The 55,662-nt window shown below is 62.7% G+C and carries 57 protein-coding genes, 1 tRNA gene and 1 pseudogene (1 of these 59 only partly in view); 36 read left to right on the top strand and 23 right to left on the bottom strand.

All coding sequences use genetic code 11. The features are described from left to right. The 3 genes from ACFVSJ_RS21055 to ACFVSJ_RS21045 all read right to left on the bottom strand — a co-directional run. Positions 1–751, bottom strand: partial view of a cytochrome P450 gene (locus ACFVSJ_RS21055; RefSeq protein ID WP_387439029.1) — the 5' portion only. Its footprint begins 542 nt before the window's first position; only the first 751 of its 1,293 coding nucleotides appear in the window; the start codon lies at positions 749–751; the stop codon falls past the left edge of the window. Positions 752–967: 216 nt separating this feature from the next. Then, positions 968–2,461, bottom strand: a complete 1,494-nt coding sequence (locus ACFVSJ_RS21050) for an aldehyde dehydrogenase (protein WP_387439028.1) — start codon at positions 2,459–2,461, stop codon at positions 968–970. A gap of 74 nt (positions 2,462–2,535) precedes the next feature. Further along, entirely contained in the window at positions 2,536–3,411 is an 876-nt protein-coding gene (locus ACFVSJ_RS21045) for an SDR family oxidoreductase (protein WP_387439027.1), read from the bottom strand. A 596-nt stretch (positions 3,412–4,007) separates the two neighbouring features. Between ACFVSJ_RS21045 and ACFVSJ_RS21040 the strand changes: the two genes are divergently transcribed. The 8 genes from ACFVSJ_RS21040 to pntB all read left to right on the top strand — a co-directional run bounded on the left by ACFVSJ_RS21040 (position 4,008) and on the right by pntB (position 13,944). After that, positions 4,008–5,018, top strand: a complete 1,011-nt coding sequence (locus tag ACFVSJ_RS21040; RefSeq protein ID WP_387439026.1) for an ABC transporter permease — start codon at positions 4,008–4,010, stop codon at positions 5,016–5,018. Continuing rightward, positions 5,015–5,917 carry an ABC transporter permease gene (locus ACFVSJ_RS21035; protein WP_387439025.1) on the top strand — a complete coding sequence of 301 codons (903 nt, stop codon included), beginning with the start codon at positions 5,015–5,017 and terminating at the stop codon, positions 5,915–5,917. Before ACFVSJ_RS21040 ends, ACFVSJ_RS21035 begins: the two co-directional genes overlap by 4 nt. Before the next feature lie 80 nt (positions 5,918–5,997). Further along, positions 5,998–7,554, top strand: coding sequence for an ABC transporter substrate-binding protein (locus ACFVSJ_RS21030; protein WP_387439024.1), 1,557 nt, complete (start codon positions 5,998–6,000; stop codon positions 7,552–7,554). 75 nt (positions 7,555–7,629) lie between these two features. Continuing rightward, entirely contained in the window at positions 7,630–8,628 is a 999-nt protein-coding gene (locus tag ACFVSJ_RS21025) for an ABC transporter ATP-binding protein (RefSeq protein WP_387439022.1), read from the top strand. Next, positions 8,618–9,598, top strand: coding sequence for an ABC transporter ATP-binding protein (locus ACFVSJ_RS21020; protein ID WP_387439021.1), 981 nt, complete (start codon positions 8,618–8,620; stop codon positions 9,596–9,598). The genes ACFVSJ_RS21025 and ACFVSJ_RS21020 overlap by 11 nt, the downstream gene beginning before the upstream one ends. Positions 9,599–9,943: 345 nt before the next feature. Continuing rightward, positions 9,944–10,930 (top strand): cyclase family protein, encoded by a 987-nt coding sequence (locus ACFVSJ_RS21015; RefSeq protein WP_387439020.1) that lies wholly within the window; start codon positions 9,944–9,946, stop codon positions 10,928–10,930. A gap of 52 nt (positions 10,931–10,982) precedes the next feature. Continuing rightward, the gene (locus tag ACFVSJ_RS21010) at positions 10,983–12,515 is read left to right on the top strand and encodes a Re/Si-specific NAD(P)(+) transhydrogenase subunit alpha (protein ID WP_387439019.1); all 1,533 of its coding nucleotides are present in this window, start codon (positions 10,983–10,985) and stop codon (positions 12,513–12,515) included. Positions 12,516–12,519: 4 nt separating this feature from the next. Then, positions 12,520–13,944, top strand: coding sequence for a Re/Si-specific NAD(P)(+) transhydrogenase subunit beta (gene pntB / locus ACFVSJ_RS21005; RefSeq protein WP_387439018.1), 1,425 nt, complete (start codon positions 12,520–12,522; stop codon positions 13,942–13,944). A gap of 329 nt (positions 13,945–14,273) precedes the next feature. Here the strand turns inward: pntB and fdxA are convergent, their stop codons facing one another. Next, positions 14,274–14,591, bottom strand: a complete 318-nt coding sequence (gene fdxA / locus ACFVSJ_RS21000; RefSeq protein ID WP_387439016.1) for a ferredoxin — start codon at positions 14,589–14,591, stop codon at positions 14,274–14,276. Positions 14,592–14,742: 151 nt separating this feature from the next. Between fdxA and ACFVSJ_RS20995 the strand changes: the two genes are divergently transcribed. The 3 genes from ACFVSJ_RS20995 to ACFVSJ_RS20985 all read left to right on the top strand — a co-directional run bounded on the left by ACFVSJ_RS20995 (position 14,743) and on the right by ACFVSJ_RS20985 (position 16,485). Further along, positions 14,743–15,912, top strand: coding sequence for a cytochrome P450 (locus ACFVSJ_RS20995; protein WP_387439015.1), 1,170 nt, complete (start codon positions 14,743–14,745; stop codon positions 15,910–15,912). Further along, positions 15,909–16,109, top strand: coding sequence for a ferredoxin (locus ACFVSJ_RS20990; protein WP_387439014.1), 201 nt, complete (start codon positions 15,909–15,911; stop codon positions 16,107–16,109). Before ACFVSJ_RS20995 ends, ACFVSJ_RS20990 begins: the two co-directional genes overlap by 4 nt. A 145-nt stretch (positions 16,110–16,254) precedes the next feature. Then, on the top strand, positions 16,255–16,485 hold the full coding sequence (locus ACFVSJ_RS20985) for a hypothetical protein (RefSeq protein WP_387439086.1): 231 nt from the start codon (positions 16,255–16,257) through the stop codon (positions 16,483–16,485). 36 nt (positions 16,486–16,521) lie between these two features. Here ACFVSJ_RS20985 and ACFVSJ_RS20980 read toward each other — a convergent pair whose 3' ends face one another. Beyond that, on the bottom strand, positions 16,522–17,334 hold the full coding sequence (locus tag ACFVSJ_RS20980; protein WP_387439013.1) for an IclR family transcriptional regulator: 813 nt from the start codon (positions 17,332–17,334) through the stop codon (positions 16,522–16,524). A 155-nt stretch (positions 17,335–17,489) separates the two neighbouring features. On the opposite strand from ACFVSJ_RS20980, the gene ACFVSJ_RS20975 reads away from it, so the two are divergent. Together ACFVSJ_RS20975 and ACFVSJ_RS20970 are read left to right on the top strand one after the other, a co-directional pair. Continuing rightward, positions 17,490–19,079: an MFS transporter gene (locus ACFVSJ_RS20975; RefSeq protein WP_387439012.1), complete on the top strand. Its 1,590-nt coding sequence runs from the start codon at positions 17,490–17,492 to the stop codon at positions 19,077–19,079. Positions 19,080–19,190: 111 nt separating this feature from the next. After that, complete coding sequence (locus ACFVSJ_RS20970) at positions 19,191–21,008, top strand: helix-turn-helix domain-containing protein (RefSeq protein ID WP_387439011.1); 1,818 nt, start codon at positions 19,191–19,193, stop codon at positions 21,006–21,008. Between the two features lie 133 nt (positions 21,009–21,141). On the opposite strand, the gene ACFVSJ_RS20965 is transcribed toward ACFVSJ_RS20970, so the two are convergent. Continuing rightward, positions 21,142–21,468 carry a hypothetical protein gene (locus tag ACFVSJ_RS20965; protein ID WP_387439010.1) on the bottom strand — a complete coding sequence of 109 codons (327 nt, stop codon included), beginning with the start codon at positions 21,466–21,468 and terminating at the stop codon, positions 21,142–21,144. 106 nt (positions 21,469–21,574) lie between these two features. After that, a complete protein-coding gene (locus ACFVSJ_RS20960; RefSeq protein ID WP_387439009.1) occupies positions 21,575–22,408 on the bottom strand; it encodes an oxidoreductase in 834 nt (277 codons plus the stop codon). Between the two features lie 94 nt (positions 22,409–22,502). Here ACFVSJ_RS20960 and ACFVSJ_RS20955 point away from each other — a divergent pair, with 94 nt between their 5' ends. From ACFVSJ_RS20955 to ACFVSJ_RS20905, 11 genes are all read left to right on the top strand, one after another. Continuing rightward, complete coding sequence (locus tag ACFVSJ_RS20955) at positions 22,503–23,090, top strand: TetR/AcrR family transcriptional regulator (protein WP_387439008.1); 588 nt, start codon at positions 22,503–22,505, stop codon at positions 23,088–23,090. Between the two features lie 83 nt (positions 23,091–23,173). Then, on the top strand, positions 23,174–24,346 hold the full coding sequence (locus ACFVSJ_RS20950; RefSeq protein WP_387439007.1) for an MFS transporter: 1,173 nt from the start codon (positions 23,174–23,176) through the stop codon (positions 24,344–24,346). A 9-nt stretch (positions 24,347–24,355) separates the two neighbouring features. Next, positions 24,356–24,865, top strand: coding sequence for an amino-acid N-acetyltransferase (locus tag ACFVSJ_RS20945; protein ID WP_387439006.1), 510 nt, complete (start codon positions 24,356–24,358; stop codon positions 24,863–24,865). Positions 24,866–24,991: 126 nt separating this feature from the next. Beyond that, positions 24,992–26,449, top strand: a complete 1,458-nt coding sequence (locus tag ACFVSJ_RS20940; protein WP_387439005.1) for an FAD-binding oxidoreductase — start codon at positions 24,992–24,994, stop codon at positions 26,447–26,449. Positions 26,450–26,458: 9 nt separating this feature from the next. Then, a complete protein-coding gene (locus tag ACFVSJ_RS20935; RefSeq protein WP_387439004.1) occupies positions 26,459–26,629 on the top strand; it encodes a hypothetical protein in 171 nt (56 codons plus the stop codon). Between the two features lie 97 nt (positions 26,630–26,726). Then, entirely contained in the window at positions 26,727–27,728 is a 1,002-nt protein-coding gene (gene dhaK, locus ACFVSJ_RS20930) for a dihydroxyacetone kinase subunit DhaK (protein ID WP_387439003.1), read from the top strand. Positions 27,729–27,730: 2 nt separating this feature from the next. Continuing rightward, entirely contained in the window at positions 27,731–28,375 is a 645-nt protein-coding gene (gene dhaL, locus ACFVSJ_RS20925; RefSeq protein WP_387439002.1) for a dihydroxyacetone kinase subunit DhaL, read from the top strand. Further along, positions 28,372–29,043, top strand: a complete 672-nt coding sequence (gene dhaM / locus ACFVSJ_RS20920; protein ID WP_387439001.1) for a dihydroxyacetone kinase phosphoryl donor subunit DhaM — start codon at positions 28,372–28,374, stop codon at positions 29,041–29,043. Before dhaL ends, dhaM begins: the two co-directional genes overlap by 4 nt. Positions 29,044–29,119: 76 nt before the next feature. Beyond that, a complete protein-coding gene (locus ACFVSJ_RS20915) occupies positions 29,120–29,296 on the top strand; it encodes a CsbD family protein (RefSeq protein WP_387439000.1) in 177 nt (58 codons plus the stop codon). Between the two features lie 82 nt (positions 29,297–29,378). Beyond that, entirely contained in the window at positions 29,379–29,639 is a 261-nt protein-coding gene (locus tag ACFVSJ_RS20910) for a DUF4235 domain-containing protein (protein WP_387438999.1), read from the top strand. A gap of 3 nt (positions 29,640–29,642) precedes the next feature. Continuing rightward, positions 29,643–30,005 (top strand): VOC family protein, encoded by a 363-nt coding sequence (locus ACFVSJ_RS20905; protein WP_387438998.1) that lies wholly within the window; start codon positions 29,643–29,645, stop codon positions 30,003–30,005. A gap of 56 nt (positions 30,006–30,061) precedes the next feature. Here the strand turns inward: ACFVSJ_RS20905 and ACFVSJ_RS20900 are convergent, their stop codons facing one another. After that, complete coding sequence (locus ACFVSJ_RS20900; protein WP_387438997.1) at positions 30,062–30,574, bottom strand: VOC family protein; 513 nt, start codon at positions 30,572–30,574, stop codon at positions 30,062–30,064. Between the two features lie 70 nt (positions 30,575–30,644). On the opposite strand from ACFVSJ_RS20900, the gene ACFVSJ_RS20895 reads away from it, so the two are divergent. Continuing rightward, positions 30,645–31,445 carry a helix-turn-helix domain-containing protein gene (locus ACFVSJ_RS20895; RefSeq protein ID WP_387438996.1) on the top strand — a complete coding sequence of 267 codons (801 nt, stop codon included), beginning with the start codon at positions 30,645–30,647 and terminating at the stop codon, positions 31,443–31,445. 3 nt (positions 31,446–31,448) lie between these two features. Here ACFVSJ_RS20895 and ACFVSJ_RS20890 read toward each other — a convergent pair whose 3' ends face one another. The 3 genes from ACFVSJ_RS20890 to ACFVSJ_RS20880 form a co-directional block, all read right to left on the bottom strand. Then, positions 31,449–31,964: a hypothetical protein gene (locus tag ACFVSJ_RS20890; protein ID WP_387438995.1), complete on the bottom strand. Its 516-nt coding sequence runs from the start codon at positions 31,962–31,964 to the stop codon at positions 31,449–31,451. An 85-nt stretch (positions 31,965–32,049) separates the two neighbouring features. Further along, positions 32,050–32,532 carry a hypothetical protein gene (locus ACFVSJ_RS20885; RefSeq protein WP_387438994.1) on the bottom strand — a complete coding sequence of 161 codons (483 nt, stop codon included), beginning with the start codon at positions 32,530–32,532 and terminating at the stop codon, positions 32,050–32,052. A 24-nt stretch (positions 32,533–32,556) separates the two neighbouring features. After that, positions 32,557–33,507, bottom strand: coding sequence for an A/G-specific adenine glycosylase (locus tag ACFVSJ_RS20880; RefSeq protein ID WP_387438993.1), 951 nt, complete (start codon positions 33,505–33,507; stop codon positions 32,557–32,559). 127 nt (positions 33,508–33,634) lie between these two features. Between ACFVSJ_RS20880 and ACFVSJ_RS20875 the strand changes: the two genes are divergently transcribed. Next, entirely contained in the window at positions 33,635–34,303 is a 669-nt protein-coding gene (locus tag ACFVSJ_RS20875; RefSeq protein ID WP_387438992.1) for a hypothetical protein, read from the top strand. 39 nt (positions 34,304–34,342) lie between these two features. Here the strand turns inward: ACFVSJ_RS20875 and disA are convergent, their stop codons facing one another. Beyond that, positions 34,343–35,419 (bottom strand): DNA integrity scanning diadenylate cyclase DisA, encoded by a 1,077-nt coding sequence (gene disA, locus ACFVSJ_RS20870; RefSeq protein WP_387438991.1) that lies wholly within the window; start codon positions 35,417–35,419, stop codon positions 34,343–34,345. 334 nt (positions 35,420–35,753) lie between these two features. Here disA and ACFVSJ_RS20865 point away from each other — a divergent pair, with 334 nt between their 5' ends. Then, entirely contained in the window at positions 35,754–36,377 is a 624-nt protein-coding gene (locus tag ACFVSJ_RS20865; RefSeq protein ID WP_387438990.1) for a hypothetical protein, read from the top strand. Between the two features lie 9 nt (positions 36,378–36,386). On the opposite strand, the gene ACFVSJ_RS20860 is transcribed toward ACFVSJ_RS20865, so the two are convergent. From ACFVSJ_RS20860 to ACFVSJ_RS20840, 5 genes are all read right to left on the bottom strand, one after another. Then, positions 36,387–37,010: a Pr6Pr family membrane protein gene (locus ACFVSJ_RS20860; RefSeq protein WP_387438989.1), complete on the bottom strand. Its 624-nt coding sequence runs from the start codon at positions 37,008–37,010 to the stop codon at positions 36,387–36,389. Between the two features lie 56 nt (positions 37,011–37,066). Further along, the gene (locus tag ACFVSJ_RS20855) at positions 37,067–38,314 is read right to left on the bottom strand and encodes a glycoside hydrolase family 26 protein (RefSeq protein ID WP_387439085.1); all 1,248 of its coding nucleotides are present in this window, start codon (positions 38,312–38,314) and stop codon (positions 37,067–37,069) included. 77 nt (positions 38,315–38,391) lie between these two features. Continuing rightward, positions 38,392–39,765 (bottom strand): DNA repair protein RadA, encoded by a 1,374-nt coding sequence (gene radA / locus ACFVSJ_RS20850; RefSeq protein ID WP_387438988.1) that lies wholly within the window; start codon positions 39,763–39,765, stop codon positions 38,392–38,394. 123 nt (positions 39,766–39,888) lie between these two features. Further along, positions 39,889–40,596 carry a phosphatase PAP2 family protein gene (locus tag ACFVSJ_RS20845; RefSeq protein WP_387438987.1) on the bottom strand — a complete coding sequence of 236 codons (708 nt, stop codon included), beginning with the start codon at positions 40,594–40,596 and terminating at the stop codon, positions 39,889–39,891. 150 nt (positions 40,597–40,746) lie between these two features. Beyond that, positions 40,747–41,874 carry an aromatic acid exporter family protein gene (locus ACFVSJ_RS20840; RefSeq protein WP_387438986.1) on the bottom strand — a complete coding sequence of 376 codons (1,128 nt, stop codon included), beginning with the start codon at positions 41,872–41,874 and terminating at the stop codon, positions 40,747–40,749. Positions 41,875–42,107: 233 nt separating this feature from the next. Here ACFVSJ_RS20840 and pstS point away from each other — a divergent pair, with 233 nt between their 5' ends. The 4 genes from pstS to pstB all read left to right on the top strand — a co-directional run bounded on the left by pstS (position 42,108) and on the right by pstB (position 46,231). Beyond that, entirely contained in the window at positions 42,108–43,229 is a 1,122-nt protein-coding gene (pstS, locus tag ACFVSJ_RS20835) for a phosphate ABC transporter substrate-binding protein PstS (protein ID WP_387438985.1), read from the top strand. Between the two features lie 131 nt (positions 43,230–43,360). Then, a complete protein-coding gene (gene pstC, locus ACFVSJ_RS20830) occupies positions 43,361–44,293 on the top strand; it encodes a phosphate ABC transporter permease subunit PstC (protein ID WP_387438984.1) in 933 nt (310 codons plus the stop codon). Then, a complete protein-coding gene (gene pstA, locus ACFVSJ_RS20825) occupies positions 44,294–45,397 on the top strand; it encodes a phosphate ABC transporter permease PstA (protein WP_387438983.1) in 1,104 nt (367 codons plus the stop codon). 54 nt (positions 45,398–45,451) lie between these two features. Next, the gene (gene pstB, locus ACFVSJ_RS20820) at positions 45,452–46,231 is read left to right on the top strand and encodes a phosphate ABC transporter ATP-binding protein PstB (protein ID WP_387438981.1); all 780 of its coding nucleotides are present in this window, start codon (positions 45,452–45,454) and stop codon (positions 46,229–46,231) included. Positions 46,232–46,414: 183 nt separating this feature from the next. Here pstB and ACFVSJ_RS20815 read toward each other — a convergent pair whose 3' ends face one another. From ACFVSJ_RS20815 to ACFVSJ_RS20805, 3 genes are all read right to left on the bottom strand, one after another. Then, on the bottom strand, positions 46,415–47,431 hold the full coding sequence (locus tag ACFVSJ_RS20815; RefSeq protein ID WP_387438980.1) for an anion permease: 1,017 nt from the start codon (positions 47,429–47,431) through the stop codon (positions 46,415–46,417). Position 47,432: 1 nt separating this feature from the next. Further along, positions 47,433–48,050 (bottom strand): DUF47 domain-containing protein, encoded by a 618-nt coding sequence (locus ACFVSJ_RS20810; RefSeq protein WP_387438979.1) that lies wholly within the window; start codon positions 48,048–48,050, stop codon positions 47,433–47,435. A gap of 339 nt (positions 48,051–48,389) precedes the next feature. After that, a complete protein-coding gene (locus tag ACFVSJ_RS20805) occupies positions 48,390–49,049 on the bottom strand; it encodes a hypothetical protein (RefSeq protein ID WP_387438978.1) in 660 nt (219 codons plus the stop codon). A gap of 237 nt (positions 49,050–49,286) precedes the next feature. Here ACFVSJ_RS20805 and ACFVSJ_RS20800 point away from each other — a divergent pair. Together ACFVSJ_RS20800 and ACFVSJ_RS20795 are read left to right on the top strand one after the other, a co-directional pair. Continuing rightward, positions 49,287–49,359, top strand: a tRNA-Lys gene (locus ACFVSJ_RS20800). 170 nt (positions 49,360–49,529) lie between these two features. After that, positions 49,530–51,053: an alpha-N-arabinofuranosidase gene (locus ACFVSJ_RS20795; protein ID WP_387438977.1), complete on the top strand. Its 1,524-nt coding sequence runs from the start codon at positions 49,530–49,532 to the stop codon at positions 51,051–51,053. 22 nt (positions 51,054–51,075) lie between these two features. Here the strand turns inward: ACFVSJ_RS20795 and ACFVSJ_RS20790 are convergent, their stop codons facing one another. Beyond that, positions 51,076–51,444 (bottom strand): hypothetical protein, encoded by a 369-nt coding sequence (locus ACFVSJ_RS20790; RefSeq protein WP_387438976.1) that lies wholly within the window; start codon positions 51,442–51,444, stop codon positions 51,076–51,078. 115 nt (positions 51,445–51,559) lie between these two features. Further along, on the bottom strand, positions 51,560–51,829 hold the full coding sequence (locus tag ACFVSJ_RS20785) for a hypothetical protein (protein WP_387438975.1): 270 nt from the start codon (positions 51,827–51,829) through the stop codon (positions 51,560–51,562). 158 nt (positions 51,830–51,987) lie between these two features. Between ACFVSJ_RS20785 and ACFVSJ_RS20780 the strand changes: the two genes are divergently transcribed. From ACFVSJ_RS20780 to ACFVSJ_RS20770, 3 genes are all read left to right on the top strand, one after another. Then, positions 51,988–52,992 (top strand): LacI family DNA-binding transcriptional regulator, encoded by a 1,005-nt coding sequence (locus ACFVSJ_RS20780; RefSeq protein WP_387438974.1) that lies wholly within the window; start codon positions 51,988–51,990, stop codon positions 52,990–52,992. Positions 52,993–53,008: 16 nt separating this feature from the next. Then, positions 53,009–54,112, top strand: coding sequence for a D-TA family PLP-dependent enzyme (locus ACFVSJ_RS20775; protein ID WP_387438973.1), 1,104 nt, complete (start codon positions 53,009–53,011; stop codon positions 54,110–54,112). 91 nt (positions 54,113–54,203) lie between these two features. Then, positions 54,204–55,436 (top strand): ATP-binding protein, encoded by a 1,233-nt coding sequence (locus tag ACFVSJ_RS20770; protein WP_387438972.1) that lies wholly within the window; start codon positions 54,204–54,206, stop codon positions 55,434–55,436. Positions 55,437–55,535: 99 nt separating this feature from the next. Here the strand turns inward: ACFVSJ_RS20770 and ACFVSJ_RS20765 are convergent. After that, positions 55,536–55,662 (bottom strand): annotated as a pseudogene (locus tag ACFVSJ_RS20765) (D-glycerate dehydrogenase); the annotation flags it as partial.

The raw sequence follows: 55,662 nt of genomic DNA, 5'->3' as shown, positions 1-55,662 counted from the left end.
CGATGCGGGCCACTTCCAGTGGCTGGGGGAGCGACCCATCGGGGAAAGTCGCAACAGCCATGCCGGTCAGCACATCATCCTGCGGATTTTCGCGCCGTTCGACGATTTTCGCGATGAAGTAGTCGTAAAGCTTCTCGATGCCGGATTGATGGTTGTTGGTTTGCAGTTCAAGGTTCCCGAGCACCGGACCCGGGTTTGATGCGAGCAGGTCAAGGAGCATCTTATGGTCCTCAACGGGCACGCCAAGGAGGTCTGCTACTGCCAGGATCGTGTAACCCTTGGCATAGTCCCAGATAAACTCCGCGTTGCCCTTGGGAAGGATCTCGTCAAGGAAACGGTCGGCGGTGTCCTTAAGGAACTGCTCGTTCTCCTTCAGCCTCTTCGGCGTGATGAGCCCCATCAGAATCGCCCGGTGGTCGGTGTGCACGGGGGGATCGAACGTGACGATCTGGTCGCTGGCACCGAAGTAGTCGCGGTGTTGTTCCAGAATTTCTGTGATGTCATCGCCGACGAGCTCAACGGGGAGATCGATGACGGGCCCGCCCACACGGTTGATCGAGGAATAGACCTCCGGCTGGTGGTAGACCTGCAGGGCCTCCTCATAGCCTGTCACGATGACAACGCCGTATTTCGGGTCCCGAAATACGGGGTGGTTGGCGAGCATGTAATCGAAATACGGCTCGGCCTTGGACGCAATGTCGGGGTTGGTGAAGAAGTCCACTTCCGTGGGGTCGATATTAGTGGTTGTCATCCGTTCGTCTTTCTCTGTGTACGCGCTTTGCGGCGCAATTCTTCAGGGCCCCGTGGAGATGGGTCGTGGCCGGGTGCGTAGGAGCCTCGAATGGTCTGTTGTCGCATTCGGGCGTTCCGGGGAACGTCGCGCGCAGATCGGGCGCCGGCGCTGAACCGGGGGGAGTCGAGGTGGCGTCAAGCACGTCCCAGAAGCCCAACCAGGGCACTGCCTGGCTCATTGGAATCGTGAGGGGGCGCCGTCGAGCAGCACCGTTTTGGATTCCAGGTAAGGCAGAACACCCTGCAGGCCACCTTCGCGTCCGACGCCCGACTGTTTGAAGCCTCCGACGCCCATAAGCTGGTCTGTCTTGAAGCCGTTGTGTCCCACGGTGCCCGAGCGGAGCCGTCGGGCGGCGTGGTAGGCCCTGTCGTTGTCATTGGTGAAGACCGCAGAGTTGAGGCCATAAACTGTGGCGTTCGCGAGCTCGATGGCGTGGGCTTCGTTATCGGCGGCGATGACGGAAAGCACAGGGCCGAAGATTTCTTCCTGGGCGATTGTCGAGTTGTTATCGACATTCGCGAAGACCGTTGGCTCGACATAGAACCCTCGCTCCAGGTGTGCCGGTCGATGCCCGCCAGTGACCAGGTCGGCGCCTTCGGCGATGCCCTTCTGGACGTAGCCCAACACACGCTCTTGCTGCCGCTCCAAGGCCAGCGGACCGAGCTGGCTGTCCGGGTCGAACGGGTCCCCGACGCGTACTGACCCGAAGATGGATCCGAGGGCCTCGGCCATCTGGTCGTGGCGGTCCTTGGTGACAATTACCCGTGTGAGGGACATGCAGACTTGTCCGTTGAGGGAGCATTCGGCTGCTGCCAGGGTCTTTGCGGCTGTTTCGATGTCGTAGTCATCGAAGATCACTGCTGCTGACTTTCCACCGAGTTCCAGGGTGTAACGTCCCACCCGTTCGCCGGCCAGAGAGGCGATGCGGCGCCCGACGCCACTGGATCCGGTGAACGAAATCTTGTCGACGCGGGGGTCCCGTACCAGTTGTTCGGAGACTTCCCTGTCGGCCGTGACGACGTTGAGGACTCCCGGGGGCAGTCCGATTTCCTGGGCGATCTCTGCAAGTACATACAGTTCACCGGGGGCTTCGGGGGGAGCTTTGAGGACTACCGTGCAGCCGGCGAGAAGCGCGGGCGCGATCTTATGGATTGCCAAGGACAGGGGAGTGTTCCACGGAACGATGGCTGCAACAACGCCGATCGGCTCCTTCACTACGACACCGAATGGGGCAAACTCTGGCTTTGCCACTGCCTCAAAGGGGTACGTCGAGGCGAGATCGGCGTGGTAGTCCAGGGTGTTCGATACCCGGTTGATTGCCATGCGTGAGGTGGAGAACAGGACGCCGGCCTGCCGTGACCAAAACGTGCCGGTCTCTTCCGAGCGCGCCCGCAGGCCTGCGCCCAGTTTCCGGAGGTACTCACCGCGTTCCTGGGGATCCAGGAACGGCCACGGCGAATGGTCAAAGGCGTAGCGGGCGGCAGCAACCGCTGCGTCCATGTCCAGTGGGCCTGCCTCCGCCACGCGGAAGAAAGCCTCCTCGGTCCCGGCGTCGATAACATCGAAGCCTGAGTTGCTGGTGGGGCGCATCCACTCGCCATTGATAAAGAGATGATCAGCGTGCCGGATGTTGACCGGGGCGCCGCGTTCAACGAGTACGTCAGCCATGTAAGTCTCCTGTTTGTCTGTGTTCTGGAAGTCGTGGGGTCAGGCGCAGCTCCATCAGCTGCGCCGGGCAGGGCCTAAACCGGCTGCTTCGCAAGTACCTCGCGCAGCGTCCAGGTCGTACGGTCGGGCGTCAGCCCGGCAAGAATTTGCGAGTTCATGCCGAAATCGACCGATAGATGGGCTCCGGAAACGTAGCTCGCCAGGTCGCTGCCCAGGAAGGTGAGAGCCCGTGCCATGTCAACAGACTCCGCAAGACGTCCTGCGGGCCCGAGGTCGGCCTCCACGGCTTCGCGGCCACCCTTCATTTGGGCGAATTCGTCGAACATCCCGGAGATGGTCATGGCGGGCAGCAAGGCATTGACCCGGATCTTCCCCAGCTCGGCAAATTGCGTGGCAGCCTCTGCCACCCAGAGGTTCAACATGCGCTTGGAGAGGATGTATCCGAGGGAACCGGCAATGCCACCGAGTTCGGCTTCGAAGTCCGTCGCGATCTTCCGAAGCTCATCCCAGCCCTGTCCTTGGATGAGGGGAGCGGTTTCCTCGCGGATGTTGTCCCGTTCCCACCGCAGGCCGCCATTGGACGTAACGAAGGTCAAGGACCCGTCCGCAGCGACGCGGTCGCGCAGGAAGGTGTCGGCAATGTACTTGTTGGCGATGAAGTTGATCGTGACGGTGTCCAGGAAGTTTGTGTGGACCCCTGATACGCCGGCCACTCCAAAGAACCGGTCGATGGACTGCGGCAGGAGCGAAAACGCCCCGTCGATCGAGTCCTTGTCGCCCAGGTTCGCCACGATGGAGGCGGACAGTCCTTCAACAGTCGATTCGATCCGATCGAGCGCGTATACGTTTGCGCCCAAATCGACGAGGATTTCCGCGAGAGCCCTCCCCATGCCGGAAGCTGCTCCTGTCACAACGCAGACCTTGCCTGAATATCCGAGGTAATCGGTCACTGTTTGTCTCCTTGTTGTTCTAGCCCGAAGTGTTGGTTCAAACCGCGCCGAAACGCCTGGCAGTCGGTCGGGTGGGCTCTTTGGCTCTGGCCAGACTCAGCGCTTGAACGAGCAGCTCTCCGGACGTCGCTGAGCGGTCCCCGGCCGCGGGCCGTTGTACATGTAGCGACACCAAAGACATCGTTGTCTTCTTCCTACTCAGTCGGATTCTTGACTGTTCTGCTGAACGAAACACAAAGTCTGTATTGCGAAACGCTAGGACGAGTCTGCCACTCCGCGTTTGCCGCGTCAATGCCTCGCCGAAGCCGACGCCGCAACGAAGTACGACTCTTCCGAAAAAGGGTTGACAGGCGCGCCGCAGAACATGCAGACTCGCATTCAAGCCATATTACGCAACGGCTGTTCCGTATAAAGAGACAGCCCATCTGGCGACGACGATCGCCAGCTCCCGAGCGGAGTAAACCCACCCACTCGGTCCAGGGCTGCGATTCACGGAGCACCAAACGACGAAGGAGTCGAAATGAGCATCAGGCGACCCGAACGCCTGCACCAGAGCAGGCCAAAGCCAACTGGAACGACCGCCGACAGAGCAGCTCATGGTTAACGTTTTGCGGCGCTGCGGCTATGCAGCGCTCGTTATTGTCCTGGTTACCTTCGGCGTGAGTTTGTTGTTGAGTTTTGCACCAGGTTCAGTAGCGCAGATCATTCTCGGCGAGGAAGCTACGCCCGCCAACGTAGCTGTTCTGGAGCACAAACTCGGCTTGGACCGTCCGTTTATCGTGCAGTACCTTGACTGGCTTTGGCACGCTGTTCGAGGCGATCTGGGGACCTCTCCGGTTACCGGCAGGCCGATTACCCAGTCCATCGCTGAACGGTTGCCAGTCACCCTCGAAATTGCCATCCTGGCGTTGATTATCTCGCTCACTGTGGCCGTCATCCTCGCCGTACTCTCCGCCACCGCCCCCAACAGCGCCCTGGACAGGGGGATCAACGCAATAACCTCGGTCATCCTTTCGGTACCGACCTTCGTCGCAGGGCCACTCCTCATCTTCCTGTTCGCGATCACCATCAAGGGCTTCCCGGCACTTGGCTGGACACCGCTTGAAGCAGGATTGGGCCCGAATCTACGCGCGGCCTTTCTGCCGGCCCTGGCCGCCGGCCTCGTGGAAATAGCCTCATTCCATCGCGTGCTCCGCTCAGACCTCATTGGCACCTTGCGCGAGGACTTTGTCGCCGCGGCACGGGCCAAAGGAATGGGCAGGGCCTACGTGCTGTTCAGGCACGCTTTCCGACCATCGTCGTTCTCGCTGTTGACTGTCTCCGGGCTGAGCCTTGCACGGCTCATCGGCGGCACCATCATCGTCGAAGCTTTGTTCGTCCTCCCAGGGCTCGGCCAGCTAATCACCCACTCGATCGCTGAACGGGATGTCGTTACGGTCCAAGGCGTTGTTGCCTTCATCGCCATCGTCTTCGTAGTGGTCAACACACTTGTCGATGTCGGTTACGGCCTGATCGACCCTCGTGTCCGACGGGCACCGCGCGTCCGCAAGCCAATCAGCGCTCAGAAGAGCGCCAAGACGATGACCAAGAAGGAGGCTGCAGCATGACGACCAGAGCAATCCCTCGCCAAGAAACCCTGGGAAACGCGAACCAGTCGACCGTGGCGCCCCCGCACGTCTCAATGCCCCGCAAGCGGCTGTCAATTCTGGTTGTTTTCTCCTACGTCTGGATAGCCCTGATCGTTCTGCTTGCCATCTTTGCGCCCGTGCTGCCCATTGCACCATACGACCAGTCCGTCGGCGCTCCACGCCAGGCTCCCAGCTTCCGCGGAATCAACATGCTGCTGGGCACCGATCAGGTGGGCCGATCACTACTGTCCCGGGTCATCTACGGAGCCCAGGTTTCACTCGTGGTTGGCGCAGTGGCGGGCGTCTCCGGCGCGCTCCTCGGCACGATGCTCGGCCTTCTGGCCGGCTACTTCCGCAAGGGCACCGACTGGGTGATTACACTGGTCGCCGACGTCCTCCTGTCCTTCCCGGTCCTGGTGCTTCTGCTGGCCATCACCGCCATCTTCTCGCCCAGCATCCCGGTCCTGGTGATTGGTCTCTCCATTGCGGGCACACCCACGTTCATGCGCCTGTCACGGGCCAGCACGATGTCGTGGTCGAGCCGCGAATTTGTGCGGGCAGCCCGGAACATGGGCGCTTCGAACGCCAGGATCCTCATCCGTGAAATCCTTCCTAACGTCGTACCGACATTGGCGGCCTACATGCCCCTGGTCATCGCCGCACTCATCGTCGCGGAAGGATCGCTGAGCTTCCTTGGCTTGGGCGTCCCACCACCGACACCAAGTTGGGGCGGACTGATCAGCGCCGGGGCCGTGGATCTTCGAACCGCTCCCTACATGGTGTTCGTACCCGCCGCGGTGCTCTTCCTGACCGTTTTCGCACTCAACCAAGGTGGCGAGCATCTTCGCCACCGCTTCGACCGCAGCCTGCAGGACTGACAGACGGTCCCCCCACCGTCGTTGGTTGCAAGGATCCGCGGCACTTAGCTCCACTTACAAGCATCAAGAAATGAGGAAACATGATTTCAAAGGGGAAATCAGCGCTCGTCGCACTCGCGACGGCAAGCTTGCTCTTCCTGGCCGGTTGTTCCGGCGGAGACACCAACAGCAGTTCCGGACCTGTCGGAGACCCGGTATCGGGCGGTACCCTCCGCGCCCTCGAGTTGGCGCAGCCTAAAGGCTTCGACCCGGTACAGGTCTTCAGTTCAACGTCCATGCCGATCACCTACACAGCCCTCTACGGGCAGTTCCTCATCCCGAACACCAAAACGGGCGACTACGATTGCGGACTCTGCGAATCTTTCACCACTGCCGACAAGGGCGCCACGTGGGAAGTGGTCACCCGTGAAGGCCTCAAGTTCTCCGACGGCACGCCACTCAACGCCCAGGCCATCAAATACAACTGGGACCGCATGAAGGACCCGAAGTTCGGATCCGCAAGTGCCGGCATTGCCAGCCAGATCGACCACATCGAGATCGTCAATGAACGCACGGCCAAGCTCGTCATGACCGTACCCGCCCCCGGGTTCAAGGGCCTCATGCCGATCTACGCGCTTCAGTGGATCGCATCCCCGACGGCCTTGGAAAAGGGCCAGGCAGAGTTCAACAAGAACCCTATTGGCGCAGGCCCGTTCCTCTTCGACAGCTGGGTCCCCAACGGTACCCTCAAGCTTAAGAAGAACCCCGGATACTACGACGCACCCAAACCGTACCTCGACTCCTTGGAAATCCAAGGCGTGTCGGACAACGCCCAGCGCCTGAACGCCCTGATCTCAGGCCAGGCTGACGTCATCCTCAACAGCGAGGCATCGGTCTTCGCCGAAGGCGAGAGCGCCGGCTTCAAAAAGGTTGAGTACAAGTTCAACGGCGGTGTCGGGCTAATGCTGAACAACGCAAAAGCTCCATTCGATGACGTTCGCGCGCGCCAGGCGCTGGCCTATGCGTTGGACCTTGACGCGATGTCTGATTCGATCAACCGCGGCTACCCCTCTGCCCCCAAGACGCTGTTCACAAAGGATTCCCCGTTGTACGAGGACATCCCGCTCGCCACCTACGACCCTGACAAGGCGCAGAAACTTTTCGACGAACTGGCCGCGGAAGGAAAGCCGCTGAAGTTCTCGTACACCGTTTTCCCCGGCAACGGGCAGCTTGTTTTCGATGCACTGCAATCGCAGTTGCAGAAGTACAAGAACGTCACCGTCCTGCCCGATCAGCGCGACACGTCACAGCAAGGGGTCGTCGGCACCACGGGTGACTACCAGGCACTGAGCTCCTCGATGGCGTTCGTGGACCCGGGCTCGCGACTCTGGGGACAGCTCCATGCCTCGGCTGACCGCACCAACTACGCCCGTTTCAAGGACGCCCAGACCAGTGCGGCCTTGGACGCAGGCTTCACGGACAATCCCGAGGACCAAAAGAAGGCCTACAAGATTGTCCAAGAGCGCCTGGCCGAATTGCATCCTTACATCCTGTATACGGCGTACCTGAACGGAATTCTCACCACCGACAAGGTCCAGGGATCCGTCGTTTACGGCTACACCTCGCCGGCAGCTGCCGACCTCTGGCTCCAGCCGTGAGCCGACCGGGGCATCACAAGTCTTCCTTGTGATGCCCCGGACCTCCCGAAAAGATCAACTAGTGAAAGCGGCGACATGAGCGACGGAACACTACTTGAGGTCACGGACCTCCATGCCTACATCGGTTCCCCGAAAGGAATCGTCAAGGCCGTGGACGGCGTGTCCTTTGACCTGCAGCACGGAGAGGCGCTGGGCGTTGTAGGTGAGTCCGGCTCGGGCAAATCCGTCATGGCCAGGGCAGTGATGGGGCTGATGCCGCCCCGCTCGGGGCGGACGGGTCAGGTCCTGTTCCAAGGGCGGGACATGCTTGAAATGAAGCCCAAGGAACTTCAAGAGGTCTGGGGCAAGCAAATTGCCATGGTCTTCCAGGATCCCGGACGTTCCCTGAGCCCGGTAGTCCGGGTCGAACGGCAGCTGACTGAGGGGATGCGCCGGCATCTGGGGGTCTCGCGGTCGGAAGCGAATTCCCGGGCCTTGGACCTTCTCAAGGAAGTCGGCGTCCCGGACCCGGAGCGGCGACTTCGCGCATACCCCCACGAATTGTCCGGTGGCATGCGACAGCGCGTAATGATCGCAGTGGCCCTGGCGTGCGAACCAGATCTCCTGATCGCCGATGAGCCGACGACCGCCCTGGACGTGACGATCCAGCGCCAGGTGCTGGACTTGCTTCGTCGAGTGCAAACTGAGCGACACATGTCACTCATCCTCATTTCGCACGATCTGCACGTCGTTGCTGGTCGCACGGACCGCACAGCGGTGATGTACGCCGGCCGGATAGCCGAGATCGGCAGGAGCCGGACGGTCTTCCAGGACCCCCGTCACCGGTATACCGATGCGCTGCTGTCCGCGACACCGACGATCAACCATGAGCGGCACGCCCCACTGAACGTCATCCCCGGATCTCTGCCCTCACCGACGGACCCACCGGCGGGTTGCCGCTTTGCACCTCGATGCGCAGCGTCGACAGAGGCTTGTTCCGAAGCGCAGCCACCCAGACTGTCGTTTGGCGACGACCATGAGGCTGCTTGTATCCACCCCGTGAGCACGAAAGAAGGTGAGCTCGTTGGCCGGTAGCGGTAGCGCGCACCTGCGCGGTGATGCGGCGGTACTCTCCGTCGAGAACCTGGAAGTCGAATATCACACCTCAGGCGGAAGCTTCAAGGCAGTCGCCGACGTCAGCTTCGACCTTCTCCAAGGGGAGACTCTTGGCATCGTGGGCGAGTCCGGATGCGGCAAGTCGACCACCGGGCGGGCTGTGCTTCGCCTCGACCCTATCGCCGGAGGCCACGTCCGGTTCCGGGACGAATCGATTGATACGGCCACGCATAAACGGATGAGGGAACTCCGCCGCGATATGCAGATGATCTTCCAAGATCCGGTCAGCTCGCTCAACCCGCGGCGTCTGGTGAAGGACATCGTCACGGAAGGGCTCGCCATCGAGGGAAAGGACGCCCGGGAACGCGCAAGCTTGGTACCGGAGCTCCTGGAACAGGTCGGCCTGCCGACCGAGCGCTTCGCAGAGATGTCTCCGCGCCAGCTTTCGGGTGGTCAAGCCCAGCGTGTGGCTATTGGGCGAGCCCTTGCCGTCCGGCCGGGGCTGCTCATCTGCGACGAACCCGTTTCTGCCCTCGATGTCTCCGTTCAGGCCCAAATCCTCAACCTCCTGGAAGACCTGAAGAGCAAATACGACCTCACCATTGTCTTCATTGCCCACGATCTTGGCGTGGTGCGCAGCTTCAGCGACAAAGTGCTGGTCATGTATCTCGGCAAAACCTGCGAGTTCGGCGATTCCGTTGAAGTTTACGAAAAGCCAGCCCACCCCTACACGCGGGGGCTCCTGGATTCGGTGCCATCCCCGGAGGAGGAAGGGGGGTTCGCCGGCCCAGCCCTCACCGGCGATCTGCCCTCGCCGTTGAATCCGCCCTCCGGGTGCCGGTTCCGGGCGCGCTGCCCGCTGAGTCAGCCAAAATGTGCCGAGGAAGAACCCGTCATGAGGGAGGTTCGGCCCGGCCAGTTTGCCGCCTGCCACTTCCCCCTCGTCTAGGCCAAGCGCCCTCTGGCTGCGTCCGACAACCATGGACCGCCAGAGGGCTTTTCCTTACCCGGCACCCTGGCACAGCGAAGCGCGGCGACGCCAAGGTGACCTCGAATGAACACAGACCCGCAAGGTGTTGACGGAGAACGATGGATGCAGCACAATAAACAGCGTTTCGCATAACAACATTGATGTTCTTTTATACGAAACAGAAATGGATGTTTTCCCGTTCCGTCGGCGGTTTCGCGTCGCGTGAACATCCCGTTCCGCCCGCCGCGCTGAGCACACACCAAAAACAACCCCGGGATGACATCCCCTCAAGGCCCCTTAAGCAAAGTATTGGAGTACTGAAACATGTGTGATGACCTTGGACCCGACCCCGTCGCACCCTGGCTTCGCGAGCTCGGGTCAACCCACAACGAGGCACACCACGTCGATGGTGTGCAGTGTCGTGGTTCGGTAAGGCTTATCGACGAAGCTGCACGCCTGCGGGGCATCGCTGCCGTGTCTCTGGGCAAGGCAATTTCGCTGGAACGCGAGATTGAAACCCGGCCGAAGCAACTGGAAGCCCTCGCCTCTCAGGCCGAAGAGGAGAAGAGGCAATGGCAGGCGCTGGCCGTGGCCGAACTCCCCGACGGCCATGGAAGCGTCGATCTTGATGTCCGCATCGGAATCCACGGCCGCTCCACTCATGGTGGCGACTTCATTCACTACGACGCGCACGGAATCCACAACACGCACATGGATGGGCTCGCCCACCTTGGCGCAGACGAGAGCTGGCACGGACCCATCCCCGCGCGGTCATCAGAGACTGATGAAGACACCATGGTCAATTGGGCCCAGCACGGTATCGCCACGCGCGCGGTACTACTGGATATCCCAGCCGCCCGAGGTGTCGAATGGGTCACGGCCGAGACGCCTGTAACAGCTGAGGACCTCGACCAAGCACTTGCCGCCACTGGTGTGACCATCGAGCCCGGCGACGCACTGCTCATCTATCAGGGCAGAGACCGTTTCGAAGCCGCTGGCCACCGATACACCCCTGGTGCGGTGCTCCAGCCGAGGCCGGGCATTGGCAAGTCCGGAGCGCAATGGATCGCTGCGAAGAATCCTGGTCTTGTCGCCTGGGACTTCCACGATGCACGTTTCGACCCTCCGCATTCTCTTGAAGTACATGGCCTCATCTACGCCATTGGACTTTGCCTCATCGACAACAGCCTGCTCGGCCCCGCGGCGGCAGCGCTTCGCGATGCCGAAACATCCACGGGACTCCTGGTTGCAGCGCCCACGGCGATCCACCGTTCGACCGGCGTCATCATCAACCCCCTGCTGCTTTACTGATGCGCCGCGCAACCATCCGTCCTGATCTGACCCCAAACCGAAAGAGATGCCAATGCGAATTGGAATAGTCGCCGAACGCGCAGAGGGCGAAACACGCGTAGCCGGTACCCCGTCCACTGTTGTCCAGCTGATGAAACTTGGCTATGAAGTTGCCGTTGAGCAGGGTGCCGGAGCTGGATCCGCCTTCCCTGACAGCGACTTCGCAGATGCCGGAGCATCCATCGTCGATCACAACGCGGCATGGAGCGCCGACGTTGTACTGACCGTCAACGCCCCATCCGATGAAGATCTATCACTGATGACCGAAGGCGCCACCCTGGTCTCCTGGCTGAGTCCCGGTCTCAATAGCGAAGTTGTCGACAAACTCGCCGCCTTGCCCATCACGTCGCTGGCCGTGGATGCGGTGCCAAGGCTGTCTCGAGCGCAGTCAATGGACGTCCTGTCCTCAACGGCGAACATCGCCGGGTACCGCGCCGTCGTCGAAGCGGCCAACCAATTCGGCCGCTTCTTCACCGGGCAGGTCACCGCAGCAGGAAAGGTACCTCCAGCGAAGGTACTCGTGGCCGGGGCCGGTGTCGCAGGCCTCGCCGCAATCGGCGCCGCGTCCAGCCTGGGTGCCATCGTCCGGGCAACAGACCCGCGGCCGGAAGTAGCAGAGCAGGTAAAATCCATCGGCGGCAGCTATCTCGCCGTGGAAGTTGCCGAAAAGATGGAATCCACGGACGGCTACGCAAAAGCCACCAGCGAGGCCTACGACCGCCGCGCGGCGGAGCTCTACTCGGAGCAAGCCCGCGAGGTCGACATCATCATCACCACTGCCAACATCCCGGGTCGTACGGCACCAAAACTCATCACCGCGGCCGACGTCGCAGCAATGAAGTCAGGCAGCGTCATCGTCGACCTGGCGGCTGCCAACGGCGGAAACGTTGAGGGCACCGTACCGGGAGAACTCATTGTCACCAGCAACGGCGTAACCATCATCGGCTACACCGATCTTGCGCGCCGCCTGCCCGCCCAGGCATCCCAGCTCTACGGTCAGAATCTGGTGAATCTCCTCAAGCTGCTCACGCCAGGCCAGGACGGGATGCTCGTGCTGGACCACGAGGACGTCGTGCAGCGTGCCATCACGGTGACGCAGAACGGCGAAAAGCTTTGGCCCCCGCCCCCCGTGCAGGTCTCGGCAGCACCCAAGACTGCCGAACAGGCCGCACCAGTAGTGACCCAACCGGCAAAGAAGTCATCACCGGCCGCCCGTGCGGCCCTGGGCGTCGCCGGGATTCTGGCCTTGTTCGGAATCGTCGCAATCGCCCCTCAGCCTTTGCCCCAGCACATCACCGTCCTGGTCCTCGCAGTGGTTATCGGCTTTTACGTGATCGGCAAGGTCCACCACGCCCTTCATACGCCGCTCATGTCGGTGACCAACGCCATCAGCGGCATTGTCGTGGTCGGGGCAATGCTGCAGCTGGCAATCGACGACCCCGTGACCAAGGTCCTGTCAGCCGCCGCTGTACTTCTGGCCAGCATCAACGTCTTCGGCGGTTTCGCCGTCACTCGCCGCATGCTTCGCATGTTCTCAAAGGACTGAACCCATGACCCCCGATCTTCTTTCGGCTGTGACCCTCGCCATCGCCGGCGCAGCGTACGTTGTGGCCGCCCTTCTTTTCATCCTTAGCCTCGCCGGCCTGTCCAAACACGAGACGGCACGCAAAGGCGTTACCTACGGCATTACCGGCATGATCATCGCCCTCGGCGCAACGGTCAGCCTCGTGCTGAGGGAATCTGACCAGCTGGGTGTCGTGCTTTTGCTCGCCGCTGTCGTAATCGGCGCCATAGTTGGTCTTTGGCGCGCGGCGCGGGTTGAAATGACCGGCATGCCGCAGTTCATTGCGCTTCTGCACTCGTTTGTGGGACTCGCAGCGGTGCTGATCGGATGGAATGGTTTCCTCGACAGCGCCCACACCGTTCCCGACCTCGTGGGCATTCATCGCGGCGAGGTCTTTGCAGGCATCTTCATCGGGGGAGTCACGTTCACCGGATCGATCGTTGCTTTCCTCAAATTGTCGGCCCGCATCAAGTCAGCGCCGCTTGTTCTGCCGGGACGCAACGCACTCAACGTCGGAGCGATCGCACTCTTCTTCGCCCTGACGACGTGGTTCGTCATTGAGCCTTCGTTTTGGTTGGTTGTGGCCGTGACCACCTTGGCTCTTCTTCTCGGCTGGCACCTTGTCGCTTCGATTGGGGGTGGAGACATGCCTGTTGTGGTGTCCATGCTCAACAGCTACTCGGGTTGGGCTGCCGCGGCGAGCGGCTTCCTCTTGAGCAACGACCTGCTCATTGTCACAGGCGCCCTGGTAGGTTCCTCTGGCGCCTACCTCAGTTACATCATGTGCAAAGCGATGAACAGATCATTCATCTCCGTCATTGCCGGCGGCTTCGGAATCGCCGCTCCCAGCCGCGACAGCGAAGAAACCGGAGAGCACACAGAAATCAGCGCAGAAGAGACCGCCCGCCTGCTGGCCGACGCAAAATCTGTCATCATCACACCCGGTTTCGGCATGGCAGTAGCACAGGCCCAGTACCCGGTCGCAGAGCTCACACGTTCGCTCCGGGAGAGAGGTGTCGACGTGAGGTTTGGCATCCATCCCGTAGCCGGACGCCTGCCTGGACACATGAATGTCCTGCTCGCCGAGGCAAAAGTCCCGTACGACATCGTGCTGGAAATGGACGAAGTGAACGATGATTTCTCCGAAACAAGCGTCGTTCTCGTGATCGGCGCCAATGACACGGTGAATCCTGCGGCGGCAGAAGACCCCGGCAGCCCCATCGCGGGCATGCCGGTCCTCAAAGTATGGGAGGCGGAGGACGTTATCGTGTTCAAACGGTCCATGGCCTCCGGGTATGCCGGCGTGCAGAACCCGCTGTTCTTCCGGGATAACGCCCGGATGTTGTTCGGTGACGCGAAAGAGCGTGTTGAGGACATTGTCCGCGTACTAAGTGAGGCACGGGTCCCCTGATCCGCACTGCTCCAAGCGCCACCTGATGGCTGCCTGAACGGCTCCGGCTCCTTCGCCCACGGGGCGGGCCGGGGCCGTTTTCGGTCATGGAACAAGCCGGATCGGCTTAGGTGGCGTAACACGCCGACCCTGATAGCCCCAGCCATTGCTGGGGCGTGCCGGTAACAACCGAAAGGTCTACATGCGTGCCGTCACCTCGAGGACAAGGGGATGACTGCCGGGCGAAGCACGACGCCGGCCCGAGAGACGTGAGGGCGGTCCACCATGGTGGGGGACCGCCCTCGCTTCGCCGTAGTTAAATATAAGCTGCGCGGCTTATTTAGGGTTCTCTACTGCTTCTTGGAAAGCTGAGCGACGTACTCGACGTCGTGATCAATGAGGCCAAGCTTCCGGCCGCCCTTCGGCGGCTTTGCCTCGGCGAAGAACTGATCGTTCAGGCCAAGGAACTTCTCATCCTCGCCGTCGAGCTCGTCGTCAAAACGGATCGCCGAAACAGGGCATGCGGGCTCACAAGCGCCGCAATTTATGCACTGGTCGGAGTTGATGTACATCATTCGATTGCCCTCATAGAGGCAGTCGACGGGGCACACTTGAATGCAGCTCTTGTCTTTGACATCAACGCAAGCTTCAGTAACAACAAAAGTCATGATGGGACCTTCCGGACGCCGGTGTTCGGAGCATTTTGGGGCTAGACGCCGCAGCTTCAGTGTGTAGACTGAAACCTAAGCGTTGTGTTTCAAAAATATCACGCAGATGGTTACGTGACCAGAGTAGTTCGCTAAACCCCTAGGAGATCCGATGACGGTAAACGCCATCCAGACCCGCCGAGTAAATCCGTACAGCCCACCTGCCGAGCATCTTGAGTTGCAGGGGGAGGAAGCTGTGGCTTTCCTCGATTGGCGGGACGGCCGCAAGGCTTGGGCAATCACAAAGCATGCCGACGTACGCACGATGCTCAGCGACGTGCGTTTCAGTTCCGACCGCTCTCTTCCGGACCACCCGGCACATGGCGGCTACGTCCCTGGCGCCCACAAAGGGGCAATTATTGCCATCGACCCCCCAGAGCACTCGACTATCAGGGCAAGGGTCATGAATGAGTTCACCGTCAAAAAGATCTCGTTGATGCGTCCGCGCATCGAGGAGATTGTCACCCAGGCTATTGATGCGATGCTGGACGGAAAATCCGAGGCGGAGCTGGTCGAGGAACTGTCGCTTCCTGTGCCGGCAATGGCAATCGCTGAGCTGCTGGGCGTCCCGTACGAAGATCACGACTTTTTCCAGAGGAACACCGCGCTCTTCTCAGACTCGCACGTTGACCCGGACCGGCGCGGCAAGGCCATAGCCGAACTCCGTGACTACATCAGCAACCTGGTCGACCTGCGGGTGGAGAACCGTGGCAACGACATCATCAGCAGGCAGCTCGACGCCGGCGCCGACGCCGAGGAAGCCGTTGGTCTGGGCTTCCTGTTACTTATCGCCGGTCATGAAACCACAGCAAACATGATCTCCCTGAGCATCATGACCCTGCTGGACCGACCCGAGCTGCTGCAGCAATTGCGCGACGACCCGGCTTTGATCCCGGGCGCTGTGGAGGAGATGCTCCGCTATTTCACAATTGCCGAGGTTGGCGGCCTCCGCCTTGCGACAGCCGATATCGAAATCGGCGGAAAGCAAATCCATGCCGGAGATGCGGTGTACGGGCTCACAAATACGGCAAACCGTGACCCCGAAGTGTTCCCGGATCCGCACACGATCAATTTTTCCCGTGGTGCACGCAACCACATGGCGTTTGGGTTCGGACCACACCAGTGCCTGGGGCAGAACCTCGCCAGGCTCGAACTTGTCGTCGTTCTCGAACATGTCATCAAGCGCATCCCAACGCTCCGACTCGTGGACCCTCTCTCGGCGATCGCTTTCAAGGAATGGGGACCGAACTACGGGATCAACGAATTGAAGGTGGCCTGGTGAGCGCGCACATCGAAGCCAAACGAGAAACCTGCATCGGAGCAGGCCAATGCGTTTTCGCTGACCCCGACGCCTTTGACCAGGACGACAACGGATGGGTCGTGGTGCTGCAGGCGGATCCCTCAACTCCGGAAGCGTTGGCACGCGCTAAAGAGGCCGCCAATGTGTGCCCGAGCCGCTCGATCAGTCTCAAAGAATGATCCTGGGGAAGTGACGACGTCCGGGGGGGAGGGGCCTCCGAAATCCTCGCAGCCTGGTTGATTCAACGGGGCACCTCCCTGTAGTCGGCTATGACCTCCAGTTCCTCAACGGACAGATCTCCTCCGCTCTCGGACTTTCCCTGAACTGGCGCGCCGTGATCATGGGGCAGGCAACCTGGGGCGCCCCCTCGCCGGGTACCCCGGCTTCATCTCCCGTGGATTTGAAGTCGTGGGGATCCCGGATTCAGGCCAGTACCTGATTGGAAGGGAGCTGGGCCACCTGCGGGTCGCCACCACCGACGACCTCGAAGCCGTCATCCGGCGAACATCTGCCAACATCGCCGTTCTCTCAGTACCGGCTTCCGCCGCGCCCTAACTTCGGCGGCAAAGCAAACTGGTCCAGCTAACGGTGTCAGCTCCGGCTGAGTGTGCCGCCCATGCGTTCGCTAAGGACGGCGGCTGAATGCTTGACCAGGTTGGACAGTTCCGTTTCGACTCTGGCGTCGAACCGGGATTCTGGAATCATCAGCCCGGACGTTCCGACAACTTCTTGCCCGGGGCCAAAGACCGGCGCGGCAAGGGCTATTGCGCCCGTGACCCGCTCGCCGAGCGAGACTGCGTATCCGTTGCGTCGAATGGCCTCGATGCGGTCCGAGAGGATCGCCGGGTCGACGATCGTGTTCTCCGTGACCTTGGTCAGGTTGCCCTGCAGGATTTCCCGACGGGTTTCCTCAGGCAGAAACGCCAGAATCGACAACCCACTGGCCCCGCTGTGCAGAGGCAACCACTTTTGCAGGGGGATCATGTATCGCAGCGGATGCGGAGAGTCCACGGTGACGGCAAACATCATTTCGTGGCGCTGGTCGTTGTAGATGCCCAGGAAGGAGGATTCACCGCTTTTGTCCGTCATCTCTTGGAGGAGGTCGTTCGCCATTTCCCGAAGGGGAAACCGCGACACGAGCTTCCAGGAGAGCCGGAGGAATTCCAATCCGAGCTGGTAACTACCGTCTGGCGACCGGCGCACCATCCCGAGTTTCTCGAGGTCCGTCAGTAGCCGATGCGCCGTGCTGGGGCTGACTCCCAGGTATGTTCCCAATTCGCGGACGCCGTACGAAGATTCCCCGGATTCCACCATGAGGGCAATTATTTCGAACCCTCTCGCCAGCGGATCCCTCTGCCGATCAGGCGAGGAAACGTCAGCCGTCGTCTTCGGTGTGCTTGCCACCTTCAGGTTTCTCCTCCTGGATCTGTAGGCCGGAAAGTCATCCTTGAGCCTCTTGGCTCATGCTAGCGCACCACAAAACAGAACGCATTGTCCGTTCAACGGTGCCGTGTGCAGCGGCGGCAGTGCCTTGTCTCCTGGCGCCCAGGGAGCCGTGGGTGCCGACATTGAAGATTCTCTTGACATGGCACCGTCGCGGTGGAAGCATATTCACGCGCACAACAAAACGCTTGTTTTGTAAAAGCGAACAGTCTAACAATGAAGTTAGGAAGACAATGGTCCACCGCCAACCCCTGGCTCCGGCAGCATCACGTCCTTTCGCCGTGATCGTTGCGATCTTCATGATCATCGAACTCACTCCGATTTTTGAAGTGACGATGATGTACACCGCCATTCCGACCCTCATGCATGCCTTCGAGGCGGACGCGTCTGCGATCTCGTGGGTTGTGACGATCTTCCTGCTCGTGGGAGCCGGCACAGCGGCCATCGCTGGCCGACTTGGCGATATCTACGGACGGAAAAAGGTTCTCATTACCCTGATGGCCATCTCGGCCCTCGGTCCAATCATCAGCGTGGTGATGGGAAATCTTGAGGGTGTGCTGATCGGTCGTGCGCTCCAAGGAACCAGCGCGGGGCTCTTTCCCTTGCTCATAGGCGTCGCTCGAGAAGTAGCACCTCATAACCGTGTGTCCATTCTCATCAGCTTGACCTCAGGTGTGGGACTCATTGGGGGATCCATCGGAGGCGTCGCAGCGGGCCTCCTTTTGGGTGCTGGAGGATGGCAAAGCCTGTTCATTGCCTCGGCCTGCCTGGCTGTTCTTGCAATCCTGGTCGCCCTGGCACTGCCTGGGTCCGTCAGCACGATTGCCTCCCGATCCCGCATAGACGTGTTGGGCGGTGTCCTGATGGCACCTGCAATCGCCTCGATCCTCTACGGGTTCACCACCTCACGCACGCAACGTGCGAGCCCCACCGTGATTGGACTGATCATCGCAGGCGCGCTGCTGTTCGCGTTCTGGGTTATCTGGGAACTGCGAATTGAACAGCCCATGTTTAATCTCCGGCTCTTTCGGCAGCGCTCCCTCGTGCTGACGCTCGTTACCACTGCTTTCGCGTCGCTCGGCATTCTCTCGGCCCCCGGATTGCTTACCCCTATCCTGCAGCAGAGCGCTACGGATCTGCCCGTTGGTTTGGGACTAACCCCAACCCAAGCGGGACTCTACGGACTAATTTCGGGAGCAGTCGCATTTGCTCTTTCACCTGTCGCAGGGAGGATCGCGGGAAATCACGGAGGCAAACTCATCCTTGCAGCGGGTGCCGTTCTGGGCGTCGTCGGATTCTCCGGCTTCTTTATCTCCACCCACAACTTGCCGCTGTCGATCGTCTCGGTTGTGATCGGTTCCGTGGGAACGGTGTTTCTCACGATCAGCATTCCGATCGTTATCGTCGAAAACGTTCCCGTCCATGACACCAGCGAAGCGGTTGGATTGATCTTCACCGTTGGACGCACTCTCTTCAGCGCCGTCGGAACGACAATCATCGGCATCGTCCTTGCATCAAGCACGATTCCTGGCACGACAGCCCCCACCGTCGCTTCGTGGAACGCGGGAATCATATTCATTGGCATCGCAGGAGCGGCAGCCTTGATCGCCACTTTGTCCATCGCAAAGTCAACTCCAATGAACCGTCGTGCGGCGAATCCTGACCAGATCATTCCCGAGCCGGCGGGACACGCAGTATCGCACTAGCCAAGAGTAGAGTCCGCGCCGGTTCAGGCGGCCCCATGCCGCCTGAACTCCGGCTTCAAACAGCCAAACCAAGGCATTCACGCGTCGACAAAGCCGTGAGAGACTCGAAACGTGAAAGTGCGGCCAGGGCGATCGGCCCAGCAGCTTCAGGGGTGGGTGCAAGCGCTGGCAGAGATTGGCGCGACCGTGAATCGAGGCGTCTCCCTCCACGAACTGTTGGACCTGGTCGCGCAGACCGCCTGCCGACTCATGTCCTACGATTTTTGTGCCATCACCATGCCTGATGAGACATCTCAGGCACTACTGATCGAAGGCTCGTTTGGGCTTCCCGAACAGTACATCCGGGACGTTAACACTCTGCCCCGGATCCGTCTTCAAGGACTCCACACCCCAACACCATCAGCGCAGGCGTTTTCCCTGGGAATTCCCGTTCAGATACCCGACATTGGAAGCGATCTGCCGCTGACGCCAGGGAAGAGCGCTGCCAGAGATCAGGGGTTCACTTCCGTGATCGCCGTGCCCCTCAATGCCTCCGGTCAGACGCTCGGAACCCTTAATTGCTACACGCGCACGCCACACCACTTCAGCAAGGAAGAAGAAACGCACCTGATGATGCTGGCCGACCAAGCCGCCATCGCAATAACCACCTCCCGCCTCAGGTCCGAACAGGCACGGACAATCTCCGACCTGAGGGAGCTAAACGAAACACTGGAGCACCAATTCGAACTGCATCGTCAGGCCGCGGCCATCCATGAACGGCTCACGGCTCTGACATTTGGTGAAGGTGGGGTCAACGCAGTTGCCATTGCCTTGGCCGACATCCTCGGACGTCCCGTCGTCCTAAGCGGAATCGATGGGAGAGTGATCTGCAGCGCCGACTACAAGGGCGAAACATTCCCTGCCGTCCTGCCCGATGCTCCGGAAGAATTACCTCCCCCGCCAAGCATCGACAACGCCGCACCTCCCGGGAACACCCAAAGTCGAAATCTGGTACGCGAGGTCTTCCGGGTTCCGGTCGTGGACAAAGACGAAACCGTTGCCTGGATCTGGACAACGGGACGGTTCGACGGCCTCAGTTCCCTACACCGTCGCTGCATCGAGCAGGCTGCTACCGTTTTGGCACTGGAACTGCTCCGGACAAGAACAGCGTCCGAAGCAGCCTGGCGGGACACCAATGCAATCCTCTCCGGCTTGCTCGCAGGCCACCTCACGACAGATCAGACAGCGCAGGCTGAACAGCAGGGCTGGGATTTTGAACTCCCGCACGTCCTCATCATCGTTCGTTCCCGAGCGGCTATGTCCTACTCCGAAGCCGCACGTTTCGCACAGCTGGCATCACCAACTTCGCCCACGCCGCTGCTTGGAGCCCACGACGGGTATGTTGTCTCAGTCTGGCCGACTTCAGCGGCGCCCGCTCGTGAATTACGAGCCATAGCCGAGGATCTCCGAGGGCGCCTAGGGGAGCGGTCCTCAACTGCGGAAGGCACCTTCGCGGTTATTTCGGGAAGCCTAAATCACGCTTCCGATTACCCCGCCGCGTTCGGGGCAGCGCGCGCTGCGATCAGGCTTGCGAGTCTCCGCCAACGCCCGCCCGGAGTTCTGACCTTGGCCGGGGACCCGCTAACGGATCTGGTGCTGCAAGTGCCCGATGCGACAAACATCAACGCCTACGCCGGAAGGATGCTGGGCCCGCTCCTAACCCGTGAGAACGGTATGCTCCTGCAGACCTTATCAACGCTTATAGCAACCAGCCTGAACGAAACGGACGCCTCGCAACAGCTAGGAGTAGATGAGGCTACCGTCAACCTTCGCCGTGAACGCATCGAAGAACTGCTCGGCAGAAGCCTGTCGGTGATCGCGGACAGCACGCGCATCTCTGTCGCCCTTGAAATCGAAAACGCAAGCAAGCCAGACGACAAGACTGCCTGATACATAGCGCGGTGTCTCTACCTCGGGCGACTGCCGGACTCCGCACTTCCGAGGCCACCAAAGAAGATGGCGACCTCGTTCGGCAGGAACGAATCGTTCTCACCCATGACAGCCGGAAGCCAGCCTGGGGTGGTCAGGCAGTGACAGTGTCCGGGTTGGCGCTTCGCCATCCTGCCGGACGATCGCTGGCGGCAACATCCTCAGCCAGGTCTCGACTTGTCAGAGGATCCACGATCCTTAGGCCCGGGTAGAAGCGGATGGGTCCTTGGTCGTCGTCGTGCCGTATGCCGAGATGCCTCAGCGCAGTGACGAAATCGGCGTTGGGAATCGGTTCGGTGAGGCGGGTCAGGCACCAGCCGACGTACCGTCCGTAGAGGGCTGTGATGTCCAGGCCGTCGTTGGCTGCGTCGTCGATGGTGACGCATTCCTCGAGGAAGCGTGGGATCTGGGTGTTGGTCATGCAAGGCCTCCGGCCTTTAGGAAGGGCCGCCGGTCTGCAACAGCGAATGTCCTACTCTTCCAGCGTCCCGGTGGTCTGTCAAAGAGCCGGGACCCGGCCGGAGGCGTTAGCTGCGGGGTATTCCGACCGCGCGGCTGATCAAAGTGTCGAATTGGCGGTCGCTGAGCAGCCCTCGGGCGGCGATGAGCGGTTGGGCCCCGAATCCGACGGCGTAGCGCGTCTTCGGCTTCGAAGCCGTCACGGCTTTGGCGATCGCGTCCGCGATGACCGACGGCGGGGAGTTGCGGTTGCCGTTCGCCTCGGACCGCAGTGAGGTTGCGACGGCTTTTGCCTGGGCGGCGTAGGGCCCCGCTCCCGACGTTTCTTCGACGAAGTCTGCCGCGATTCCGCTCCATTCCGTTGCGATTCCACCGGGTTCGATCACGACGACGTCGATGCCGAAGGGTTTGACCTCCAGGCGCAGGCAGTCGCTGAGTGCTTCAAGGGCGAATTTTGTGCCGTGGTACCAGCCTCCCAGGGGTGTGTAGATCTTTCCCCCCATTGAGGTGATGTTCACGATGGTGCCCGAACCTTGGGTGCGCATGTGGGGCAGCGTCAGTTGGGCCAGCCTCATCGCTCCGAAGACGTTGACCTCGAACTGGCGTCGGCCCTCCTCTATGTCGACGTCCTCCAGCGCCCCGTAGGAGCCATAGCCGGCGTTGTTGACCAACACGTCGATCCGGCCTGTCTCGGCGATGATCTGGTCGACGCCGGATTTCATCGAGTCGTCGTCGGTGACATCCATGGCCAAGGGGCGTACGCCGTCTTGCGCCAGGTTCTGGAGGCGATCGATCCGGCGGGCCGCTCCGTAGACGGTGAAACCAAGGGCTTGGAGTTTTCGGGCTGCAGCCTCACCGATTCCGGACGATGCGCCGGTGACGAGGGCGGTTTTGGTGGTCATTGAGATGCTCCAGGGTATAAGGTGAATGTTGGTTCACTTAAATAATGAATCCACATTCACTTTTGTGCAAGTACCCGGCAGGAGAATCTTTCCAGTGACTACCCAGCAGCGCCCCATGCGTGCCGACGCGATCCGGAACCGCGCGAAGATCCTGGATGCTGCCCGAGCGGAGATCGCCGGACGTGGTCCGGATGTGGGGATGGAAATCATCGCCGGTACGGCCGGCGTTGCCGTGGGAACCTTGTACCGGCATTTCCCTACAAAGAAGGATCTGGTGGGGGCCGTGCTTGCCGAATTTGTCGAGCAAATCACCGTGGAAGCCGAGTCGGCCCTTGCCCGCGCCAAGACAGGTGATGAGTCGCCGTTGACCGTCATCATGTCCTTCCTGCACGAGGTCCTCCGAATTTCCGCATTGAACGCTGCTGCCAAATCTGCCGCTCCCGCGCTCGGTGCTTCCATGGACATTGATGAGACCCGCGCCGCGGCGGCGTTGTCCGGTCTCATTGAGATGGGTATTGCTTCGGGCCAGGTCCGTCCGGATCTCACGGTGGCTGACGTCTATATGCTCATCAGTGCCGCGCCTTTGGATCAGCCGGAGCCGGTGAGGGAACGATGGGCCACGCTGGTTCTGCCATGCCTGACGTCCGACGCCGCCCGGATCCTTCCGGGGGGCGGGCGCTAGCCTTACCAGCACGGCAGGCCCCACCCATCCCGGTAACGCCAGGTCCTCCCTCGCCAGAGGACAGCGAACTAGCGTTGACGCCTATGGCACCCCTTTCAACCGCGACCAACGCGGAAGCAGCACCAAAGAACTCAGTTTCGACCTACTCTGCAGCCCTGTTCTGGGGACTGCAGTTCGCGTTGTTGAATCCCGCGTTGGCCCTGTTGCTGGTGGCGCTGTATCACGCCACCGCCGCGGATGTCGGATGGGTCCTGGCCCTTTACAACGCAAGCGGGTTCCTGGCTGCGGTCCTTGTGCCGGCCTGGGCGGACCGGCGGAAGGACTATCTCCGTCCCTTGCTGCTCTGCGCTGTCCTGACCCTTGTCCTGGCCGGCGTGCTGGGCGTGGTTGGAACCCTCCCGGCGGCGGTGGTGGCCCTGGTGGTCCTTGGCGGTCCCGCGGGGGTCGGGGTGACGTTGCTTTTCGCTCAACTGAAGCATTCGGGAACCGATCCTTCTCAGGTCATCAACACCCGCGCCGTCGTTTCGGTTGCGTGGGTTGCGGGTCCGCCTGCGGCCACACTTGTCATGGGCGCGTTCGGCGAAGGCGCAATCCTTCCTGTCCTGGCCGTCGTCGCCGTCCTGAATGTTGTTACTACGCTCGCGATGCTCCGGCAACGAAAGGCCAGCAACGCAACCGTAAAAACACAAGTCGAGGGTCCAGCAGCGCCGCGGGGCGCAGTGGTTGCCCTCGTCTGCGGATTTACCGCCCTCCAGGCGACGAACAGCGCGGCGGTCTCTGTGATGGGCCTCTTCGTCAGCGAGCGTCTCCACCTTCCGTTGATCTGGTCGGGGATTGCGTTGGGACTTTCGGCGCTCTTGGAGATTCCCGCTCTCGTGGTGATCGGTAAGCTCGGCAAGAAGTTTTCCGCACACGCCTTGATAGTGTCCGGCTGCGTGGCCGGGATCGCGTACTACGCCGCCATGACGTTCCTTTCCGATCCTGTCAGCCTCCTCGCTGCCCAGGTGCTCAACGCGTGGTTCTTTGGCGTCGTCGCCGGGGTGGGCCTCACCGTTTTCCAGGACGTCATTCCGCGGCCGGGGTTCGCATCCGGACTCTACGCAAACACCCGCCGCATTGGCGCGATTGCTTCCGGTGGCCTCATCGCGTTCGGTTCGGCGACGCCCCTCGGCTACCAAGGGATCTTTGCTGCCTGCGCCGTCATCACCGCGGCAGCCCTGGTGCTGATGAAAACAGTGAGAACAGCGGCTCGCTAGGATGGGGGAGTGGATTCTGCCTTTAGCCTTCGCCCTGCCCGCACCAGCGATGTCGCGGCGATCAAGAGGCTGGTGGCCCGCCTGGCTGACGAGCGGATCCTGATCTCCAAGGAAACGGTGGCGTATTACGAAAGCCTCCAGGAATTCCAGATCGCCGAATCGAGCGAAGGCGAAGTCATTGGCTGCGGCGCCCTGCATGTGATGTGGGAGGACCTGGCCGAAATCCGCACTCTTGCAGCAGCCGATTCGTGGCGCGGCAAAGGTGTTGGCCACAGGCTGGTGGAGAGCCTCGTTGAGAAGGCCCGTGAGCTGGGAGTCAGCCGGGTCTTTTGCCTGACGTTCGAGGTGGACTTCTTTGTTCGCCACGGCTTCGAGGTCATGGCAGACCAGTCCGCCGTGGACCCGGAAGTTTACTCAGAACTGCTGCGCTCGCATGACGAAGGCGTGGCGGAATTCCTCGATTTGGCCCGCGTTAAACCCAATACCTTGGGCAACACCCGCATGATCAAGCATCTCTAGCCCCACGAGCAACAAAGAAATAAATTATGCGTGATTTAAACTCCCTTTTCTTATCTAAAGTTGATGGATAAACTGGTTGAGGCTTGCTGGGGAGCTTCCGCCACATCGGTTCATCGAGAGAAGATCATGCAGTCCCACGCGTCCTTTTCAGGCATTTCAAGCATTTCAGAACTCCAACTCAGCGTGCGCGGTCCCGTGTTCACGCCTGCGGATCCAGGCTTCGCTCAAGACGTAGCGGCCTTCAACCTTTCCACTCAGCACCAGCCGGATGTTGCTTTCGGCGCCCTCGACGCAGAGGACGTTTCGGCAGCTGTTAAGTGGGCTGCGGAGCGGGGAATGCCCGTCGCAGTCCAGTCCACCGGGCACGGTGCCACCAACGCAATTGAGGGCGGCCTGCTCATCAGCACCCGCCGCATGCTGGAACTCAGCATCGACCCCGTCGAGAAAACCGCCCGCGTCGGTGCGGGTGTCCGCTGGAAGGCGGTGGTGGACCTCGCCGCCACCTTTGGCCTCATGGGCCTCTGCGGTTCCACAACGGACGTCGGCGTGGTGGGTTACACGCTGGGCGGCGGACTTCCGATCATGGGCCGTAAATACGGCTTCGCCTCGGACCACGTCATCGCGTTCGAACTCGTCACCGCAGACGGAACACAACGCCGCGTCACCAAGGACGAAGACCCCGAACTCTTTTTCCTCCTTCGCGGCGGAAAAGGAAACCTCGGCATTGTCACGGCCATGGAATTCCACCTTTTCCCAAGCCAGGACATCTTTGCCGGCGGGCTTTACTTTCCCGGCGAACATGCCGCCACCGTGCTCCAGCAGTTCAGCGAATGGGTCCCGACGCTCCCAACTGAAGCATCGGCGTCGTTGGCTTTCCTTCGCTTGCCCGAGATGGACATCATCCCCGAACCCCTGCGCGGCAAGTTCGTTGTCCACCTCCGGTACGCCTATCAAGGCGACACAACCAGGGCCAGGAACCTGTTGGAGCCCATGCGGCACTGCGCGCCCTTCATGATGGACGGAACCGGGCCCCTGGAATCCACACAGTTCGACACCATCCACCAGGACCCGGACCAGCCAGTGCCGGTGCGCGAGCGGGGATTCCTGCTTGATCGCCTGGACGACCCCGCCAAGGAAGCCATCCTGCGGCACTTTGGGCACGGCGTCGAAAGTCCCGTCCTGCTCGCCGAGATCCGCTTGCTGGGCGGCGCGCTTGCCCAGTGCGCCGACGGTGAGGACAGCGTAAGTGGCCGCGATGCGGCGTTCAGTTTCTTCATGGCCGGCATGGCCGTCCCGCCTCTCGCGGAGCTGCTTCCCCTGGTGTACGACGCGGTTCGCGAGGACCTGCGCGACGCCTCCACGGGCGGTACTTTCGTGAACCTGCACGGTCACTTCGTAGACGCGGAGGACCGTGAGAAGGCGTGGGGTCCAACAGTCCGCGAGAGGTTGCGCAAAGCGAAGGCGGAACTGGATCCGAAGAACATGTTCAGCTTTGGGCACGTGGTGGGGCTTCCGGTGATCGACCAGACCGTCCTCCTCGACGACGTTGTCACTGCCGGCGGCGACGCCGTGCTGAGCAACTAGGGCCGCGCCATGTTTCCCGATTTCTCGGCGTTCCAGATCGATATTCCACACGGTTCCTGGCCGCACGACGCGGAGTGGTCCGGGGCAGGGCACCCGCACCACGAGCTCTATGGCGACTTCTGGCCGGACGTCCAGGTCAGCCGAGAAGAATCCGCGCAAACTGCCGTGGAAAACGGCTAAGAGAAGTCAAGCAAGAGGGCGCTCCCGGGCCTACCGTGGTCCCTGCCGCCGGTAGTAGGGTCAGAGCACCACACCACCGCAGGCCCAGGAGCATCCCATGAAAAAGCTCATCAATGATCCACGCGCCGTGGTGGACGAATCCGTCGAGGGTTTCGGCATGGCCCATGCCGACCTGGTGGACGTCCACCCCGACCCGAAATTCGTCGTCCGCAAAGGTGCGCCGGTAGCGGGCAAGGTCGCCCTCGTTTCCGGCGGCGGCAGCGGCCACGAACCCCTCCACGCAGGGTTTGTCGGCCTGGGCATGCTGGACGCAGCTGTCCCCGGAGCCGTTTTTACCTCACCCACCCCGGACCAGATCATTCCGGCCACCACGGCAGTCGACTCAGGTGCCGGCGTCGTACATATCGTGAAGAACTACACCGGTGACGTCCTCAACTTTGAAACCGCAGCGGAGATGGCCCAGGCCGAAGGCGTGGCCGTCCGCTCGGTGCTGGTGAACGACGACGTCGCCGTGGAGGACTCGCTGTACACGGCGGGGCGGCGCGGGGTTGGCGGTACGGTCCTGGTGGAGAAGATCGCAGGGGCGGCGGCCGAGCGCGGAGACGACCTTGATGCCGTGGCCGGGATCGCCGAACGCGTGGTTGCCAACGTCCGCACCATGGGCGTTGCCCTCTCGGGCTGCACCGTTCCGCACGCGGGAACGCCGAGCTTTGAACTGGCCGACGACGAGATCGAAATCGGCATCGGCATCCACGGCGAACCGGGACGCCACAGGATTGCCATGGAAGGTGCGGACGCCATCACGGATCGCCTGCTCGAGCCCGTCCTGGAGGACCTGTCCATCACCTCGGGGGACAAGGTGCTGCTGTTCGTTAACGGCATGGGCGGCACCCCGCTGAGCGAGCTGTACATCGTCTACCGCCGGGCGGCGAACGTGCTGGCGGAGAAGGGCGCCACCGTTGAGCGACCCCTGGTGGGCAACTATGTCACCTCCCTGGAGATGCAGGGTTGTTCCGTTTCGGTGCTGCGCCTTGACGACGAAATGACCACCCTCTGGGACGCTCCCGTCCACACTGCGGCCCTCCGCTGGGGAGTGTGACCATGGGATTGGGCGTTGATTGGGCCGTGAACTGGCTGAAACTCTCGGCCGAGGCCATGGCAGAACACCGCACCGAATTGATCGAACTGGACCGGGCCATCGGCGACTCGGACCATGGCGAGAACATGGACCGCGGTTTCCAGGCCGTGCTGCAGAAGCTCGATGAAGCTCCTCCGGAAACACCCGGGGCCGCCCTGAAAGCCACGGCGATGGCCCTCATGTCCAAGGTGGGCGGTGCGGCCGGGCCCCTCTACGGGACGGCATACCTTCGGGCCGCGACGGCATTGGGCGACGCTATTGACATCGACGCCGACGCTTTGGTGGCCGCCTTGGCTGCGGCCCGGGACGGCGTGGTTGCCCGAGGCAAGGCCGAGCCGGGCGACAAGACCATGATCGATGCCTGGACACCGGCAGTGGAGGCGGCGCAGAAGGTGGCCGCTGACGGAGGCGACGCGCTCGCGGCATTGGAGGCCGCCGCCGATGCTGCCGAATCCGGCGCCGAGGCCACGGAACCTTTGGTGGCCCGCAAAGGCCGGGCCAGCTACCTGGGCGACCGCAGTGCGGGCCACCGGGATCCCGGTGCCCAGTCCACTGCGCTGCTGCTTCGGGCCGCCGCGGTGGCGGCGAAACAGGGCACGGCCGCATGACGGTTGGGATCGTGGTGGTCTCGCACAGCAGCAAGATCGCCGAGGGTGCGGTGGAACTCGCCGCCCAGATGGCGCCCGACGTCGGACTCGTCGCCGCTGGGGGAACCGACGACGGGCGGATCGGCACCAGCCTCGAGAAGGTGCTTGCCGCCGTTGAGCAGTCCCTCGCGGAGGCGGGCGGCGACGGCGTGGTGGTGCTGACCGACCTGGGGTCGGCGGTGATGACGGCGGAGTCCGCCGTCGAATTCGCCAGCGAGCCCGACGCCGTGCGTCTGGCCGACGCGCCGTTGGTGGAGGGGCTCGTGGCTGCAGCCGTAGCTGCCCAAGGTGGTGCCGCCGTCGACGATGTCCGGAAGGCTGCGGAGGCCGCTGGGGGAGTGGCGGCGACCGTACCGGCAGAGTTGGGTGAACCGGATGCCGCAGCGGAATTCGAACTCATCAATCCCATGGGTATCCACGCCCGTCCGGCCGCCAAGATCGCGGGCGGGCTGTCCGGCCTGGATGCGGAAGTGACCATCAACGGCGTCGACGGTGCCTCGATGATGGAACTCATGGCGCTCGCCGCCGGACAGGGCTCAAGACTCCGCGTCGAGGCCCGCGGGACGGACGCGCAGAAGGCCGTTGACTACGTTGGCAGGCTCGTGGCCGAGGGCTTTGGGGAGCTTTAAATCTACCCAAAATATTGCTAAGTATGCTGATTAGTGATGAGGTAGAGGTACAAGTTCACTACGAAAGAGGTGCAACATGGGTGCTGACGACAAAGCACAGAACACTGGTGAAAAGATCGCGGGCAAGGCCAAGGAAGCAGCTGGGAAGGTGACTGACAACGAGCGCCTTGAAGCCGAAGGCAAGGGCGAGCAAGCCAAGGCCGATCTCAAGAACGCCGGCGAGAAGGTAAAGGACGCCTTCAAGAACGACTAGGAATCCAGGCGGGGCCGCTGTTGTGTGCAGCGGCCCTGCTTTGTTTCTGCACGGTGATGATCTTCGAACCGGAGGGGATTTTGTGAACTTACTGGTGAAATTGTTCGGCCTGGCGGTGAGCCTCGGGGCCGGTGTGTTGGCGAACAAGACCCTTGAAGGACTGTGGGAAAAGAAGACCGGGAAACCGGCGCCCAAGGACGGCACCAACCTGGACGATTCCCTTCCCGGCGTGCTCGTTTTTGCGGTGGTTTCCGCCGCGGTTGGCGCCGTGGTGCACGTCCTGACCCAACGGGGCACCAAGAGTGCCTTGGACCGCATGAAGAAGACTGCAGACGAGGTGTAGCGAATGGCTATTGCAAAGTACCCCAGCGTCGTCATCGATTGTCCTGATGCCCCGGCTTTGGCTGCCTTCTATGGGGAGTTGCTGGGTTGGCAGGTTTCGAGGGAGGAAGGGGACTGGATGGATGTCCGCCCCGCCGATGGCAGCAACTGCATCTCCTTCCAGCAGGTGGAGGTCTACCAGCCACCCGTGTGGCCCGGGCAGACCATTCCCCAGCAAATGCACTTCGACGTGATCGTGGAAGACCTCGATGAGGCTGAGAAGGCCGTGCTGGCCATTGGTGCCACGAAGCACGACCACCAGCCTGGTGAAACCTTCAGGGTTTTCCTGGACCCGGCAGGGCATCCGTTCTGTTTGTGCGTTTCGTAGCGTAGAAAATGCCCGGCGCCGCTCTGGTGGCGCCGGGCATTTCCGCGTTCGGGGTCCTAGCCCTGCTGCGCCGCCCATTCCTCCACGCGGCGGTTGCTCTCCTCTTCGGAGAGGTCTTCCACGCGCGTCATGATGGACCAACGCACGCCGAACGGATCCCGGATGCTGGCGTAGCGGTCACCCGAGACGAACGTGCTGAGGGTCTCGCGCACGGTGGCTCCGGCCTTTTCGGCACGTCGCACCAAGGCATCGGCGTCTTCGCAGTAGAGCCCCATGGAGTAGCAGTCGTCTTCGCCCTCCGGCGCGGGCACCAGGTGGTAGTCGGGGCTCGGCTCGCCGAGCTGCAGGTGCCCGTTGCCGAAATCGAGTTCGGCGTGGACCACCACCCCGCCCATCTCCGTGGCGCCCACAATGCGCGCGCCGAACACCTCCCGGTAGAAGTCGATCGCTTCCTTGGCGTTCTTGACGGCCAGGAACGGCGTGAGGCTGGTCAGGCCCCTGGGAACTCCGTGAACCGTGTGCTCTCCATGGGCGGCCGTGGTGGACTCGGTGCTTGTAGTATCTGTCATGTCCACGACGCTACGCGCTGGTCCCGCAGCAGCGCTTGGAGATTCGCGACAGTCTTTCACAAGGGTGGGTATGGAGAATTCGTTCAAGGGAATCCTGTACCCCGCGCGGCTGCCAACGTTCAACCGCCTCCCGGCGCCTTCTTCGGTGGAGCACCTGGTCCAGTGGTTCTGGATCCCCGAGTGGGACATCGAACCCGGCAGGACCTCGCGGCAACACCTCATCGCCTACCCGGCTTCCAACCTGGTGGTCCAGGCGGGCGGAGTGTCGTTCTCCGGTCCCACCACCCGGGCTGCACACCGGGATCTGGCAGGTAAGGGCTGGGCTGTGGGCGCCTTGCTGCGTCCCGCCGCGATCCCGCTCTTCACGTCGGATCCAGCGAGCCTGCGGGACGCCGAAGTGGACTTCCCGGCTGCGGAATTGCTGGCCGCGGTTTCGGCGGCAATGTCACCTGTGGGTACGCACGACGGCGGCACCCGTCGAGCGCAGGCAGTGGACGCCTTTACCGGGTGGCTGGCTTCCCTCGCAGGCCCCACCTTGTCCGAGGAGGCGGCGTTGGCCAACCGGATGATGGAGCTCCTGTCCACCGATCCTGCCTTGGTCCGCGTGGAGGACGCGGCTTCCGCTCTGGCAGTTTCACCACGGACTTTGCAGCGTGTGGCCAAGAAGTACATCGGCCTCAGCCCGGCGGCGCTGATCCGCCGTCGTCGTCTCCAGGACGCAGCCGAGCGGGCGCGCCTGGATGCTTCAGCGGATCTGGCAGCGATAGCTGCCGAACTCGGCTACGCGGACCATGCCCACCTGACAAACGACTTCCAGAAGTACTTGGGATTTACGCCGAGTACATACCGCCGGGCGGTTGGCGGGGGTTAGGTGCTACCACCCAGCAGGCTGGCACCCTTCGGCCATCACTTCCACTGGCTTGGGACCCGGCCGTTGTTGCGCATCGAGATAAACCCTGTAGGAAACGACGTTCGCCCCAGTCGGCCCGGCGTCGCATTCGCAGTTGTAAACGTGCTGCATCCAGGAATTGCCGAACAGCGCCCGCGTCCAGGCTTCGCACTCCGCCGTCGAGAGCTTCGCCGGGAGTCCGCTCTCTTCGTGGTGGGCCACAACGGACAGGGTAAGGCACGTGCCGGCTGGTGCACGGCCGAGGGTGAACCATCCGAATTCGGCGGTTTCCGCGACCATCGTCAGCTTGACGGTACGGTCTTCCATGGCTGCCGTGGGTCCGAAGCGATATTGCCTGCGGCCCGGATTCAAGGGCCCGGACTCTGACACCATGCCGGTCAGGAAGTCCCGCAGTTCAAAGCCGTGTGTTCGTTGGATCTTTGCGGTCAGTTCCGCAACAGACGCCGCTTGTGCCGAGAGCACATCGACGGGACTTTCCACACCGCGCACGACGCCTCCCCAACGTTAATCACCCGGCCACGAGCGACACTACCCAAGGAGGAGTTAATTTGCCATAGGGATGCGACTATTCCTGCTTCAAGCCCACATCATCCAAGCGAAGGCTGGCCGTAACGAACCTCTGGCACTGCTCCCCGAACGGATAGTTGCCCTTGGGCGTGAAGGTCAGGGTCCTGGTGGGGAGCGCGGAGCCGGACGGCGATGTCCCGCTCACGGTTGCTTCCATGGGCGTTTCAGAAAGGGCGGGCAACTCCAGCAGGCCGCGCACCGTGCCATCGTAGGTGGGCGTCGCGGAGCACACGCCTTCCTCGTTGCACCCTTGGTCCACGGCAACTGTCCCGGGGTACAGCTCCAAGTCGCCCTCCGTGCATGTTCCCTCTTGGCAGGCCTTGAGATGCAGGGTGCCAACGGACGACGAGTACCACCCCGCAACTGTCACGGACACTCCCGTGACCTGCCCCATCGCAGGGCAAGCAACGGCTTCCGGAAAGCAGCCGGGCAGCACCGCCGTGGTTCCTGCAAGCGTCAGCGCCAACGCAATCTTCCCCATGGCTTCAGGGTAGAACGCGTCGCCCTACGCGGGAAGCCGCAGCCCGCCGTCGTGCATTTCCGCCAAGCCGTCCCGCAGCAAGCCGTCCAGCGCGCGCTCAAGCTGTTCCGGCGCCGAGTTGAGCCGGTGCAGCGCGGCCAGCGGGATTCCGACGCCGGATGGCGCGAACCCGAGGTCCGCTGGCGCCTGTTCGAACATCTCCCGCGGCACGGGGGAGGCGGCCTCGCGGAGGACCGCAATCACGGCACCCCGGACCTGCCGGTCAGTGCCGTGCCACGCCTGACCCTTGGGGACGTACGACGGCGGCGGCTCACCGGCCGCGAGCCAGGCGCAGCTTTGGCGGACGGGACAGTCAGCGCACTTGGGACTGCGGGCCGTGCACACCATCGCGCCGAGCTCCATCACGGAAGCGTTCCAGCGAACGGACAGTGTGTGGTCCTCGGGGAGCAGGGCGTCGGCCATGCGCATCTCTGCGGCCGTCAGTGTGGGAGCGGGAAGGGCATGGCCCGAAAACAGCCGGGCATGGACGCGCCGGATGTTTGTGTCCACCACCGTCTCGCGGCGCCCGAAAGCGAAAGCGGCGACTGCGGCGGCCGTGTAATTGCCGACGCCAGGCAACTCCAGCAGTCCGGGATAGTTGTCCGGCACCTCGCCGTGGTGGTTGTCCCGGATGGCGACGGCGGCTGCGTGCAAGCGGAGGGCCCGGCGTGGATACCCCAGCCTTCCCCAGTGTCGTACGGCCTCGCCCGAGGGCTCGTTGGCAAGGTCTGACGGAGTTGGCCATCGCTCCATCCAGTCACGCCATACGGGCAGGACGCGGACCACGGGAGTCTGCTGGAGCATGACTTCGCTGACCAGGATTCCCCAGGGACTGCAATCCGGCTCCCGCCATGGGAGGTCCCGCGCGGTCCGGGCAAACCACTGGTCCAAAGTGTCGTGGAGCTGCGTCAGATGCTCGGTGTTCTGGAGTGCCATGCTGCCCTCTACTTTAGTGGACACCCCGCGTGTGTTTGCCTGCTCTGGGGTTCATGGCGGACGTCACATTGCCGGTCGGCGGCGTGGTGGTGGGGTCCTCGGACGGCCCGACGCCTAGCCTAGAATCATGGCCACCCAGGGTAAGCAGCAGTCGTCCGCGCGCTCAACTGCGCCGACGCAAAAGCGGCGCCCGAGCCCTGCCGTGTACCGCCGTCGTCGTCTGGTGGTGCTGATCGGGTTGCTGGTGGTCATCGCTCTGATGGTTGCCGGGATCTCCGCGATCACGCGGGCCTTGGCCGGGAGTGGCGAGCCCGAGGCCGTGAGCACCCCTCCCGCCACAACGGCCCCCACCGCAGTCAGCACGCCGTCCGTCGGCGCCACGACGCCGTCGGCATCGCCCACGCCCGTTTGCGACTTCAACCTGATGACCGTGGCCGCGAAAACGGACAAGCCCGCCTACGCCGCCGAGGAAATTCCCTTGCTCACCATGACCATCACCAATGGCGGTTCGGCGCCGTGCGAGGTCAACGTGGGCACATCGCAAATGGAGTACGTGATCATGAGCGGCGCCGACCGGATCTTCTCCTCGAAGGACTGCCAGACCGGCGGCGTGGACCTCATCAAGACCATCCAACCGGGCAAGAGCGAAACCGCGAACTTCCCGTGGCAACGCAACCGGACGCTGGAAGGCTGCGGCGCCATCAACGCGAAGCCAGGAGCCGGCGGGGCCTACTACACGTTCGAGGCGCGGCTGGGGAACAAGGCGAGCCCCAAGGCAGTGTTCCAGCTGAGCTGATGCTGCACGGGTGAGCGACTTTCGACGGCGGTGGTCGCCTTAGAGGAAGCGGTCCAGGAGGCTCGCTTCGGCCATGCGGCTGAGCCCCTCGCGGACTGTTCGGGCGCGCTGGTCGCCGATGCCGTCCACGGTCATGAGGTCGTCGATGGTTGCCGCCATGAGGTTCTGGAGGCCACCGAAGTAGTCCACCAAACGGTCTGCCACAGCTTTGGGGACCGACTTGAGGCCCGACAAGAGGCGGTAGCCACGTGGCTGGACTACGGCGTCGAGCTGCTCAACCCCACCGGCGAAACCGATGATGTGGGCAATCTTGCTCAGGTCGATGAGCTCCGTGGGGCCGAGGTTGAGCAGGGCCTGCACGGCCTCTTCGATGTCCTCGGGGGTGGCATCCGGGTCTGAGTAATCGCGGATGATGACATCGCTGCCCGGTCCGCGGCCGGTGGTCAGTTCCTCGAGCTGCAGGGACAAGAGGCGGCCGTCTTCGCCGAGTTCCAGGACGTACTGGGCAATTTCTTCGGAAATACGGCGCACCATCTCCTGGCGCTGCAGCGTTACGGCGACGTCCCTGACGGTGACCAGGGCTTCGATTTCCAAGGCAGAGAGGGAGCTGGTGACTTGGTCCAGCCTGGCACTGTACCGCTCCAGGGTTGCGAGGGCCTGATTGGCGCGGGCCAATACCTTCTCGGAACCTTCCAGGACGTGGCGGAGTCCGTTCACGTAGAGCGCGATGATCTGCATGGACTGGCTGACCGAGATCACCGGAACACCGGTCTGGATGGCGACGCGCTCGGCCGTGCGGTGGCGGGTACCTGATTCCTGCGTCTCGATGCTGGAATCCGGAACGAGCTGCACGGCCGCCTTGATGATGTTGCTGGCGTCCTTGTCGCAGACGATCGCGCCGTCCATCTTGGCGAGCTCGCGCAGACGCGTGGGGGAGAACTCAATGCCAATCTCGAACCCGCCCGAACAGATCGAGTCGATGGTGCGGTCCGATCCCAGCACGATCAACGCGCCGGTGCGGCCGCGGAGAATACGTTCCAGGCCGTCACGCAAAGGCGTTCCGGGTGCGACTCTGGCCAGAGTCGCCTTGAGCGATTCTTCCGGGCTCCGGGCCATGGGGTTTCCCTTCGAAGGTGCAAGCCTCGGCTCACAGACAAGCTGAATCCGGCATCAGCGGGCCCTGGCGAAAAATGCCCTTCTGACGACAAGCACCATGATATGGCTTCCGAGCACCATTAACCGCACCAGCAAGCCCCAAAGTGGGTCATTTGGAGAGCTCTGACGGGGAGCGGAAGTCGTATTTCAGCCACCACGGTCGGGACCCATTTTCCCTGCTCATCGACGGCTCGTTCATGGGTATCGATGTTTGGAGGCGTAATCAGGAAATTTCCGGCGTCCATTAGTGTAATTGCGGTGGGCATCGGCCCGTTGCGTCGAAAAAGGAAAAATAGTGGCGAGACCTGTTCCCGAACCTGCGGCATTCCCGGCCTTGCGGCCGGGTGAGGACGAGCGTGACTGGGAGCGTCGTGCGCGTCCCTTCGTACGCGCACACGCCCCAAAGCCGGAAAACCCGAGGCTTCGCTCGATCTTCTATGGTTTCAAAGCACGGAAGCTGGCGCCCACGTTGCTTCTTCTTCTGGGTCTCATCTGTTTGTTGGTGGGCAGCAGTTCACTGGCCAGCTCAGCTTCGCTGTTCGGGGACTCAGCAGTGGTTGGAACCTTGCCGGTGAGCTCCATCAGGCATGACGCAAACGGCAAGGATGTCGCAGCCAACGTACTGATTGGGGGCGAAGAGGTACGCGTGGAGTTCTCAGGAACCGTGAGCCATCCCATTGGCGAACCTATCGCTGTGAGGTACGTCGAGGGAGACAACCCCCGGGCAATCGTGGCGAGTGTTGGCCGGGAAAAGTTTGAGGGATCGCAATGGATCTTGATCGCGATCGGGTTGGGCGTGTTGGCAGTCGTCGCTTGTTGGCGTCCGTTTTTCCGCCGAATGGCCGTCCGGAAATACATGCCGGATGCCCTTGCCGCCCTGAAAGCTGGCAGTCCGTTTCCCGATCGAGTGGATTACTAGGCCTGCTGGCTAATAGTCCACTTGGCGCTTCAGCCTGTTGCCGAGCCACAGCATCGCGAGGCTGACAATGAGGAAGCCTATGGCGATAGCGATCGCGTACACCACCACGCCGCCCCAGCCGCCGGCGCGGTCCGGGTTGATGAACCAGTACGGATACCAGTTCACGATTGATCCGCGGATCAGGCTGTACGTCAGATACGCGATGGGGTACAGCAGCCAGTACCAAATGTGCCGCGGTTGCAGCGTGGCCCGCGGGGGTTGGAAAAGCCAGTCCGCCACCATGACTACCGGGATTAGATAGTGGACCACAAAGTTCACCCACGGCACCATGGACCCCAGGTCTTCGCCCGCGAGCAAGGCGCCAAAGACGATGCCCACAACGGCCATGGCGATCGTCGCCGTGCCGCGAGTGACGTCGTCCGCTTCGCTGGGCCGTTTCCGGATGAGCACGCGGTAACCGCTGATGAGGAGCACCAACGCGGCGAAGATGTTGGACAAGTTGGTGAAATAGCTGAAGAAGTTCCAGACGTCGTAACCCAGGCCGATGTGGACCACAAGCTGTGTCCCCACAGCCACCAAGGTCAACAGGCCGAAGAAAAAGCGTCCCCCAATAAGTGCAGCCCTTTTAGTCATGACACTCATCCTTGCTGAACGCGCAGGTGAAGGGCGCCTCGACACCCCGGCAGTCTTTACGGTTGGGGTTGGCAGGATTGGTCCGGTCCGTACCGGAACCAGTCCGGCAGCGCGGCGGTGAAGGCTTCCCGGACTGCTGGGGTGTTGGTGATGGTCCAGTCCACGCGGCCCTTGACCTCTACCTCGTTCTTGTCCCACTCGAACCAGTTGACCATCTTCAGCTGCGGGAATTGCTGATGGACCGAGGGGTCAAAGAGCTGGTTCCACCAGGCCTGTTTGATGGCCAGCTCTTGCTCGCCCCCGGCGGCCGGCGCGAACAACGCCGCAGTTTCCGGGATGGCAACGGGCTTCCCGTGCTGCTGCCCGTAGACGCTGTAGAAGTCGGGAAGAAGACTGTCGTCACCGTTGGCGCCGTTGTAGGTACCGGTGAGTTGCTCTGCGAACTTGTTGGGCTCCGGCAGCTCATTCTCGCCCCAGGGGTACCTCGCTCCCCAGTGGTACAAGGACATGCCGACCCAGTCCACAGCCTCATCCCCCGGGTAGTACGGAGCATACGCGTCGTCCTGCATGGTCAGGGCACCGTCGCCGTTGGTGTCCAGGGCTGCGAACTCGGCGGTACCGGGCTTCGCCTCGTACGTGCCGCCCGCGAACGGGTAGCCGCCGCCGTAGTTCGGAGCCCACATCATGGCCGAACCCGGGGCCAGGGTGTGCACGGCATTGGCCAGGGTCTGGAACGCTGCGATGTACTTTTGGGGCTGCTGGGACCACGCGTACCAAGAGCCGTTCATTTCGTGCGCGAAACGGACGATGACCGGGACGCCCTCCTTGTTGTAACGGTCCAGGTCCTTCGCGAATGCAGTGGCCGTTTCCTCGGTGACAGTGGACAGCCCATCCGCCGGCTCCAGCGTCAGCAGCATCATGCGACCGTCGGCACGGATCTGCTGGACGGCCTGTTCGAGGTCTTCCTCGTCCTTGGACGTGAGGGGGAATCCTGTGAAGGACACATTGACGGCTGGTTTGTGGCCGAGGTCCTTGGCGAAAGTAGCGAGGGGTTTGGAATGCCAGTCCAGGTTCACGCCAAAAAGAGTTCCGTCAGCAGGGACCAGCCCTGCGCGGGGCACTACTTCACAGGCAGGCAAAGTGGGGGCGGTCTGCGATTGTTTCTCCGCCAGTCCGTTCGCGAAGTTCACGCCGGCAATGCCGAGCACCACCAGGCCGATAATGACGGGCAGGGTGAAGGCCCGCCACAGTTCAGCGCGGTTTTCCTTGCGGGACTCAGGGCTGTCCACGGATTGTTCCCCCACTACAAACACCAGGCCTTCCTGAACTGCAGTTTTGTTCCATCCTAGAGACGCCGGTGACTTGGCTCAATCGTGAAGCGTCACGTGATCAGCAGTTCCAAAGCCTCCGCGAGATGCCCTACTTCCCGTACGGAGAAGCCATCCGGGATGACGCCGGCGCCCGCGGGACTGGCGGGAACGATCGCGTGGGTGAATCCCAAGCGATGGGCTTCCTGGATTCGTTGGTTGATACCCGGCACGGGCCGCACTTCACCGGCGAGGCCAACCTCACCAAAGGCAATGAGCCGCTGGGGGAGTGCCTTTCGGGACTTGGCCGAAGCCACAGCCAGGGCCACAGCCAAGTCCGTGGCCGGTTCGGTGAGCTTCACGCCGCCCACGGTGGCGACGTAGGAGTCGTCCTTGTGCAGCATGCAACCGGCCCGCTGTTGCAGGACGGCAAGGAGCATGGCCACCCTGGAGCTCTCAAGACCGCTGGTGGCGCGCCTCGGCTGCGCATTCGCGCTTTCCGCCAACAGGGACTGCACCTCGGCCAGCAGGGGTCGGCGGCCCTCCATGGTCACCGTGATACAGGTGCCCGAGACCGGCTCGCGTGTCCGCGAGACGAAGAGCCCGCTGGGATCGGCGAGGCCTTCGATTCCGGCTTCGTTCAGGTCAAAGCAGCCGACGTCGTCCGTGGCGCCGTAGCGGTTCTTGACGGCGCGGAGCAGCCTCAACCGGGAATGGCGCTCGCCTTCAAACTGGCACACTACGTCAACCAGGTGCTCGAGCAGGCGGGGCCCGGCGATGGTGCCTTCCTTGGTCACGTGGCCCACCAGGAGCGTGGTCATGTTGCGCCGTTTGGCAGCGGCAATGATCGAAGCCGCGACCTCACGGACTTGCGAGACGCCACCGGCGCTGCCTTCGACGTCGGCGCTGCTGAGCGTCTGCACGGAGTCGACAATGAGGAGTTTCGGCTCGAGCTTCTCCACCTGCCCGAGCGCTTGACCCAGGTCCGTTTCGGCCGACAGGTACAGCGTGTGGGCGACGGCATCGATGCGTTCGGCACGCAGCTTGACCTGCGCTGCCGACTCCTCGCCCGTGACATACAGGACATCCTGCCCCGTGCGCGCGAACTTCGCGGCAACGTCCAGCAAGAGCGTGGATTTTCCGACGCCGGGCTCCCCGGCCAGCAGGATCACGGCGCCAGGGACAAGCCCACCGCCCAATACGCGGTCGAGTTCGTCCACCCCTGTGGGCAGGAAGGCCGCCGTCGTTCCGTCCACCTCGGCAATCCGGCGGGCGGGCTCCAAAACCGTGGCAGCCGCCGTCGTACGCGCAACAGTGGCGCCGTACTCCTCAACGGTGCCCCACGCCTGGCATTCGCCGCAGCGTCCCACCCACTTGATGGCTGTCCAGCCGCATTCGGCACATTTGTACGCAGGGGTTTTGGAAGTGCGGGAGGTCTTGGAAGCCATGGATCCAAGGTTAGCGGTGAGGACTGACAGGATTCGGCAGCCCCGATTCGATGACTAGCTGCGCATTCGATGGTTGGAACGTCTAACCCGCAGCGAGTCGTCGAAATGGGCGGATCAGGCCCCCTAAACCGCCCGCCCGTGCCGTGCCGCATCCACGAACACCGCCAGGCCCAGCACGCCGAGCGCCACCCCCACCGAAGCCACCACGTCAGTCAGCCAGTGGTACCCCAGGTACATCCGGCTGTAGGCGACCAGCAGCGTGAGCAGAGCGGCCCCGGCGTAGGCGAGTACCGCCGTCGTACGCGTACCGGAACGCGAGACAAGCAAGTAGGCGAGGACGGAAGCGAAAACCGCCGCGCCGAGGGTGTGGCCGGAGGGGAAGGACAGGGCGTCGTCGGGGCCCATCAGGAAGTCCGACGACGGCGGCCGGTTCCGGGAAACGTCGAGCTTGATGACGGTGGCGAGGATCACCGAAAGAACCATCGCGCCAAGAAGGACGGCGGGCCGCCAGAGTTCGCGCTTCCAGGCAGACCAAACCACCGCCACCAGCCCGCCAACCACGGACATCACCGTGGGGGAGGTTAATTCCGAAACCGCGCCAAGGAACGCAGTGGAAGCGGGGCTGCGCGAATCCACCACGAAGGTGTGCACCGTGCCGTCAAGGGTGGCAAGTCCGCTGGAGGACAGCACAGCGGCGAACATCAGCCAGAACACCACGTCTCCGGCAACGAAGAGCGCACCCGCGCACAAGAAGAGAAGGCGCTGGCGCAACCGGAGTGCGGGGGCCGGCCTGAAGCGCATGAAGGATCGCACTGGCGAAGCAGGAAGCATCGGTCCATTATCCACAGCGCATATGGGACTTCGCTGGGAAGCCCCCCGAGATGGCATTTGATGCCAATGTTTCGGCGCGGGATTGTCATCAAATGCCATCTCGGCGCGGGCCTCTCGAAAGGCGGCGGGCCCCTCCAAAGGCGGCGGGCTCTACAGCGGCGGGAGCACCGCGCGGGCCTCTTCCGGTTCCAGTCCGCTCGCTTCCAGCAGGTCCACCATGAGCGGCCGGAACAGCATCACCACGGTTTCTCCCTCCAGCCGGTGCACGTCCAGCATCTTGGGGTGCAGCCGTGAGGCGATCATGGTGAGGTCGGATCGGGCCCGGCGCATGTGTGCCCGGCGGGTTCCTTCGCTCTGCTCAGACAAACCAATGGTCAGCTCGTCGATCGCGGCGGCCGTCTCCATGAGGACTTCGGAGATGCTGTCCAGGGCTTCGTCGGACAACGCCGCGTGGTTGATGGCGCTGGTTAGCCGCCGAGCGAACACCCGGCTGTTACGCAGTGCGAGATCGATGTACTCCAGGGAATGTTCCAGGCTGGCGAGTTCGTCGCGGTGCCGTCGGTGGGCCGGGGCGAGCGTGGCCACCTCGCCCGAGGCCCGCAGGGTCTGCCGCATCCGGTCCACCAGCGGCTGGCAATTCCGGCCGCGGATGAGGGCATGCCAGGCCGTGGTCGAATCGCTGTCCACCATGGCCTTGGCACACTCACGCAGGATCTCGGCCAGCTCGTGCAGGATCTTTTGGATGTCCTTCCGCGGCTCCCGTCGAGGATCCTTCGGCACCAGGATGGTCACCAGGAGTGCGAACACGCCACCCACCACGGCATCCAGGCTGCGCGTGAACGGCCCGCCGGCCGGTGCCGGCAGCAGCACCACCAGCAACGACTGCAGTCCCAGTTGGGTGGTGAAGATCGTGCCGCTGTCCAGGAACCTGGCCAGCAGGATCGAGAAAAGAAGTACGACGGCGGCCTGCCAGATCCCGGCGCCCAGCCAGTGGAGCAGGAGGTCGCCAACCACGATGCCGAGTGTGCAGCCCAGTCCCACTTCGATCACGCGACGGAGGCGGGGATCGCGGGAGAAGCCCAAGGCAATCAAGGACGACGTGGCTGCGAACAGCGGCCCTTGGTGCCCCAGGATGTATTCGGCGAAGGCGTAGGCGCCCACCGCGCACACGGTCATTTGGATGGCAGGCATCAGGGAAGTCCGGCTTCGGACGAGTCCTGTCCGCAAACGGGTACGGACAAACCTCTTGCTTGCGGAAAGTCCCTTCGAGGCGGCCATGCCCTCCAGTCTATTTGCCGGAGCGCAGCCACGAACGGCAACCGGCACCCCGCTCAAGGTGGCGCGCGCCACATAACCCAATGGTCCGCCGTCGTTCACTTCCCGTTCACTTTGCACCACAGGTCCCGTTACCTGCGCTCCTTACCGTCAGTAAAGGCACAAAAGGTCCTAGATCACTCACGCCGGAACTCCGTTCGGCAGCATCTGAAAATCCCTGGAAGGGGCACATTCAAGTGAAGGCAACTCACTTCGGCCGCAACGCGGCAATCGCGGTCATCGCAGCAGGCGCCCTGGCGCTCACCGCTTGTGGTTCGGACAACGCAACGGGCACCACCCCGGGTACCCAGTCCTCCGCTGCCGGCACCAAGGTCACCGGTACGCTCACCGGCATCGGCGCTTCCTCCACCGGCGCAGCCATGGACGCATGGAAGGCCGGCTTCGCCGCCGCCAACCAGGGCGCCACCGTGCAGTACTCCCCGGATGGTTCCGGTGCAGGCCGGAAGGCCATCATCGACGGCTCGGCCCAGTTCGCCGGTTCGGACGCCTACCTCAAGGACGATGAGCTTGAGGCTTCCAAGGCCAAGTGCGGCCCCGAGGGTGCAATCAACATCCCGGTCTACATCTCCCCGATCGCAGTCGCTTTCAACGTTCCGGGCATCACCGAGCTGAAGCTTGACGCCACCACGGTTGCCAAGATCTTCCGTGGCCAGATCACCAACTGGAACGACCCCGCCATTGCAGCCCTGAACGCCGGCGTCTCCCTGCCGGACCTGAAGGTCACCCCGGTCAACCGCTCTGACGACTCCGGCACCACCTCCAACTTCACCGACTACCTCGCATCGGCTGCACCCGAGGTCTGGACCGACAAGGCTGCCGGCGTTTGGCCCGCATCCCTCAAGGGCGAGAACGCCAAGGGCACCTCCGGCGTCGTCAAGACCGTCACTGACACCGCCGGTGCCGTGACCTACGCTGATGACTCCGCTGTCTCCGGCAAGCTGGGCACCGCCTCCATCAAGGTTGGCGAAGAGTTCGTGAAGATCTCCGCTGACGCAGCAGCCAAGGCTGTTGAAGCCGGCAAGTCTGTTGACGGCCGCGCAAGCAACGACGTTGCCATCAAGCTGGACCGCAAGACCACCGCTTCCGGCGCCTACCCGGTGGTGCTCGTTTCCTACCACGTAGTCTGCACCACCTACGAAACCAAGGCTGTTGCTGACCTGGTCAAGGCCTTCGAAACCTACGTCGTCTCCGACGAGGGCCAGAAGACCGCTGCTGACGCAGCAAAGTCCGCACCGCTCTCCAAGACGCTGCAGGACAAGGCCAAGGCCGCCATCGAAACCGTCAAGGCCAAGTCCTAAGGGCTTTCGCCAAGAGCACGGCTGAACACTGAAGTTCCCTGTCCCGCTCGCCGGTGGCCACAACGCCACGGTGGCGGGGCAGGGAACTTAGCCATGTAAGACCAGTTCACTCCAGACTGAAGGATCGTGAAGTGACCACCAACTCCCTGACAACCTCCCAAGGCGCAGGCCGCGCCGGGGACAAGGTTTTCTCCGGGGCCGCCTTGGCCGCAGGGTGCCTGATTCTCGCGGTTCTCTTCGGAGTCGCGTTGTTCCTCGTGGTTCAGGCCATCCCCGCGCTCGTCGCTCCGGCTGAAAGCATCCAAGGCGGGCACGGCTTCTTTGCCTACATCGCCCCGATCGTCGTCGGTACGCTCATTGCCGCCGTGATCGCCCTCGTCATCGCCACCCCCGTGGCCATTGGCGTGGCACTGTTCATCTCGCACTACGCCTCCCGCCGCCTGGCCTCGGGCCTCGGCTACGTGGTGGACCTCCTCGCTGCCATCCCCTCCGTGGTCTACGGCGCCTGGGGCGCTGCCTTCCTGGCCAAGGAAATCTCCCCGGCCTACGACTGGCTGGCCAACAACCTGGGCTGGATTCCGATCTTCCAGGGCCCGGCTTCGGCCACCGGCAAGACCATCCTGACTGCCGGCATCGTCCTGTCCGTCATGGTCCTTCCGATCATCACTTCCCTCTCCCGCGAAATCTTCCTGCAGACCCCCAAGCTGCACGAGGAAGCCGCACTGGCACTGGGAGCAACCCGCTGGGAAATGATCAAGATGGCTGTGCTGCCCTTCGGCCGTCCCGGCATCATCAGCGCGATCATGCTTGGCTTGGGCCGTGCACTTGGTGAAACCATGGCCGTGGCCCTGGTGCTCTCCTCGGGGGCCCTGACTGCGAGCCTGATCCAGTCCGGCAACCAGACCATCGCTGCTGAAATCGCGCTGAACTTCCCGGAGGCCAGCGGCATCAAGGTGAACACGCTGATCGCCGCCGGCCTGGTCCTGTTCGTCATCACCCTTGGTGTGAACATGATCGCACGCTGGATCATCACCAAGCACAAAGAATTCTCGGGAGCCAACTAAATGACCGCCACAGTAGTCCGCAAGCGCTCCGCGCTCACCAAGGGCCAACTGCCGAAGTTCGCGCCCTACATCGTCCTGGCCGTTGCGCTCATCCTTGGTGCAGCCATCCTGGCCCTCATCGGCTTCAACGCCTTCGGTTGGGGACTGGTCTCGGCCATCCTGTTCACCGTCGGCCTGGTGGCCTGGAGCGGCGCAGTCGAGGGTGCCCGCAAGGCCAAGGACAAGCTGGCTACCTGCCTCGTGGTGGGTGCCTTCCTGATCGCGCTGCTTCCACTGGTCTCGGTCATCTGGACCGTGCTGGTGAACGGTATCCCCGGCCTGGTCACGCCCGGCTTCCTGGGCACCTCCATGAACGGTGTTACCGGCGCCTTCGACAACAAGGCGGCAGAGGAGGGCGGAAAGGTCCTCGGCGGCATCTACCACGCGCTGCTCGGCACCATCCAGATCACCCTGCTGGCCACCATCATCTCGGTGCCGGTTGGCCTGCTGACCGCCATCTACCTCGTGGAATACGGCAACGACCGTCCGCTGGCCCGCGCCATCACGTTCTTCGTGGACGTCATGACCGGTATCCCGTCCATCGTGGCCGGCCTCTTCGCGGCAGCGTTTTTCTTCGCGGTGGTCGGCCCCGGCACCAAGACCGGTGCGGTAGCCGCCGTCGCGCTTTCCGTCCTGATGATCCCGGTGGTGGTCCGCTCCAGCGAGGAAATGCTCAAGATCGTCCCGAACGAGCTCCGCGAAGCTTCCTACGCGCTTGGCGTCCGCAAGTGGCGCACCATTGTGAAGGTGGTAATTCCGACGGCGATCTCCGGCATCGCGTCCGGTGTCACCTTGGCGATCGCCCGGGTCATCGGCGAAACCGCGCCGATCCTGGTCACCGCCGGTTTCGCCACCACCATCAACAACAACGTGTTCGGCGGCTGGATGGCCTCCCTGCCCACGTTCATCTACACGCAGATCCTGAACCCGACGTCGCCGTCCAACCCTGGTCCCTCGGACCAGCGTGCCTGGGGCGCCGCTTTGGTGCTGATCATCCTGGTGATGCTCCTGAACCTCGGAGCACGCCTCATTGCCCGCATCTTCGCTCCCAAGACGGGCCGGTAACCGCCAGCGGTTACCCATAGAAACTTCCAGACCCCCAAGGAACAAAGGAACATCATGTCCAAGCGCATCGACGTCAAAGACTTGAATGTCTACTACGGCAACTTCCTTGCCGTTGAAGGCGTCAACATCAACATCGAAGCCAAGTCCGTTACGGCCTTCATCGGCCCGTCCGGTTGCGGCAAGTCCACTTTCCTCCGCACCCTGAACCGCATGCACGAGGTCCTTCCCGGCGCACGCGTCGAGGGCGAAGTGCTGCTCGACGGCGACAACCTGTACGGTCCCGGCGTCGACCCCGTGACCGTCCGCACCCAGGTGGGCATGGTCTTCCAGCGCCCCAACCCGTTCCCCACCATGTCCATCCGGGACAACGTCCTGGCCGGCGTGAAGCTGAACAACAAGAAGATCTCCAAGGGCGCAGCCGATGCCCTCGTTGAGAAGTCCCTGGTTGGCGCCAACCTGTGGAACGAGGTCAAGGACCGCCTGGACAAGCCCGGTTCCGGTCTCTCCGGCGGCCAGCAGCAGCGTCTGTGCATTGCCCGAGCCATCGCCGTCGAGCCCCAGGTGATCCTCATGGACGAGCCCTGCTCCGCCCTGGACCCTATCTCCACGCTGGCCGTGGAAGACCTCATCAACGAGCTCAAGGACCAGTACACCGTGGTGATCGTTACCCACAACATGCAGCAGGCCGCCCGCGTGTCCGACAAGACCGCGTTCTTCAACATCGCGGGCACCGGCAAGCCAGGCAAGCTCATCGAGTTCGCCGACACCACGTCCATCTTCAACAACCCGTCCCAGAAGGCCACCGAGGACTACGTCTCCGGTCGCTTCGGATAGGGGTTCCGCAGGCTCCGGCTTCATGGGGGAGCCGGCGAATGACGACGGCGGCCGTCGCCTTGGGGGTACGGCCGCCGTCGTTTTTTCGTACCCAACTTCCGTACCCAAGTAGGTCGCAGATCAGGTCGTTCCCAGCGCTGAGAACGACGTCAACTGCGACCCAGTTGGGCGGGCGGGGTGGGGTTAGAGGTCCGCGAGGGGTGAGAAGGCCAGTTCCAGGATGAACGCGATGGCCGCAGTGATCACGGGAGTGACAACCCAGAAGATGAGGATCCTCCGGACCAGGCGCCGGTTGGTCACATGGAAACGTTGGTTGGTCCCTGCTCCCAGGGCCGAGGCCGTCAAGGTGTGCGTGGTGGAGAGCGGGAATTGCAGCCCGATAGCACCCACGAACAGCATCACCGAGGTCAACGTCTGCGCCACAAAGCCCCGCAGGGGGTCGATCCGGATCATCCGGTAGCCAAGGTTGTGGGAGATCCGCCAGCCTCCGAACAGAGTCCCGGCTGTCAGCATGAGCGCCGTAAGGAAGAGGATCCAGAAAGGTACGCTGTCGCCGGATTCCAGTCCTGCCGCCACCAGCGCCAGGAGGAGGACCGCCGTCGTGCGTTGGCCGTCCTGCAGCCCGTGACCGAACGCAACAGCCGCCGAGGAGACAGCCTGGGCACGCCGGAAGCGTCGGTTGATCACGTTCGGCTGGGCGTAGCGGGCCGCCCACGTCACTGGCCAAACCAGCAGGTACGCGGCAATGAACGCGATGACCGGCGACACGACCAGGGGCAGCACCACCTGGGTCAGCAGCAGGGAATCCACGCCGTCAACGAAGTTGCCGCCCACCAGTACGCTCGCGGTTCCGGCCCCGATGAGCCCGCCCATGAGCGAGTTCGTGGAGGACAAGGGAATGCCGCGCCACCACGCGTAGACGCCCCAGAGAATTGCAGCAGCCAAGGCCGAGGCGAGCATGGTCATGCCACTGGTCCCGGACGGAAGGTTGATCCACGATTGCGTGAAGGCAAGCACGAAGCTGCCGCTCAGCATGGCTCCCACGAAGTTGAAGATGACCGCCAGGAGCACGGCAATGGACGGCGTGAGGGCGCGCGTCCTCGTGGAAAGCGCGACGGCGTTCGAGACGTCGCGGAAGCCGTTCAGGAACGCGAATCCTGCGGCCAAGCCCACCACAAGGACCAGGATGGCAGTGGTCACGTCATGATTCCTTGACGATGATGCTGCCTACTTGGGTCGCGATCTTCCGCATGTCCTTGGTGACTTCCACCAGTTGATTGGCGATGTCCCGGTGCCGTGCGTACTGCGTGGACTTCATGTCCTTCAGCATTTCGGCTACCCAGATCCGGTGCGTCCGCTCGGCCCGCTTGGCGAGCCGCAGGATCTCGATCCAGTAGTCTTCGAGTTCGTCGAGGTCCTCGAGCTTCCGCATCGCATCGACGGTGAGTTCGGCCTGGCGGCTGATGATTTCCAGCTGGTCGGCGGCACGCTTGGGCAGGCGGTCCAGTTTGTACAGGGCCACGAGTTCACCCGCGGCGTCCAGCTTCTCCATGGCCTCGTTGAGGTGCCGGGACAGCGTGTACATGTCCTCGCGGGGGAGCGGGTTCACGAAGCTCGTGCGCATGTGCGTCAAGAGTGCGAAGTGCAGGTCCAGCGACTTCGACTCGTGTTCGTGCAGTTCCTCGCTGAGCCGTTCATGCTCGCTGGCCGGTGCGCCGAGGATCTCCGAGAGGGTGCCCGTGGCCGACACCATGACGCCGGCCATCTGCGCGAGCAGTACCAGCCCGGCGGGTTCCTGGGGGAAAAGGCGCAGCTTCATGTCGCTTTCCGGTCTGGGGACGGATGGGCGGCGGGCAGCTTGACTTGACGCTTCCCGTTTCGGTCATAACTTTACCGGTACGACGTGGGAGGGTGTTGCGGCGTCATTGTCCACTGTTGGGAAGCTCACCCTGACGCCGGGCATGAAAATGGTGCCGAACCGGATACGCCTCTCGGCGGTAGGCCGCTCGAAGCGGCTATAAGTTGAAGCCCGGGGGTTTCGCGGTTCGACACCAACTTCAGTTTTCTACGTACCCCGGGCTAAGTCAACATTGACAGCAGGGGCCGGAAGTGGGTAACTTCCGGCCCCTGTGTCGGCTGCTGTCCCTTGTTTGGAGGGCTAATCCAGTTCGCCTAAACGCCAGGCGTTGGCGGCGTGCTCCAAGTCCTCGGCGGTCTTCACCAGTTGGTGGGAATTGCGTGTCAGCTTGCTGGCGTGGCCCTCGTTGCTGTGCTCCGCTCCGTCCGCCAGAGTCGCCTGGCCGAGAGCCACAACGCGGCAAAACGCAGCGGAACGTTCAAGCGCGACGTCGAAATCGCCGTCGAAAGCTCCTGACAAAATGGCGTCTGCCATGGTCTTCATTTCATCTGCGCCAGGCGGCTCGGCCGCACCAGCCACGACGTTGGCAACCTGGGCCGTGTCCCGTCCGGCCCGGAAATATACGGAGATCCGTTCCGGGTTCTGGATGGTGGCAGCGCGGAGTGCGTAGAGGCGCCACAGTGCGCCGGGGAGGGAGCGCGCAGGGCTTTCGGCCCACATTTCGGCAATGGCGTCGAGGCCCTGCTCGTCAGCGAGCTTGACCAGCCTGCGGGTGACCTTGGGATCGTCGCTGTCGCGGCCGCGTCTCACCAATGCCTGGGCGGCAAGGTGGGCTGCCTCCGACACACGGGCGGGATCGGCGCCTCCGGCGAACGGTTCGAAATCTATGGGCGCGAATGGCTTGGGTTTGTGGTGCCTGTTGGCTCCGCCGTACGCGCGTGGTCCTGGCTGTTCGCTCATGAGTTCACCGTACTCCTGTGCCCTGACGGGGTCGAGTAACGGTTGCTGGGGCTGGCCTTCGCCACAGGGTGTGCCGCCGCGACCCACTTTGCCGCCGCCGGTGGACCGACACGCCGTCCTGGCCGCGCGCCGCCGTCGTACGTCGCCCAAAGTGGGTGGTGGCGGTACACGCGCCCGCCGGTTCTGTTGCTCCGGCGGCTGTGGGGTACAGTATTCATGGCTGTTTCTACAGCTGGAGGGCCTTTAGCTCAGTTGGTAGAGCATCGGACTTTTAATCCGTGGGTCGTGGGTTCGATCCCCACAGGGCCCACCCTCCGGAAGCCCCCGGGACCACGTGGTCCCGGGGGCTTTTCATTTGCCCGCGGCCGGGCGCCGCGAGATGCCGCGCAGAAACCCCTTGACGCATGAACCAAGGACCAGTCAGCATAGTTTCTACAACGTTGTAGATCGTGCAAGCAAACCACACCTAAGGACGCCCGCTTGGAAACCCCGGAAAACCCCATTGCCAAAATCACCATCGACCCCGCGTTCGTCGTGGGCCCTGTGCGCAGGAAGACGTTCGGCGCGTTCGTCGAGCACCTGGGCCGCTGTGTCTACACGGGCATCTTCGAGCCGGACCACCCCACAGCAGACGAGGAAGGCTTCCGCAAGGACGTCCTGGAACTGACCAAGGAACTCGGCGTCTCCACGGTCCGCTATCCGGGCGGCAACTTCGTCTCCGGGTATCGCTGGGAAGACGGCGTGGGACCCAAGGACGAACGCCCCACGCGGCTGGACCTCGCTTGGCACTCCACGGACCCCAACCTGGTGGGCGTGGACGAGTTCGCTGCGTGGTCCGCCAAGGCCGGCGTGGAACCCATGATGGCCGTCAACCTGGGCACCCGTGGAACCCAGGAGGCGCTGGATCTGCTGGAGTACTCCAACATCAAGGGTGGAACAGCCCTTTCTGAACAGCGCAAGGCGAATGGCGCCGTCGAACCCCACAACATCAGCATGTGGTGCCTCGGCAACGAGATGGATGGCTTCTGGCAGATCGGCCACAAAAAGGCGGGGGAGTACGCGCGCTTGGCTGCCGAAACGGCACGCGCCATGCGCATGGTCAACCCGGACCTGGAACTGGTGGCCTGCGGAAGTTCCGGCCCGAACATCCCCACCTTCGGTGAGTGGGAACGCGTAGTCCTCAACGAAACCTACGAACTGGTGGACCTGATCTCGGCACACCAGTACTTCGAGGACTTCGGCGACCTGCAGGAGCACCTCTCGGCAGGCCACCGGATGGAGGCCTTCATCACGGATTTGGTCTCCCACATCGATCACGTGAAGTCGGCCACCAAGTCCGAAAAGCAGGTCAACATCTCCTTCGACGAGTGGAACGTGTGGCACATGTCCCGCGACGAATCGAAGGTGCCCACCGGGGACGATTGGCCCGTGGCCCCCGTGCTGCTGGAGGACCGCTACACCGTGGCCGACGCCGTGGTGGTGGGCGACCTGCTCATCACGCTCTTGCGCCACACGGACCGGGTCCACTCAGCCAGCCTCGCGCAGTTGGTCAACGTCATCGCCCCGATCATGACCGAACCCGGTGGCCGTGCCTGGAAGCAGACCACGTTCCACCCGTTCGCGCTCACCTCACGGCATGCCTCGGGCCAGGTGCTCAACCTCGCCGTCGAATCCGCGCGGCTGGACAGCGAAAAGACGGCAAACTTCGCGGCATTGTCCGCCGTGGCTACTTTCGACGCCGACGCCGGGGAAGCGGTGGTGTTCGCCGTCAACCGCTCGACGGCGGACGCCCTCACCTTGGATGCCGCCGTCGGCAACTTGGGCGCAACCCGCATCCTCGAAGCCGTGACTTACACGAACAAGGACCCGTACTGGCAAGCGACAGCGGACGATTCGACGTCGGTGCTGCCGTCGGAGAACGTCAGTGTGAAGCTCGACGACGGCAAACTCACCGCGGAACTGCCGGCGGTCAGCTGGAGCATGATCCGCTTGCAACTGGGCTAGCCTTCAGCCAGGCCAACCCAAACTACGCAATTGCCTGCGAGCCGTCCTGGAAAACCGGGAACAGGGAGATCGGCGTGACGGTCGCCGGCTTCGGTTCCTCCACAAGAACCGGGGCCGGTGCCTCGCTGCCGGCCGGGACGATCTCCACGGACTCCATGTCCAGGAGCCGACGGTTCCCGCCGTCATCCTGCAGCCAGAACAGGCCTGTCCCCGCGACGGTCTTCACCACGGTTCCCCGGTGATACAGGCGCCCGTTGTGCCAGGCCTCGATGTGTTCCCCGGCATTGAGCGCGTGTGGTTCCGGTTCGCTGTCCGGCAACGTCCCGAAAGCCTGTGCCAAGCTGGCTTGTGTCTTCAGCGCCTGGAACAGGTCTGTATTTGCGATGCCCATGATTGCTCCCCTTAGCCTGCTTCTCTTGGCTTTGGGTCCCAGCTTTTCGCATTCATGTTGCAGGCTGATTGCAAGGTGATGAGCGCTGTGTGACAGCTGCGGCGAAACGGGTTTTTTACGGTGAATCCAGGCCGAGTTCGTCGGCATAGGGCGCATGGGGGCCGGTTGGGCTGTCCCACAGCTCGTTTGCCGCGAAGGCCAGGATGTCGCGCTGGAACGACGGGATGGAGAGAACGCCTTGAAGGTAGGCCTCGACCTCGAGTTCGCCCATGGATCCGCCGACCGCGACGTAATGGAGCCACAGCGATTCGGTACTGATGCTTCCGGCCGTCAGCACTGCTTGGAGCCCCCGGCTCTGCTCAGGTTCATTGCTGTCGAAGCCCATGTCCCGTGCCTTGATGATCGCCGGTGCCCGGGAATCGCTAGATAACCGAGCATTTCCTCCAGACTAGCCGTTACGCGCGGGTAGGCACAGTTTCCTAGGATGGATTCAAAGATTCCTCACATTTGCAACGCTGGAACCCGAACCGAAGGAGCGCCTCGATGGCCGTCACCATGAACGACGTCGCGCGGGCCGCGGGCGTTTCCCTGAAGACGGTCTCCAACGTCATCAACAACTACGAGTTCATTCGGCCCGCCACCAAGCAGCGTGTCCTGGATGCCATCAAGGAACTCGGCTACGAAGCCAACCTGACCGCCCGCAGCCTGCGCTCCGGAAAGACCAGCATGCTCGGTTTGGTCCTCGCCGATCTCAACGTCCCCTACTATGCGGAACTTGCCAGCGACGTCATGAAGGCGGCGTGGGCACGGGGATACCGGGTGCTGGTGGAACAGTCCGGCAACGAGGCCGACCACGAACGCGCAGCACTCCAGGGCCAGTTCCGCAGCCTCACCGACGGGCTCCTGTTCATCCCCCTCGCCCTCGACGCGGACCAGATCATCCAAGCGGCGGGCAAGAAGCCGCTGGTGCTCCTCGGCGAGTACGTGCAGGATTCCCGGCTGGATATGGTCCTCATCCGGAACCACGACGCGGCAGCGGCCGTCACCACGCACCTGCTGTCCGGCGGCCGCCGTCGTATTGCGGTTTTGGGCGCGCACGACGCCGATACCACCGGGTCCAGCGGCCTACGCCTTGCCGGGTACAAGGCTGCGCTCGCTGCCGCGGGCGTGGATTACGATCCCGCCTTGGTGGTTGCCTGCGATTGGCGGCGGGACGGGGGTGCCGACGCGATCGGGCGGCTGTTGGACAGCGGCATCGCTTTCGATGCGGTTTTCGGCCTGAACGACGCCGTTGCCCTCGGCGCGCTGCATGCGTTGCTGGTCCGTGGCAAGAAAGTTCCGGACGAGGTGGCCGTGGCCGGTTTCGATGACATCGACGAGGCCCGGTTCTCCTCGCCGTCGCTCACAACCGTGGCGCCGGGCCGTACGGAAATTGCGGAGCGCGCCGTCGAACTCTTGATCCAGCGGATCGAAGAGAACCGCAGCGTGGCCGCCGGCCAACAGCCGGAAGCAGCGTTTTCGCTCCGCGTCCGGCAGTCGGCTCCGTAGGCGTTACTGTCGAGGGATGAACCAGTTTGTCCCCGCTGAAGTTGTCACGCCCGCTGTCATGATCGACGTCGATATCCTCGACCGGAACATCGAACGCATGGCAGCCAGCATGCTCCAACGAGGACTGCGTTTGCGGCCGCACGTGAAGACGCACAAAACCTTGGAAATCGCGGCCAAGCAGCTCGCTTCCGGAGCGGTTGGGCTCACCGTCGCGACCATCGGTGAGGCCGAGGTATTCGCCGACGGCGGCGCAACGGACATCTTCATCGCCTACCCGTTGTGGGTGGAAGCTTCCCATGCGGAGCGGTTGCGGGCGCTGGCGGCCACGTGCTCCATCGCGGTGGGCGTGGATTCGGCCGAAAGCGCCCGGGAAATGGGAAGGGCACTCGGCACGGGGGCGGGCCACATCAACGTCCTGATCGAGGTGGACAGCGGGCATCACCGCAGCGGTGTGCTGCCCGCGGAAGTCGTGGACGTGGCGCGGGCTGCTGCGGCGGCCGGGCTGAGCGTTGCCGGAGTCTTCACGTTCCCGGGACACAGCTACAAGCCGGGCATGCCGACAGGCGCGGCAAGCAATGAGAACGAGGCGTTGGGCCAGGCTGCCACTGTTTTGTCGGAGGCCGGTTTCGAGGTGCGGACCATCAGCGGCGGGTCCACGCCGACGGCCCTCATCGACTCGGAAACCGTTGCGACCGAGCTGCGGCCAGGCGTCTACGTGTTCGGGGACGCCCAGCAGCTGGAACTCGAACGGTGTTCGTGGGATGACATTGCGTTGACCGTCGCCACCACCGTGGTGAGCCGGCATGAGGCAACGGGCGGGAACGTGCGCCGGATCGTGGTGGATGCGGGAAGCAAGATCCTGGGCAGCGACCGGCCGGACTGGGCTACGGGATATGGCCGGTTGCCCGAATACCCGGAAGCGCGGATCACGGCGTTGTCCGAACATCACGCCACTGTGGTGTGGCCGGACGACGCCGAACTCCCGCCGCTGGGCCAGCGCCTCCGGGTGATCCCCAACCACGTGTGCTTGGCCATGAACCTCGTGGATAAGGTAACTGTTGTCCGCGACGCTGCCGTGGTGGACACGTGGAAGGTCGCGGCGCGGGGGAGGAACAACTAAGAACGAGTGTTGCCATGGACGCGACTTTATCGATGTTGGTTTGCTTTATAAGTATCTAATAAAGTCGACTAAAGCTAGTAAGCTTTGTTCCATGGATCCGGTGAACAACCCCTATACGCCGAATGCGGGTGCGACACCCGAGATAGTCATCGGTCGTGATGAACTCCTTGACGACTTCCATGTGCTGTTGCGCAGGCTCGACAGGGGACGAACCAACCAATCGATGATCATCACCGGGCTCCGCGGCGTGGGGAAAACCGTCCTGCTGGGAGAGTTCCGCCAGATCGCCGAGGAGTTCAAGTGGAAGGTCCTTGAACTCGAAGCCAGCAAACACGACGATGACCATTTCCGCAGAACTATCTACACGCAGCTGCGGGCCGCGCTCTACCAGATCTCGCCTCGGACCAAATGGGGAGACAAGGCCCGGAAAGCTGCCCAGGTCCTGCAGTCTTTCAGTCTGTCCATTGACCCTTCCTCCGGCGTTCCCACGCTGTCCCTCGATGTAGAAGCGGCAGAAGGATTCGCCGACCACGGCAGTCTCAGCCTGGATCTGACGGACGTGTTGGTCTCGATCGGAGAGGCTGCGCGTGATCATGGAACTGGCCTGGTTTTGCTGTTTGACGAAGTCCAGTTCCTGAGCCAGCCACAATTGGAAGCTGTGATCCAGGCGATCCATAAGTCTGTCCAGCGCAAACTTCCCGTAACGTTCGTCGGCGCAGGGTTGCCACAGATCGCTGAACTGGCTGGCGACGCGAAGTCTTACGCAGAGAGACTGTTCAAGTTCCCCAAGATCGGATCCCTTGACGTCGAGGATGCGAAAAAGGCGCTGGCCGAACCTGCACATGTCGAAGATGTGGTGTTCGAGGAAGACGCATTGCTGCGGGCCTTCGAACTAACCGAAGGCTACCCGTACTTCGTGCAAGAACTTGGCTACCAGGTGTGGGCTGTTGCAGAGGGTGACGCGATCACGCTCGAAGATGTCGAAGACGCCAAGGACGCCTACGAAGCTAAACTCGATTCGTCCTTTTTTCGCGTCCGACTCGACCGCGCGACACAGCTTCAGATCGCCTACATGCGGGCCATGGCCCAGCTGGGACCCGAGTCGCAGAAGGCCGCCGATGTCGCCGCCGTCATGGGTCGCGAATCGACACAGCTGGCCCCCACCCGCTCGGAATTGATCAACATGGGCCTTCTCTACACCCCATCCCACGGCTATGCGGGCTTCACTGTGCCTCACTTCGATCGTTTCATGCTCCGGGCCGTGCCACATTTGGACGTGCCACCCGTTCAAAAGCGCCGTTCAAAGCCCAAGAAAAAGGAGTGAGAACCGTCTCTGTTGTGGTGTAGCTTCCGTCTTCAACCACAACTAGCAACGCAAAAGCGGCGGGTGGAGTACTCCACCCGCCGCTTTGGATTTTGCCACTTAGTTGATGGGTGTTGGAGGTTGTTCGCCGGCGAGGACGGCGAGGGTGTTGGTGGCTGCGAGGACGGCCATGGCGGTTCGGGTTTCGACGGTCGCTGAGCCGAGGTGGGGGACGAGGGTGACGTTT

Source organism: Paenarthrobacter sp. NPDC058040 (assembly GCF_042885775.1).
Lineage (GTDB): Bacteria > Actinomycetota > Actinomycetes > Actinomycetales > Micrococcaceae > Arthrobacter.
Note: the sequence above shows the minus strand (reverse complement) of the source record. Positions and strands in the feature narration are given on the sequence as shown.

Bases quoted from the DNA above. Each gene is read 5' to 3' on its own strand.
- ACFVSJ_RS21050 (WP_387439028.1), bottom strand. From the start codon at position 2,461: ATGGCTGACGTACTCGTTGAACGCGGCGCCCCGGTCAACATCCGGCAC.
- ACFVSJ_RS21040 (WP_387439026.1), top strand. From the start codon at position 4,008: ATGGTTAACGTTTTGCGGCGCTGCGGCTATGCAGCGCTCGTTATTGTC.
- ACFVSJ_RS21035 (WP_387439025.1), top strand. From the start codon at position 5,015: ATGACGACCAGAGCAATCCCTCGCCAAGAAACCCTGGGAAACGCGAAC.
- ACFVSJ_RS21030 (WP_387439024.1), top strand. From the start codon at position 5,998: ATGATTTCAAAGGGGAAATCAGCGCTCGTCGCACTCGCGACGGCAAGC.
- ACFVSJ_RS21025 (WP_387439022.1), top strand. From the start codon at position 7,630: ATGAGCGACGGAACACTACTTGAGGTCACGGACCTCCATGCCTACATC.
- ACFVSJ_RS21015 (WP_387439020.1), top strand. From the start codon at position 9,944: ATGTGTGATGACCTTGGACCCGACCCCGTCGCACCCTGGCTTCGCGAG.
- ACFVSJ_RS21010 (WP_387439019.1), top strand. From the start codon at position 10,983: ATGCGAATTGGAATAGTCGCCGAACGCGCAGAGGGCGAAACACGCGTA.
- pntB (WP_387439018.1), top strand. From the start codon at position 12,520: ATGACCCCCGATCTTCTTTCGGCTGTGACCCTCGCCATCGCCGGCGCA.
- fdxA (WP_387439016.1), bottom strand. From the start codon at position 14,591: ATGACTTTTGTTGTTACTGAAGCTTGCGTTGATGTCAAAGACAAGAGC.
- ACFVSJ_RS20995 (WP_387439015.1), top strand. From the start codon at position 14,743: ATGACGGTAAACGCCATCCAGACCCGCCGAGTAAATCCGTACAGCCCA.
- ACFVSJ_RS20965 (WP_387439010.1), bottom strand. From the start codon at position 21,468: ATGACCAACACCCAGATCCCACGCTTCCTCGAGGAATGCGTCACCATC.
- ACFVSJ_RS20960 (WP_387439009.1), bottom strand. From the start codon at position 22,408: ATGACCACCAAAACCGCCCTCGTCACCGGCGCATCGTCCGGAATCGGT.
- ACFVSJ_RS20950 (WP_387439007.1), top strand. From the start codon at position 23,174: ATGGCACCCCTTTCAACCGCGACCAACGCGGAAGCAGCACCAAAGAAC.
- ACFVSJ_RS20940 (WP_387439005.1), top strand. From the start codon at position 24,992: ATGCAGTCCCACGCGTCCTTTTCAGGCATTTCAAGCATTTCAGAACTC.
- ACFVSJ_RS20935 (WP_387439004.1), top strand. From the start codon at position 26,459: ATGTTTCCCGATTTCTCGGCGTTCCAGATCGATATTCCACACGGTTCC.
- dhaK (WP_387439003.1), top strand. From the start codon at position 26,727: ATGAAAAAGCTCATCAATGATCCACGCGCCGTGGTGGACGAATCCGTC.
- dhaL (WP_387439002.1), top strand. From the start codon at position 27,731: ATGGGATTGGGCGTTGATTGGGCCGTGAACTGGCTGAAACTCTCGGCC.
- dhaM (WP_387439001.1), top strand. From the start codon at position 28,372: ATGACGGTTGGGATCGTGGTGGTCTCGCACAGCAGCAAGATCGCCGAG.
- ACFVSJ_RS20915 (WP_387439000.1), top strand. From the start codon at position 29,120: ATGGGTGCTGACGACAAAGCACAGAACACTGGTGAAAAGATCGCGGGC.
- ACFVSJ_RS20905 (WP_387438998.1), top strand. From the start codon at position 29,643: ATGGCTATTGCAAAGTACCCCAGCGTCGTCATCGATTGTCCTGATGCC.
- ACFVSJ_RS20900 (WP_387438997.1), bottom strand. From the start codon at position 30,574: ATGACAGATACTACAAGCACCGAGTCCACCACGGCCGCCCATGGAGAG.
- ACFVSJ_RS20895 (WP_387438996.1), top strand. From the start codon at position 30,645: ATGGAGAATTCGTTCAAGGGAATCCTGTACCCCGCGCGGCTGCCAACG.
- ACFVSJ_RS20885 (WP_387438994.1), bottom strand. From the start codon at position 32,532: ATGGGGAAGATTGCGTTGGCGCTGACGCTTGCAGGAACCACGGCGGTG.
- ACFVSJ_RS20880 (WP_387438993.1), bottom strand. From the start codon at position 33,507: ATGGCACTCCAGAACACCGAGCATCTGACGCAGCTCCACGACACTTTG.
- ACFVSJ_RS20875 (WP_387438992.1), top strand. From the start codon at position 33,635: ATGGCCACCCAGGGTAAGCAGCAGTCGTCCGCGCGCTCAACTGCGCCG.
- disA (WP_387438991.1), bottom strand. From the start codon at position 35,419: ATGGCCCGGAGCCCGGAAGAATCGCTCAAGGCGACTCTGGCCAGAGTC.
- ACFVSJ_RS20860 (WP_387438989.1), bottom strand. From the start codon at position 37,010: ATGACTAAAAGGGCTGCACTTATTGGGGGACGCTTTTTCTTCGGCCTG.
- radA (WP_387438988.1), bottom strand. From the start codon at position 39,765: ATGGCTTCCAAGACCTCCCGCACTTCCAAAACCCCTGCGTACAAATGT.
- ACFVSJ_RS20845 (WP_387438987.1), bottom strand. From the start codon at position 40,596: ATGCTTCCTGCTTCGCCAGTGCGATCCTTCATGCGCTTCAGGCCGGCC.
- ACFVSJ_RS20840 (WP_387438986.1), bottom strand. From the start codon at position 41,874: ATGGCCGCCTCGAAGGGACTTTCCGCAAGCAAGAGGTTTGTCCGTACC.
- pstA (WP_387438983.1), top strand. From the start codon at position 44,294: ATGACCGCCACAGTAGTCCGCAAGCGCTCCGCGCTCACCAAGGGCCAA.
- pstB (WP_387438981.1), top strand. From the start codon at position 45,452: ATGTCCAAGCGCATCGACGTCAAAGACTTGAATGTCTACTACGGCAAC.
- ACFVSJ_RS20810 (WP_387438979.1), bottom strand. From the start codon at position 48,050: ATGAAGCTGCGCCTTTTCCCCCAGGAACCCGCCGGGCTGGTACTGCTC.
- ACFVSJ_RS20805 (WP_387438978.1), bottom strand. From the start codon at position 49,049: ATGAGCGAACAGCCAGGACCACGCGCGTACGGCGGAGCCAACAGGCAC.
- ACFVSJ_RS20790 (WP_387438976.1), bottom strand. From the start codon at position 51,444: ATGGGCATCGCAAATACAGACCTGTTCCAGGCGCTGAAGACACAAGCC.
- ACFVSJ_RS20785 (WP_387438975.1), bottom strand. From the start codon at position 51,829: ATGGGCTTCGACAGCAATGAACCTGAGCAGAGCCGGGGGCTCCAAGCA.
- ACFVSJ_RS20780 (WP_387438974.1), top strand. From the start codon at position 51,988: ATGGCCGTCACCATGAACGACGTCGCGCGGGCCGCGGGCGTTTCCCTG.
- ACFVSJ_RS20775 (WP_387438973.1), top strand. From the start codon at position 53,009: ATGAACCAGTTTGTCCCCGCTGAAGTTGTCACGCCCGCTGTCATGATC.
- ACFVSJ_RS20770 (WP_387438972.1), top strand. From the start codon at position 54,204: ATGGATCCGGTGAACAACCCCTATACGCCGAATGCGGGTGCGACACCC.